This window comes from Micromonospora sp. NPDC005299 (genome assembly GCF_042872345.1).
Classification (GTDB): domain Bacteria; phylum Actinomycetota; class Actinomycetes; order Mycobacteriales; family Micromonosporaceae; genus Micromonospora.
Genome location: NZ_JBIAKG010000001.1, coordinates 179,983 through 236,611, shown reverse-complemented (window position 1 = coordinate 236,611; position 56,629 = coordinate 179,983). Strand labels below are relative to the sequence as shown.

General features: G+C 73.3%; 50 protein-coding genes and 1 tRNA gene (1 of these 51 cut by a window edge). 37 read left to right on the top strand and 14 right to left on the bottom strand.

Annotation, left to right across the window (positions count from 1 at the left end; genetic code table 11):
- Positions 1–65 precede the first annotated feature (65 nt).
- Positions 66–701, top strand: a complete 636-nt coding sequence (locus ACFYPD_RS01130) for a fasciclin domain-containing protein (protein ID WP_387107431.1) — start codon at positions 66–68, stop codon at positions 699–701.
- 29 nt (positions 702–730) lie between these two features.
- Positions 731–2,260 (top strand): molybdopterin-dependent oxidoreductase, encoded by a 1,530-nt coding sequence (locus ACFYPD_RS01125; RefSeq protein WP_387107428.1) that lies wholly within the window; start codon positions 731–733, stop codon positions 2,258–2,260.
- Between the two features lie 6 nt (positions 2,261–2,266).
- Here ACFYPD_RS01125 and ACFYPD_RS01120 read toward each other — a convergent pair whose 3' ends face one another.
- A complete protein-coding gene (locus tag ACFYPD_RS01120) occupies positions 2,267–2,458 on the bottom strand; it encodes a DUF2795 domain-containing protein (protein WP_355353651.1) in 192 nt (63 codons plus the stop codon).
- Between the two features lie 90 nt (positions 2,459–2,548).
- Here ACFYPD_RS01120 and ACFYPD_RS01115 point away from each other — a divergent pair, with 90 nt between their 5' ends.
- Entirely contained in the window at positions 2,549–3,805 is a 1,257-nt protein-coding gene (locus ACFYPD_RS01115) for an erythromycin esterase family protein (protein ID WP_387107425.1), read from the top strand.
- A 19-nt stretch (positions 3,806–3,824) separates the two neighbouring features.
- On the opposite strand, the gene ACFYPD_RS01110 is transcribed toward ACFYPD_RS01115, so the two are convergent.
- The 3 genes from ACFYPD_RS01110 to ACFYPD_RS01100 form a co-directional block, all read right to left on the bottom strand.
- Positions 3,825–6,005, bottom strand: coding sequence for an MMPL family transporter (locus ACFYPD_RS01110; RefSeq protein ID WP_387107423.1), 2,181 nt, complete (start codon positions 6,003–6,005; stop codon positions 3,825–3,827).
- A gap of 32 nt (positions 6,006–6,037) precedes the next feature.
- Complete coding sequence (locus ACFYPD_RS01105) at positions 6,038–6,583, bottom strand: TetR/AcrR family transcriptional regulator (protein WP_387107421.1); 546 nt, start codon at positions 6,581–6,583, stop codon at positions 6,038–6,040.
- A gap of 80 nt (positions 6,584–6,663) precedes the next feature.
- Positions 6,664–7,059 (bottom strand): winged helix-turn-helix transcriptional regulator, encoded by a 396-nt coding sequence (locus ACFYPD_RS01100; RefSeq protein WP_387107419.1) that lies wholly within the window; start codon positions 7,057–7,059, stop codon positions 6,664–6,666.
- Between the two features lie 80 nt (positions 7,060–7,139).
- Between ACFYPD_RS01100 and ACFYPD_RS01095 the strand changes: the two genes are divergently transcribed.
- Positions 7,140–8,564: an MFS transporter gene (locus tag ACFYPD_RS01095; RefSeq protein WP_387107417.1), complete on the top strand. Its 1,425-nt coding sequence runs from the start codon at positions 7,140–7,142 to the stop codon at positions 8,562–8,564.
- A gap of 75 nt (positions 8,565–8,639) precedes the next feature.
- Here ACFYPD_RS01095 and ACFYPD_RS01090 read toward each other — a convergent pair whose 3' ends face one another.
- Complete coding sequence (locus ACFYPD_RS01090; protein ID WP_387109098.1) at positions 8,640–10,040, bottom strand: PLP-dependent aminotransferase family protein; 1,401 nt, start codon at positions 10,038–10,040, stop codon at positions 8,640–8,642.
- A 53-nt stretch (positions 10,041–10,093) separates the two neighbouring features.
- On the opposite strand from ACFYPD_RS01090, the gene ACFYPD_RS01085 reads away from it, so the two are divergent.
- The gene (locus ACFYPD_RS01085) at positions 10,094–10,867 is read left to right on the top strand and encodes an isocitrate lyase/phosphoenolpyruvate mutase family protein (protein ID WP_387107415.1); all 774 of its coding nucleotides are present in this window, start codon (positions 10,094–10,096) and stop codon (positions 10,865–10,867) included.
- Between the two features lie 55 nt (positions 10,868–10,922).
- On the top strand, positions 10,923–11,882 hold the full coding sequence (gene ligD / locus ACFYPD_RS01080) for a non-homologous end-joining DNA ligase (protein WP_387107413.1): 960 nt from the start codon (positions 10,923–10,925) through the stop codon (positions 11,880–11,882).
- A gap of 44 nt (positions 11,883–11,926) precedes the next feature.
- On the opposite strand, the gene ACFYPD_RS01075 is transcribed toward ligD, so the two are convergent.
- The 4 genes from ACFYPD_RS01075 to ACFYPD_RS01060 form a co-directional block, all read right to left on the bottom strand.
- A tRNA-Arg gene (locus tag ACFYPD_RS01075) sits at positions 11,927–11,998 on the bottom strand.
- A 60-nt stretch (positions 11,999–12,058) separates the two neighbouring features.
- Positions 12,059–12,754 (bottom strand): winged helix-turn-helix domain-containing protein, encoded by a 696-nt coding sequence (locus tag ACFYPD_RS01070; RefSeq protein ID WP_387109096.1) that lies wholly within the window; start codon positions 12,752–12,754, stop codon positions 12,059–12,061.
- Between the two features lie 179 nt (positions 12,755–12,933).
- A complete protein-coding gene (locus tag ACFYPD_RS01065; protein WP_387107412.1) occupies positions 12,934–13,608 on the bottom strand; it encodes a DUF305 domain-containing protein in 675 nt (224 codons plus the stop codon).
- Positions 13,609–13,618: 10 nt separating this feature from the next.
- Positions 13,619–14,425, bottom strand: coding sequence for a DUF3105 domain-containing protein (locus tag ACFYPD_RS01060; RefSeq protein WP_387107410.1), 807 nt, complete (start codon positions 14,423–14,425; stop codon positions 13,619–13,621).
- A gap of 98 nt (positions 14,426–14,523) precedes the next feature.
- On the opposite strand from ACFYPD_RS01060, the gene argS reads away from it, so the two are divergent.
- From argS to ACFYPD_RS01010, 10 genes are all read left to right on the top strand, one after another.
- Positions 14,524–16,191 (top strand): arginine--tRNA ligase, encoded by a 1,668-nt coding sequence (gene argS / locus ACFYPD_RS01055; RefSeq protein WP_387107408.1) that lies wholly within the window; start codon positions 14,524–14,526, stop codon positions 16,189–16,191.
- Positions 16,191–17,603 (top strand): diaminopimelate decarboxylase, encoded by a 1,413-nt coding sequence (gene lysA, locus ACFYPD_RS01050; RefSeq protein ID WP_387107406.1) that lies wholly within the window; start codon positions 16,191–16,193, stop codon positions 17,601–17,603. The genes argS and lysA overlap by 1 nt, the downstream gene beginning before the upstream one ends.
- A complete protein-coding gene (locus ACFYPD_RS01045; RefSeq protein ID WP_387107403.1) occupies positions 17,600–18,910 on the top strand; it encodes a homoserine dehydrogenase in 1,311 nt (436 codons plus the stop codon). Before lysA ends, ACFYPD_RS01045 begins: the two co-directional genes overlap by 4 nt.
- A gap of 111 nt (positions 18,911–19,021) precedes the next feature.
- Positions 19,022–20,071, top strand: a complete 1,050-nt coding sequence (thrC, locus tag ACFYPD_RS01040) for a threonine synthase (RefSeq protein WP_387107401.1) — start codon at positions 19,022–19,024, stop codon at positions 20,069–20,071.
- Between the two features lie 120 nt (positions 20,072–20,191).
- On the top strand, positions 20,192–23,452 hold the full coding sequence (locus tag ACFYPD_RS01035) for an efflux RND transporter permease subunit (RefSeq protein WP_387107400.1): 3,261 nt from the start codon (positions 20,192–20,194) through the stop codon (positions 23,450–23,452).
- 167 nt (positions 23,453–23,619) lie between these two features.
- Entirely contained in the window at positions 23,620–24,441 is an 822-nt protein-coding gene (locus ACFYPD_RS01030) for a polysaccharide deacetylase family protein (RefSeq protein ID WP_387107397.1), read from the top strand.
- A 9-nt stretch (positions 24,442–24,450) separates the two neighbouring features.
- Positions 24,451–25,695 carry an MFS transporter gene (locus ACFYPD_RS01025; protein WP_387107394.1) on the top strand — a complete coding sequence of 415 codons (1,245 nt, stop codon included), beginning with the start codon at positions 24,451–24,453 and terminating at the stop codon, positions 25,693–25,695.
- A gap of 79 nt (positions 25,696–25,774) precedes the next feature.
- Positions 25,775–26,719 (top strand): homoserine kinase, encoded by a 945-nt coding sequence (thrB, locus tag ACFYPD_RS01020; RefSeq protein WP_387107393.1) that lies wholly within the window; start codon positions 25,775–25,777, stop codon positions 26,717–26,719.
- A 296-nt stretch (positions 26,720–27,015) separates the two neighbouring features.
- Complete coding sequence (gene rho, locus ACFYPD_RS01015; RefSeq protein WP_387107391.1) at positions 27,016–29,115, top strand: transcription termination factor Rho; 2,100 nt, start codon at positions 27,016–27,018, stop codon at positions 29,113–29,115.
- Between the two features lie 138 nt (positions 29,116–29,253).
- Positions 29,254–32,700, top strand: coding sequence for a phosphodiester glycosidase family protein (locus tag ACFYPD_RS01010; protein ID WP_387107388.1), 3,447 nt, complete (start codon positions 29,254–29,256; stop codon positions 32,698–32,700).
- Positions 32,701–32,811: 111 nt separating this feature from the next.
- On the opposite strand, the gene ACFYPD_RS01005 is transcribed toward ACFYPD_RS01010, so the two are convergent.
- The gene (locus tag ACFYPD_RS01005; RefSeq protein WP_387109093.1) at positions 32,812–33,708 is read right to left on the bottom strand and encodes an AAA family ATPase; all 897 of its coding nucleotides are present in this window, start codon (positions 33,706–33,708) and stop codon (positions 32,812–32,814) included.
- A 240-nt stretch (positions 33,709–33,948) separates the two neighbouring features.
- Between ACFYPD_RS01005 and rpmE the strand changes: the two genes are divergently transcribed.
- Together rpmE and prfA are read left to right on the top strand one after the other, a co-directional pair.
- Positions 33,949–34,173, top strand: coding sequence for a 50S ribosomal protein L31 (rpmE, locus tag ACFYPD_RS01000; RefSeq protein ID WP_387107386.1), 225 nt, complete (start codon positions 33,949–33,951; stop codon positions 34,171–34,173).
- 112 nt (positions 34,174–34,285) lie between these two features.
- Complete coding sequence (gene prfA, locus ACFYPD_RS00995; RefSeq protein WP_387107384.1) at positions 34,286–35,374, top strand: peptide chain release factor 1; 1,089 nt, start codon at positions 34,286–34,288, stop codon at positions 35,372–35,374.
- A gap of 22 nt (positions 35,375–35,396) precedes the next feature.
- Here prfA and ACFYPD_RS00990 read toward each other — a convergent pair whose 3' ends face one another.
- Positions 35,397–36,947: a diguanylate cyclase domain-containing protein gene (locus ACFYPD_RS00990; protein ID WP_387107381.1), complete on the bottom strand. Its 1,551-nt coding sequence runs from the start codon at positions 36,945–36,947 to the stop codon at positions 35,397–35,399.
- 73 nt (positions 36,948–37,020) lie between these two features.
- Here ACFYPD_RS00990 and prmC point away from each other — a divergent pair, with 73 nt between their 5' ends.
- From prmC to ACFYPD_RS00970, 4 genes are all read left to right on the top strand, one after another.
- A complete protein-coding gene (gene prmC, locus ACFYPD_RS00985; RefSeq protein WP_387107378.1) occupies positions 37,021–37,968 on the top strand; it encodes a peptide chain release factor N(5)-glutamine methyltransferase in 948 nt (315 codons plus the stop codon).
- Positions 37,968–38,612 (top strand): L-threonylcarbamoyladenylate synthase, encoded by a 645-nt coding sequence (locus ACFYPD_RS00980; protein WP_387109090.1) that lies wholly within the window; start codon positions 37,968–37,970, stop codon positions 38,610–38,612. Before prmC ends, ACFYPD_RS00980 begins: the two co-directional genes overlap by 1 nt.
- On the top strand, positions 38,613–39,224 hold the full coding sequence (locus ACFYPD_RS00975) for a phosphotyrosine protein phosphatase (RefSeq protein WP_387107376.1): 612 nt from the start codon (positions 38,613–38,615) through the stop codon (positions 39,222–39,224).
- Positions 39,225–39,336: 112 nt separating this feature from the next.
- Positions 39,337–41,448: a transglycosylase domain-containing protein gene (locus ACFYPD_RS00970; RefSeq protein ID WP_387107374.1), complete on the top strand. Its 2,112-nt coding sequence runs from the start codon at positions 39,337–39,339 to the stop codon at positions 41,446–41,448.
- A gap of 13 nt (positions 41,449–41,461) precedes the next feature.
- Here ACFYPD_RS00970 and ACFYPD_RS00965 read toward each other — a convergent pair whose 3' ends face one another.
- Positions 41,462–42,931, bottom strand: coding sequence for an SDR family oxidoreductase (locus ACFYPD_RS00965; protein ID WP_387107371.1), 1,470 nt, complete (start codon positions 42,929–42,931; stop codon positions 41,462–41,464).
- Between the two features lie 35 nt (positions 42,932–42,966).
- On the opposite strand from ACFYPD_RS00965, the gene glyA reads away from it, so the two are divergent.
- From glyA to ACFYPD_RS00895, 14 genes are all read left to right on the top strand, one after another.
- Positions 42,967–44,256, top strand: a complete 1,290-nt coding sequence (gene glyA / locus ACFYPD_RS00960; RefSeq protein ID WP_387107370.1) for a serine hydroxymethyltransferase — start codon at positions 42,967–42,969, stop codon at positions 44,254–44,256.
- Complete coding sequence (locus tag ACFYPD_RS00955) at positions 44,249–44,680, top strand: hypothetical protein (RefSeq protein WP_387107368.1); 432 nt, start codon at positions 44,249–44,251, stop codon at positions 44,678–44,680. The genes glyA and ACFYPD_RS00955 overlap by 8 nt, the downstream gene beginning before the upstream one ends.
- 174 nt (positions 44,681–44,854) lie before the next feature.
- The gene (locus ACFYPD_RS00950) at positions 44,855–45,091 is read left to right on the top strand and encodes an AtpZ/AtpI family protein (RefSeq protein ID WP_387107366.1); all 237 of its coding nucleotides are present in this window, start codon (positions 44,855–44,857) and stop codon (positions 45,089–45,091) included.
- A gap of 11 nt (positions 45,092–45,102) precedes the next feature.
- Positions 45,103–45,900 carry a F0F1 ATP synthase subunit A gene (gene atpB / locus ACFYPD_RS00945; protein WP_387107364.1) on the top strand — a complete coding sequence of 266 codons (798 nt, stop codon included), beginning with the start codon at positions 45,103–45,105 and terminating at the stop codon, positions 45,898–45,900.
- A gap of 70 nt (positions 45,901–45,970) precedes the next feature.
- On the top strand, positions 45,971–46,207 hold the full coding sequence (locus ACFYPD_RS00940) for a F0F1 ATP synthase subunit C (protein WP_151461930.1): 237 nt from the start codon (positions 45,971–45,973) through the stop codon (positions 46,205–46,207).
- A 28-nt stretch (positions 46,208–46,235) separates the two neighbouring features.
- Complete coding sequence (locus ACFYPD_RS00935; protein WP_387107362.1) at positions 46,236–46,775, top strand: F0F1 ATP synthase subunit B; 540 nt, start codon at positions 46,236–46,238, stop codon at positions 46,773–46,775.
- A complete protein-coding gene (locus ACFYPD_RS00930; protein WP_387107360.1) occupies positions 46,775–47,596 on the top strand; it encodes a F0F1 ATP synthase subunit delta in 822 nt (273 codons plus the stop codon). Before ACFYPD_RS00935 ends, ACFYPD_RS00930 begins: the two co-directional genes overlap by 1 nt.
- Before the next feature lie 85 nt (positions 47,597–47,681).
- Positions 47,682–49,334 (top strand): F0F1 ATP synthase subunit alpha, encoded by a 1,653-nt coding sequence (gene atpA / locus ACFYPD_RS00925; RefSeq protein ID WP_387107357.1) that lies wholly within the window; start codon positions 47,682–47,684, stop codon positions 49,332–49,334.
- 2 nt (positions 49,335–49,336) lie between these two features.
- Positions 49,337–50,266, top strand: coding sequence for a F0F1 ATP synthase subunit gamma (locus ACFYPD_RS00920; protein ID WP_387107354.1), 930 nt, complete (start codon positions 49,337–49,339; stop codon positions 50,264–50,266).
- On the top strand, positions 50,266–51,702 hold the full coding sequence (gene atpD, locus ACFYPD_RS00915) for a F0F1 ATP synthase subunit beta (RefSeq protein ID WP_387107353.1): 1,437 nt from the start codon (positions 50,266–50,268) through the stop codon (positions 51,700–51,702). The genes ACFYPD_RS00920 and atpD overlap by 1 nt, the downstream gene beginning before the upstream one ends.
- 217 nt (positions 51,703–51,919) lie before the next feature.
- Complete coding sequence (locus ACFYPD_RS00910) at positions 51,920–53,062, top strand: LCP family protein (RefSeq protein ID WP_387107350.1); 1,143 nt, start codon at positions 51,920–51,922, stop codon at positions 53,060–53,062.
- Between the two features lie 136 nt (positions 53,063–53,198).
- Positions 53,199–53,477: a F0F1 ATP synthase subunit epsilon gene (locus tag ACFYPD_RS00905; protein WP_387107348.1), complete on the top strand. Its 279-nt coding sequence runs from the start codon at positions 53,199–53,201 to the stop codon at positions 53,475–53,477.
- A gap of 12 nt (positions 53,478–53,489) precedes the next feature.
- Positions 53,490–53,945: a DUF2550 domain-containing protein gene (locus tag ACFYPD_RS00900; protein ID WP_387107346.1), complete on the top strand. Its 456-nt coding sequence runs from the start codon at positions 53,490–53,492 to the stop codon at positions 53,943–53,945.
- 458 nt (positions 53,946–54,403) lie between these two features.
- The gene (locus ACFYPD_RS00895) at positions 54,404–54,946 is read left to right on the top strand and encodes a hypothetical protein (protein ID WP_387107343.1); all 543 of its coding nucleotides are present in this window, start codon (positions 54,404–54,406) and stop codon (positions 54,944–54,946) included.
- A 98-nt stretch (positions 54,947–55,044) separates the two neighbouring features.
- Here ACFYPD_RS00895 and ACFYPD_RS00890 read toward each other — a convergent pair whose 3' ends face one another.
- The gene (locus ACFYPD_RS00890; protein WP_387107342.1) at positions 55,045–55,464 is read right to left on the bottom strand and encodes a VOC family protein; all 420 of its coding nucleotides are present in this window, start codon (positions 55,462–55,464) and stop codon (positions 55,045–55,047) included.
- Entirely contained in the window at positions 55,440–56,012 is a 573-nt protein-coding gene (locus ACFYPD_RS00885; protein WP_387107339.1) for a cob(I)yrinic acid a,c-diamide adenosyltransferase, read from the bottom strand. Before ACFYPD_RS00885 ends, ACFYPD_RS00890 begins: the two co-directional genes overlap by 25 nt.
- On the opposite strand from ACFYPD_RS00885, the gene murA reads away from it, so the two are divergent.
- Positions 56,011–56,629, top strand: the start of a protein-coding gene (gene murA, locus ACFYPD_RS00880; RefSeq protein WP_387107336.1) for a UDP-N-acetylglucosamine 1-carboxyvinyltransferase. Its footprint extends 821 nt past the window's final position; 619 of the gene's 1,440 nt are visible here — the first part of the coding sequence; it begins with the start codon at positions 56,011–56,013; the stop codon falls past the right edge of the window. The genes ACFYPD_RS00885 and murA overlap by 2 nt on opposite strands.

Below are 56,629 nucleotides of genomic sequence, written 5' to 3'. Positions count from 1 at the left end.
CCATCCGGACGGCGGTGAGCGCCGAATCCCTTTCAGACAGTTCACGACATGAAGGGATTCAACCGATGCGCCCCATGAAGCTCACCGCCGTCGCCATCGCCGCCACGCTCGGCCTCGGCCTCGCCGCCTGCGGCGGGGACGGCGAGGGTGGCAGCGCCGCCCCGGCCAGCAGCGCCCCGATGACCGGCTCCGCGCCGGCCAGCAGCGCCCCCGCGATGGCCGACGGCCAGTTCGGGCCGGGCTGCGCCGCGGTGCCGACCGACGCGGCCGACCCGGGCAGCTTCGCCGCCATGGCGAAGGTGCCGGTGGCCACCGCGGCCTCCGGCAACCCGCTGCTCAGCACCCTGGTCTCCGCCGTCAAGCAGGCCGGCCTGGTCGACTCGCTGAACAGTGCCCAGGGCGTCACCGTCTTCGCGCCCACCAACGAGGCCTTCGGCAAGCTGCCCAAGGCCGACCTGGACAAGGTCCTCGCCGACAAGAAGCTGCTGGCCGACGTGCTGACCTACCACGTGGTGTCGGGCCGGCTCGGCCCCGACCAGCTCGCCGGCTCGCACAAGTCCCTCCAGGGCGCGGACGTCATGGTCGCCGGCAGCGGCACCGAGTTCACGGTCAACGGCGCGTCGATGGTCGTCTGCGGCAACGTGCAGACCGCCAACGCGACCGTCTACATCGTCGACTCCGTGCTGATGCCGAAGTCCTGACCGATCCCGGCCGGTGAGGGGAGGAACCGATGATCCGCCGCACCCTGGCGGCCGCCGGGACGGGGCTGCTCGCGACCGCCGCCGGGGTGGCGGTCGCGGAACTGCTCGCCACGGCCACCCGACCGCCGGCGGCACCCCTGGTCGCGGTCGGCGCCACCGTCGTGGACGGTGCGCCGGCCCCGGTCAAGGAGTGGGCCGTGCGCACCGTCGGCACGTACGACAAGCCGTTGTTGCTGGGCGGGATCGCCCTGGCGCTGGCGGTGCTGGCCGCCGTCGCCGGGGTCCTCGCCCGGCGGCGGCCGGCCTGGCGGCTGCTCGGTCCGGCGGTGCTCGGCGCGGTGGGCGCCGGCGCGGCGCTCACCCGTCCGGACGCCCGCCCGACCGACGTCCTCCCGGCCCTGGCCGGCGCGGCCGTCGCCGCCGCCCTGCTGCGTCGGCTCCCGCTTCCGGGCCTTTCCCGGGTCCGTCCGGCCCGGACGGCGGGGCCACCGGCGGACCCGTCCGGGCCGACGCGGCGGGTGCTGGTACGCAACGCGACGCTGGTGGCGCTCGGGACGGCGCTGGCCGGGGTCGGCACCGCGGTGCTCCGCCGGGCGAACGTGGCCGACGCGGCCCGGTCCCGGGCCGCCGTCCGGTTGCCCGCCCCGGCCTCGCCGGCCCGGCCGCTGCCCGCCGGAGCGGCCCCCGGGTTCCGCACCCCGACGGCGGAGTTCTACCGGGTCGACACGGCGCTCACCGTGCCCCGCCTGGACGTGGACTCCTGGCGGCTGCGGCTGCACGGCCTGGTGGCGCGCCCGGTCGAGCTGCGCTTCGCCGACCTGCTCGACCGCGGCCTGATCGAGCGCGACATCACGCTGAGCTGCGTGTCCAACGAGGTCGGTGGGCCGTACGTGGGCACCGCCCGCTGGCTCGGCACGCCGCTCGCCCCGCTGCTGCGGGCGGCCGGGATCCGGGCCGGGGCGGACCAGCTGGTGGCCCGCTCCAGCGAGGGGATGACCATCGGCACGCCGATCGCCACACTGCTGGACGGACGGGACGCCCTGCTCGCGGTGGGCATGAACGGGGAGCCGCTCACCTTCGAGCACGGCTTCCCGGTGCGGATGCTCACCCCGGGGCTGTACGGCTACGCGGGCGCCTGCAAGTGGGTCACCGAGCTGGAGGTGACCACTTTCGACGCGTTCGACGCCTACTGGGTACGGCGCGGCTGGGCCCGGGAGGCGCCGGTGCGGACGGCGTCCCGGATCGACCGGCCCGCGCCGTTCGCCCGGCCGGCCGCCGGCCCGGTCACCGTGGCCGGGGTCGCCTGGGCGCAGCACCGGGGCATCGGCGCGGTCGAGGTTTCCGTGGACGGCGGCCCCTGGCGCCCGGCCGACCTGCTGCCCACCGCCTCCACCGACACCTGGGTCCAGTGGCGGTACGCCTGGTCGGCTCCACCCGGCCCGCACAGCCTGCGGGTACGCGCCACCGACGGTGCCGGCGGGGTCCAGCCGGAACAGCGCCGCACGCCGTTCCCGGACGGCGCGACCGGCTGGCACACGATCAGCGTGACCGTGCGGTGACGGCGCTCAGACCAGCGTGTTGAGCGCCTCGCCCAGCTCGGCGGGGGTGTCGAACTCCTCCGCCGGCAACGCCTTGAGCATCTGCAGCATCTCGGTGCTGGCGCCGTTCTCCTGTCCCCAGCGGACCAGGTCCGCGCGGGAGACCGGGTAGTCGAGCCCGGCCAGGAACTCCTGCAACTGCACCCCGGTGACGGTCATGCCGGCGGGCTACCCGCTGCGCCGGGCACCATGCCCGCCGGCCCGGCCGCGCCGGCGGTTTGCCCGGACGGGTCCCGGGTAGCCGCTCCCATGCTGGTACAGCGGCTCGGCGCACCGAGCGACTTCGACCCGCTGCTGGAACGCGTCCGGGATGCGCGGATCGTGATGATCGGCGAGGCGACGCACGGCAGCTACGACTACTACCGGCTGCGCGAGCAACTGACCCGGCGGCTCATCGCCGAACAGGGTTTCGACTTCGTCGCGGTGGAGGGGGACTGGCCGGACTGCGACCGGGTGAACTGCTCGGTGGTGGGCGCACCGGGCGGACCGGCCGATCCGCAGACCGCGCTGGAAGGTTTCGAGCGCTGGCCGACCTGGATGTGGGCCAACGCCGAGGTGGCCCGGTTCTGCCGCTGGCTGCGGGCGTGGAACCTGGAACGCCCCGAGGGGGAGCGGGCCGGCTTCCACGGCCTGGACGTCTACAGCCTCTGGGAGTCGATGCAGGCCATCTTCGACTACCTGGGCGAGGAGGAGCCGGCCTCGCTGGAGGCGGCGCAGGAGGCGTACCGGTGCTTCGAGCCGTACGGCAAGCGGGTCGAGGACTACGGGACGGCCAGCCGGTTCGTCTCGGCCCGGTGCGAGGAGGAAGTGGTCCGGCTGCTGGCGCGTACCCGGGAACAGGCCGCCGCGGACGGCGCGGACCGCTTCGCGGCCTGGCAGAACGCGGAGGTGGTGGCCGGCGCGGAGCGCTACTACCGGGCCATGGTGGGCGGCGGCCCGGAGTCCTGGAACATCCGCGACATCCACATGGCCGACACGCTGGACCGGCTGCTCGACCGCTACGGCCCGCAGGCGCGCGGGATCGTCTGGGCCCACAACACCCACGTCGGCGACGCTCGCGCCACCGACATGGCGGCGGACGGGTTGGTGAACATCGGCCAGCTCGGCCGGGAACGGCACGGCCGGGACGCGGTGGTGCTGGTCGGCTTCGGCAGCCACCGGGGGACGGTGGTCGCCGCGCCGCGCTGGGGTTCGCCGGCCGAGGCGATGGTGGTGCCGCCAGCCCGGGAGGGCTCGGTGGAACGGCGGCTGCACGAGCTGATGCCGGAGCGGGCGGTGCTGGTCTTCGGCGGCGAGGACCAGCCGGAGTGGGTGACCGAGGCGGCCGACCACCGGGCCATCGGGGTGGTCTACGACCCGAGCTTCGAGTCCTGGGGCAACTACGTGCCGACCCGGCTGGGCGAGCGCTACGACGCGTTCATCTGGTGCGACGAGGCGACCGCGCTGCACCCGCTGCCGGCGCTGGCCACCCCGGGCGAGATGGAGACCTACCCGGCCGGCGTCTGACCGGCCGGGCAGGTCCGCGTCACACCTGGGCGGGTTCGCGCTCAGCGAGGTGGGCGCGCAGGCCCTCGCCCTCAACGTCCACGTTGGGCAGGAGCTTGCCGAGCCAGCGCGGGAGCCACCAGGCGGCGTTGTCGAGCAGCGACATCACCGCCGGGACGATGGTCATCCGGACCACGAACGCGTCGATGGCGACACCGATCGCGAGCGCGAAGCCCATCGACTTGATGACCGGGTCGTCCAGGAAGACGAAGCCACCGAACACCGAGATCATGATCAGCGCGGCGGCGGTGACCACCCGGGCGCCGTGGCCCATCCCGTTGATGGTGGCCTGCCGGGCGGTGTCGCCGTGCACGAAGTCCTCGCGCATCCGGGAGACCAGGAAGACCTCGTAGTCCATGGCCAGGCCGAACAGGATGCCGATGAGCAGGATCGGCAGGAAGCTGACCAGCGGGCCCGGCGTGTCCAGCCCGACCAGGTCGGCCAGGTGGCCCTGCTGGAAGACCGCGACCGTGATGCCGAAGGTGGCCGCCACGGTGAGCAGGAAGCCCAGCGCCGCCTTCACCGGCACCAGGATCGACCGGAACACCAGCATGAGCAGCAGCACCGACAGGCCCACCACCAGCAGCAGGTAGACCGGGAGCGCGTCGGAGAGCTTCTCCGACACGTCGATGCCGATGGCGGTGACGCCGGTCAGCAGCACGTCGGCGTTCTGGATGCCGTCGACCTGCGCGCGGATGTCGTGCACCAGTGTTTCGGTGGCCGCGTCGGTCGGCCCGGTCTTCGGGATCACCCCGAGCAGCGCGGTGCGGCCGGTCTGGTCGAGCTGCGGTGGGGCCACCGCCAGCACCCCGTCGGTCTTCTGGATCAGCGCGGTGACCTGCGGCACGGCGGCCTGGGTGGCCTGCGGCGAGTCGGCGGTGACGACCACCGCGAGCCGGCCCGTGAAGCCCTCACCGAAGCCCTCCCGGATCAGGTCGTTGCCGACCCGGGCCGGAGTGCCCTCGGCGGCGGTGGCCGCGTCCGGCAGAGCGAGCCGCATGTCCTGGGCGGGGATGGCGAGCAGGCCGAGGCCGAGCAGGCCGACCAGGATGACCGGGATGCGCAGCCGGGTCACCCAGTGCGCCCAGCGGAACCCGAAGCCCGATCGGTCCTCCGTGCCGGTGGCCGGGGACGCCACGGCGTCCCGTCCGCGCAGCTTGCGGGGGAGCACCTTGCGGCCGGCGAAGCCGAGCAGGGCCGGGGCCAGCGTGATGGCCACCAGCACGGCCACGGTGACGGTGCCGGCGGCGGCCAGGCCCATCACGGTGAGGAACGGAATGCCCACGACGGCCAGGCCGGCGAGCGCGACCACCACGGTGGCGCCGGCGAAAGCCACGGCGGAGCCGGCCGTGCCGACCGCCCGGCCGACCGCCTCCTCGGGGGAGAGGCCGTCGAGCAGGTTCTGCCGGTGCCGGGAGGTGATGAAGAGCGAGTAGTCGATGCCGACCGCGAGGCCGAGCATCAGGGCCAGGATCGGCGCCGTGCTGGTCAGCTCGACCGCGCCGCTGAGCGCGTACAGGCCGGCCATGCCGACGCCGACGCCGATCAGCGCGTTCAGCATGGTCATCCCGGCCGCGACGAGCGAGCCGAAGGTGACGATCAGGACGATCGCCGCGACCAGCACGCCGAGCACCTCGGTGGAGCCGACCTCCGGCTCGGCGTTCAGCACCTCGCCGCCGGGGGCGATCTGCCAGCCCTGCGCCTCGGCCTGCGCGCCGACCTTCTCGTACGCGTCGCGCTGGGCGTCGGTCACGTCGTCGGCCCGGCCCTGAAACTGCACCTGGATCAGCGCGAACCGACCGTCCGGGGTGAGCGCCTGCGCCTGGTACGGGTCGACCGCGCCGACCACCCCGGGCAGCGTGGCCGCCTCCTGGGTGACCTGCTTGACGACCGCCTGCCCCTCGGGTGTGGTGAGCTGGCCGGCCCGGGGCGCCTTGACCGCGATGGTGCCGGTGGCGCCGCTGGCCGCCGGGAACCGGTCGGCGAGCAGGTCGATCGCCTTCTGCGACTCGGTGCCCGGCATGGTGAAGTTGCTCGCCGTCGGGCCCTTCAGGGTGGCCGCGGCGAGGCCGAGGCCGACGAGTACGACGAGCCACCCGACGGCGACGAGTCGCCGTCGGCGCAACGATGCCCGGCCGAGCCGGTACAGCAGGGTCGCCATGGGTTTCCTTGTCCTCGGGGTCGGAACGGGGATCAGGTGACGGGTTCGAGGGCCCGCCGGACCACGGCCAGCAGGGCGGGCCGCAGTTCGTCGTCGGGGATGTCGATGAACTCGGCGCACGTCTCGGCGATGCCGGCGAGCACCACGAGCGCGGCGATCCGTGCGGAGGGCCGGTCGGAGTGGCCGGCGAAGGCCGCGACGAGCCGTTCGGAGATCTGCTGGATGTGCGCGAACGCGGGCTGCTGGAGCAGGTCGGGGAACTCGCCCCGGAGCAGCGCGATCTGCCGCCGGCAGCGCACCGCCAGGTCGACGAAGCCTTCGCCGGCGACCTCCTGCGCGGCCGCGCCGGTGGTGCCGGCGAGGCGGGCGTCGAGCGCCTCCAGCACCGCGATGGCGGGCGCCATCAGCTCACCGAGCAGCGCTTCCTTGTTGGCGAAGTGGTAGAGCACGGTCGCCTTCGAGCAGCCCACCGCACGGGCGATGTCCTGGAGCGAGGTGCCCTTGTAGCCGGTGACGGCGAAGCGTCGCGCCGCCGCCGCGAGGATCTCGCCGTGGGTCTCCGGTACCGCTCGTGCCATGCCCTCCAGCATGCCTGACCGATCGGTCAGGACCTGACCGATCGGTCAGGCGGATGGGGTGGCGTTCGTCACAGCGGCGCTCAGCCGACCGGCGCCCCGTGCTCCCGGTCGTACGCCGCCCGCGCCGCGCTGATCCCCTCGCGGTGCCGTTCCGCCCAGCGGGTGAGCGCCACCAGCGACTCGTAGAGCTCCTGTGCCATCGGGGTGGCGGTGTACTCGACCCGGGGCGGCACGGTGGGGTGGACGCGCCGGTGCAGCAGGCCGTCCCGCTCCAGGTTGCGCAGGGTCAGCGTGAGCATCCGCCGGCTGATCCCCTCCACCTGGCGCTCCAGCTCCGTGAAGCGGATCGGGCCCTGCGAGGCGGCGATCAGGATGCCGATGCTCCACTTGCCGCCGACCCGGTCCAGCGCCTCCCGCACGGTGCAGGCCCGCGCCTGCTCGGCCTGGACGGACACACACCTGTTCCCCTGGGACATCAAAGTGCCTCCTTCCGCTCCGCCTCATGGTCACAGACGATGGCCTCAGTAACAAACCGTGCACCAAGGAGGCGCTCCCAATGACGGGGACCAACCGCTGGCCCGCGCTGCTCGTGCTCAGCGCCGGCAGCCTGATGATCATCCTGGACGGCAGCATCGTCGCCGTGGCACTGCCGGCCGTCCAGGCCGACCTCGGCTTCCCGGCCGCCGGACTGGCCTGGGTGGTGAACGCTTACCTGGTCGCCTTCGGCGGGCTGCTGCTCCTGGCCGGGCGGCTGGGCGACCTGCTCGGCCGGCGGCAGGTCTTCCTGGCCGGGGTAGCCCTGTTCGCCCTCGCCTCGCTGCTCTGCGCGGCCGCCACCGGCCCGGGCACCCTGGTCGCCGCCCGGTTCGCGCAGGGCGTCGGAGGTGCGCTCACCACCGCGGTCAGCCTCGGCATGATCGTCCGGATCTTCCCCGAGCCGGCCGAGCGGGCCCGCGCCATCGCCGTGTTCAGCTTCACCGGCGCGGCCGGCGCCTCGCTCGGACTGCTGGTCGGGGGAGTCCTGACCGACCTGGCCGGCTGGCGGTCGATCTTCCTGATCAACCTGCCCGTCGGCCTGGCGATCGTGGCCGGCGCCGTACGGCTGATCGCGCCGGACCGCGGCGTCGGGCTGCGGGCCGGGCTGGACCTGCTCGGCGCCGTGCTGGCCACCGCCGGGCTGATGGCCGCGGTGCTGGCCATCGTGGGCGCCGGCGAACACGGCTGGGCTTCGCCACGCACCCTCGGCGCGGGCGCGCTCGCCGCGGCGCTGCTCGCCGGCTTCGCCGCCCGGCAGCGGCGCGCCGCCACCCCGCTGCTGCCGCCCCGGGTGCTGCGCGCGCCCGGCCTGGTCGCCGCCAACGCCACCCAGTTCCTCATGGTGGCCGCCTACTTCGGCTTCCAGTTCCTGCTCGCCCTGCACCTGCAACTCGTCCTCGGGCTGGACCCGGCCGCCACCGGCTTCGCCTTCCTGCCCACCCCGCTCGCGATCGCGGCCGTCTCGCTGGGGCTGGCCGGGCGGCTGGTGGCCCGGTTCGGCGCCCGGACCGTGCTGGTCGGCGGGCTGGCGCTCGCCGTGGCCGGGTTCCTGCTGCTGGCCCGCCTCCCGGTGGACGCCCGCTACGCCGCCGACGTGCTGCCCGCGCTGCTGGTCTTCGGCGTCGCGGGCGGGCTCACCCTGCCGGCGGTCACCACCCTGGCCATGGCCGGGGCGGAGCCCGCCGACGCCGGGCTCGCCTCCGGGCTGGCCAACACCACCCAGCAGGTCGGCGGGGCGCTCGGGCTGGCCGTGCTGGCCACCCTGGCGGCGAGCCGCACCGATGCGCTGCGCGCCGCCGGCACCGACCAGGTCGCCGCCCTCGCCCTCGGCTACCGGTCCGCCTTCGCGGTCGCCGCCGCCCTGGTGGCCGCGGCCCTCCTGGTCGCCCTCCTCACCACCCGCCGCCTCACCCCCGCCGTCCCTGAGCCCAGCCCGGCCCGCTGACCCCGACAAGCCGCAGCGATCGTGGCGACTGCCGGCGGACAGTCGCCACGATCGTGTGGGGCGGGCGCCGAACGGTCAGGCGTTCAGGTCGTGCAGCACCTCGGCCAGCAGGTCCACGGCGGCCGGATAGGCGTGCGCCGGCGGGCGGGCGTAGCCGACCACCAGGCCGGGCCGGCCACTCTCCGGGTGGTGCCGGTGCATCGCCAGCCCGCCGACGGCGAGCCCGCGCGCGGCGGCCGCGGCCAGCACCGCCGCCTCGGCCGGGCCGTCCGGCCGCAGGTGGACGGTGGCGTGCAGCCCGGCCGCCACCCCGTCGAGCGCCGACCGGCGGCCCAGCCGGTCCAGCAGCAGGTCCCGCCGCTGCCGGTAGCGGCGCCGGACGGTGCGGACCTGCCGGTCGTAGCCGTGGCCGTCGATCAGCTCGGCGAGCGCGAGCTGGCCGATCGTCTCGCTGTGCAGGTCCAGGTGGCGCTTGGCCTCCACCACCGGCTCCACCAGCCGCGCCGGCAGCACCAGCCAGGCCAGCCGCAGCGCCGGCGCGAGCGTCTTCGCCGCCGTGCCCACGTATGCGACCTGCTCCGGGGCGGTGCCCTGGACCGCGCCGACGGGCTGCCGGTCGTAGCGGAACTCGCCGTCGTAGTCGTCCTCGATCACCAGGCCGCCGGTGGCCCGGGCCCACTCCGCCAGTGCGTAACGGCGCGCGGGGTGCAGGGTCACCCCGGTGGGGAACTGGTGCGCCGGGGTCACCACGGCGGCCCCGACCCGGGCCAGCGACCCGGCGCCGAGCAGGTCGGTGCGCGCGCCGAGCCCGTCCACCGGCAGCGGCAGCACGGTGCCGCCGTGCCGGTGGACCACCTCCCGGTGGAAGGCCAGCCCCGGGTCCTCCATGGCCAGTGTCGGCGTGCCCGCGTCCCGGAGCACGCCGGTGAGCAGCACCAGGGCCTGCACGTAGCCGGTGGTGATGACGATCCGTTCCGGGTCGGCCAGCACGCCCCGGGCCCGTCCCAGGTAGCCGGCGAGCGCCCGGCGCAGCTCCGGCCGGCCGCGCGGGTCGCCGTAGCCGTACGCCTCGGCGGGGGCGACGGCCAGCGCCCGCCGGGTGGCCCGCAGCCAGGCGGTGACCGGGAAGAGCCCGACGTCGGGGCTGCCGGGGCGCAGGTCGTACCGGAAGGTCGGGGGCCCGGGCGGCGGCGCGGCCGGCGGCGGCACGGCCCCGGGCAGCGCGCTCACCTGCGTGCCCGCGCCGATCCGGGCGACCAGCCAGCCCTCGGCGACCAGCTGGTCGTAGGCGGCGCTCACGGTGCCCCGGGACAGGCCCAGCTCGGCGGCGAGGGTGCGGGTGGCCGGCAGCCGGGTGGCCGGGGGGAGCCGGCCGTCGCGGATGGCGTCCCGCAGCGCCCGTTCCAGCCCGGCCCGCCGGCCACCGGTGGTGTCCAGCTCCAGGTGCAGGTCGACGCCGAGATCGGCCCAGTCCATCGGCACGGAATTGGAGCTTACGGGTGGACCGCGGGCCGGACGAGACTCACCGCATGACCGAGCTGAGCCGACGGGCCGCCGCGCTGCGCGCGGGGCACCGCCCCGGGGACCCGCTGATCCTGCCGAACGCCTGGGACCCGGGGTCCGCCCGGGCCGTGGTCGCGGCGGGCTTCCCGGCCGTCGCCACCAGCAGCGCCGCGGTCGCCGAGGCGCTGGGCCACGCCGACGGCGAGGCCACGCCGGTGGCCGAGATGTTCGCCGCGGTCGCCCGGATCGCCGCCGCGGTGCCGGTCCCGGTCACCGCCGACCTGGAGCGGGGGTACGGGCTGCGCCCGGCCGAGCTGGTCGAGCGGCTGCTGGCCGCCGGGGCGGTGGGTGCCAACATCGAGGACTCCGACCCGCGTACCGGGGAACTGCGCGACGTCGAGGAGCAGGCCGAGCTGCTGGCCGGGATCCGGGCGGCCGCCGAGGCTGCCGGCGTCGACCTGGTGCTCAACGCCCGGGTCGACGTGCACCTGCGGGCGTACGGGCCGGAGCGGGGGCGGCTCGCCGAGGCGGTGCGCCGGGCCCGCCGCTACCGGGCGGCCGGGGCGGACAGCGTCTACCCGATCCTGCTGGCCGACCCGGCGCGGATCCGCGACCTCGTCGCCGAGGTGGACGCCCCGGTCAACATCCTGGCCCGGCCCGGCGCCCCCGCCCCGGCGGAGCTGGCCGCCCTCGGCGTGGCCCGGATCAGCTTCGGCTCCGGCGTGTACGCGGCCGCCCGCGCCCGCGCCGCCGAACTGCTCGCCACCGTGCGGGCCGGCGGCGACCCGTTCGGTTCCTGACCCGCTCCGCCGCGTCGGGGTCGCCGGATGCCGGCCGGGACGGCAGGATGGGCGGATGGGCGCCGCTGACGAGACCCGGGCCGGGGTGTCACTGACCAACCTGGACCAGCCGCTGTTCGACGGGGCCGGGGCCACCAAGCGCGACCTGGTCGACTACCTGGACGCCGTCCACGAGCGGATCCTCCCCGGGCTGCGGGACCGGCCGCTGTCGGTGGTCCGGGTGCGGCCCGGGCAGGACCCGTTCATGCAGAAGAACCTGCCGAAGTACACGCCGGACTGGGTGCGCCGCGCCTCGGTCTGGGCGGAGGCCTCGCACCGCACCATCTCGTACGCCCTCTGCGACGACCGCCGGACGCTGCTCTGGTTCGCCAACCAGCGGGCCGTCGAGTACCACCCGACGCTGGGCCACGCCGGTCACCCCGAGCACCCCACCCACCTGGTGCTCGACCTGGACCCGCCGCCGGGCGACTCGTTCGGCGCGGCGGTCCGCACCGCACTGCTGGTCCGGCAGGCCCTCACGGACACCGGGCTGGCCGGGGCGGTGAAGACCAGCGGGGCGAAGGGCCTGCACGTGATCGTGCCGGTGGACCCGGCGACCACCGCCGAGGAGGCGGCCGCGGCGACCCGGGCCCTCGCCGCCCGCGCCGAGCGGCTCGACCCGGCGCTGGCCACCACCGCCTTCATCGTCGAGGACCGGGGCGGCCGGGTCTTCGTCGACTCCACCCGGTCGTACGGGGCGACCGTGGTGGCCGCCTACAGCCCGCGCATCCGGCCCGGCACGCCGGTGTCGTACCCGGTCGGCTGGGCCGACGTCGAGGCGGCGACCCCGGCCGACTTCACCGTGAAGACGGTGCCGGGGCTGCTCGGCGACCGGGACCCGTGGGCGGAGGCGCTGCCCGCGCCACAGCGGCTGCCGGAGGAACTCATCGCCGAGGGGCGCAGCATCCCGGTGGCCCGCGTGCAGGCCATGCACGAGGGCAAGCGCCGCGCGAAGGCCCGCCGGGAAGCCGGCTGACCAGCGAAAAAGCCCGGGCCAGCGGCCCGGGCTCTTCGTGTCTGTGCCCCCGGCAGGATTCGAACCTGCGCCCCCGCCTCCGGAGGGCGGTGCTCTATCCCCTGAGCTACGGGGGCTCAGCGACCCGAGAAGAGTAGCAAACCCCTTTCCGGATCACCGAATCGGCACCCGGCGGGTCAGGCGGCGGCGACGGGGCGGCCGCAGCTCGGCAGCGGGTGGAGGACGATGCGGCGCGGCAGGCGGCGGGGCCACTCGTTGCGGGGCCAGGAGCCGTCGACGATCAGGTGCACCGTGCGCTCCTCGGCGCCGCTGAGCCGCAGCACGAAGTCGCGGGGGAGCGGCGGGTCGACCGTGGGAGTCGTGATCATGAAACGCACCCGGCCGCGGGACGAGACCGCGGAGATCACGTCGGCCGCCGGCATGGTGCCGCGCAGGCGTACGCGGCCGATCCAGTAGACCTCCGCGGCGTGCTCCTGGGCGGCCCGCGTGATCGACGGGTACTCGCTGCGCACCCAGCGCTCGACCGCGCCGACGCAGAGCCCGCAGGCCCGTTCGCGGGGCTCCCGCGGACCCAACCCCCAGGCCCGCAGGTACGCCCCGACCGTGCCGGCGTCCATGGTCAGCTCGAACTGGCGCTCGATGAGGGTGGTGAGGCTCTGTCGCGTCCAGAGCTCCTCGTCCAGGCCGAACTCGTCGGGGTGGACGCCCCGGAGCATGTCGATCAGTTCGAGTTCCTGTTCGCGGCTGAGCGTTCCCGGCTCGCCCTGCCGCAGTCCGCGACGGACGGCTGCCACCGCCCCGTCACCGCCGATGGTGTGGCGTCGGCACCAGCTGGTCACCGACCGCCCTGCGTCTCTGAGTGCAACCCCCACGTCCTGCGCAACGAGCCCGAATCGCAACTGGTCACGATATGTGTGGAGAAAACTCTCCAAGCAGTGCAATGGGTTGTACAACCCAAACCGTTATAAACCGGCATAAGGTGCGCTATCTGGTCCGAGCTACGCGAAGGGCCCGCGTCGTGCACGACGCGGGCCCTACTGACGTGTGCGTGTTACAGGGTGCCGCCCAGGCGCTTGAGCGCCGCCGAGAGGTTGGTCAGGTCGTTCTGCTGGGTGTTCTTCATGACCTGGGCGACCTTCAGCACGTCGTCGTCGTGCCCCTGGTCGAGGATCCCGTCGATCATGTGCACCCCGCCGACGTGGTGCCGGATCATCATCTGCAGGAAGAGCACGTCGAACTCACGCCCGGTCGCGGCTCGCAGCTTCGCCATCTCCTCCGGCGTGGCCATGCCCGGCATCAGGCCGTTCTTCACCAGCCCGGGGCCGTCCGACATCCAGGCCATCGGCGCCTGGTCGCCGGTCGGGTCCAGCTTCCAGGAGCGCAGCCAGGTCTGCATGGTGCCGATCTCGCCCTGCTGCCCGGTGGCGATGTCGCCGCCGATCTGGCGTACCTCCGGGTCCTGGCCCTGCCGGAACGCCAACAGCCCCATCGCCACCGCCTGCGCGTGATGGGCGGTCATGTCCCGGGCGAAGCCGGCCTCCGCCGAGCTGTCGCCGGGACGGGTGAGCGTCGGGGTGAGCAGGCCGCCCGCGTACCCGAGCAGGAGACCGACCACGACGGCGGCGGCGAGGGCCAGGACGCCGAAGCGCCGCGCGGCCCCCCGGTCACCGGCGTCGGTGACCGGGGCCTCGTCGAGGTCGGTGTCCGTGGTCGGGACAGCGGTCATCGCGGCGTCCTCACTGGGTCGGCTGCTCGGGCATGTTGTTGCCCAGGTTGTCGCGCGGCGTGGTGCCGGTGGCGGTGACACCCTGGTCGCAGAGCGCCGTCGGGCCCTCCACGGAGGCGTTCACCCGCAGGGTCTTGATGAACTCGTCGATCCGGCTGTCGTCGGCGTTGTCGACCTTGAGCTGGAAGCCCCAGGCCTGCAGCGAGATCGGCTTGTCCAGCCCTTCGAACGGGCTGAGCATCAGCTTCTCCTTGCCCTGCACCTTGGCCTTGAGCTTCGCCACCTGGTCGGCGGGCAGGTCGGGGCGGTAGGTGATCCAGACCGTGCCGTGCTCCAGGCTGTGCACCGCGTGCTCGTTGGCGATCGGGGCGTCGTAGACGTCGCCCATGCAGTTCTGCCAGGCCTGGTTGTGCGGGCCGCCCACCGGCGGAAGCACGTCGTACTTGAGCGGGCCCGCCTGGTGCTGGCCGCCCTTGACCAGGTCCTTGTCCTTCTTGCGGAAGTCGACGATGCCGTTGATCGCGTCGGCCCGCTTCTCCCACGGCTGCGAGCCGCGGTAGACCGCCCACGCACCCACGCCGATGATGCCGACGGCCAGCACGCCGACCGCGACGAACAGGGCGATCGGACCCCAAGCGCGACCCTGGCTCACCTTCACCGGGGTGACCGGCTTGCGGCCCTTCCCGCCGGTCGGCCGCGGGGTGCCCTTGCCGCCGGAGGGCTTGTCGGCAGCCGCGGGCCGGCCGGCGGCCGGCTTCTTGCCGGTGCTGACCACGGTCGGACGGCGCTCTGGGCCGCCCGGGGTGCTGATGCTCATCGTGCCTCGTCAGGTCGGTCGGTCAGGGGAGCCGCGGGCCGGTTCACATGCTGGGTCGCCGCCGCGGGGACCGAGTCTACCCCCGATAACATGGTTCGGTGACTCCCGCAGAACTCGCCGAGGTCGTCCTCTCCGCAGCCCACGCCGTCTTCGAAGACCGGGGCCTGGATCGCTCCGCGCTGCCCGCGCAGACCACCGTCGAGCGACCCCGCAGTCCCGAGCACGGCGACTACGCCTCGACGCTGGCGCTGCAGCTCAGCAAGAGGGTCGGCGTGCCCCCGCGGGAGCTGGCCGCCGCCCTGGCCGACCAGCTCGGCAGGGCGCCGGGGATCAAGTCGGTGGAGATCGCCGGCCCGGGCTTCCTCAACATCCGGCTCGACGCGGCCGCCGCCGGCCAGCTCGCCAAGGTCATCGTCGAGGCCGGCCCGGCGTACGGCGGCAGCGACGCCCTCGCCGGCCAGCGGATCAACCTGGAGTTCGTCTCGGCGAACCCGACCGGCCCGGTGCACATCGGCGGGGTCCGCTGGGCGGCCGTCGGCGACGCGCTCAGCCGGCTGCTCCGCGCCACCGGCGCCGAGGTGGGCACCGAGTACTACTTCAACGACGCCGGCTCCCAGATCGACCGGTTCGCCCGCTCGCTGCTCGCCGCCGCGCAGGGCCAGCCGGCCCCGGAGGACGGCTACGGCGGCGCGTACATCGCGGAGATCGCGGCCGAGGTGATCAAGCGCCGGCCGGAGGTGCTGGACCTGGCCGAGGCCGCCGCCCAGGAGGTGTTCCGGGTCGAGGGCGTCGAGCTGATGTTCGCCGAGATCAAGGCGTCGCTGCACGACTTCGGCGTGGAGTTCGACACCTACTTCAACGAGAAGGACCTGCACGACCGGGGCGAGCTGGACAAGGCGCTCGACCGGCTCCGTGAGCAGGGCCACCTCTACGAGTCCGAGGGCGCCACCTGGCTGCGCACCACCGACTTCGGCGACGACAAGGACCGGGTGCTGCGCAAGTCCAACGGCGAGTGGACCTACTTCGCCGCCGACTGCGCCTACTACCTCGACAAGCGCGAGCGCGGCTTCGAGCGCGTGGTGATCATGTTGGGCGCCGACCACCACGGCTACATCGGCCGGATGAAGGCCATGGCCGCCTGCTTCGGCGACGACCCGGACCGCAACCTGGAGATCCTCATCGGCCAACTGGTCAACCTGCTCCGCGACGGCGCCCCGGTGCGGATGAGCAAGCGGGCCGGCACCGTGGTCACCCTGGAGGACCTGGTCGACGCGATCGGCGTCGACGCGTCCCGCTACGCGCTGGCCCGCTACTCCAGCGACTCGCCGATCGACATCGACGTGGAGCTGTGGACCCGGGCGAAGAACGACAACCCGGTCTTCTACGTGCAGTACGTCGGCGCGCGGACCGCCAGCGTGGGCCGCAACGCCGCCGAGGTGGGGCTGAGCCGGGGCGACGCCGACGAGTTCCGTCCCGAGCTGCTCGCCCACGAGAAGGAGAACGAGCTGCTCAAGGCGCTCGCCGAGTTCCCCGCCGTGGTCGCCACCGCCGCCGAACTGCGCGAGCCGCACCGGGTGGCCCGTTACCTGGAGCAGCGGGTGGCGCAGTCCTACCACCGGTTCTACGACAACTGCCGGATCCTGCCGCGCGGCGACGAGGAGGTCACCGACCTGCATCGGGCCCGGCTCTGGCTCAACGACGCCACCCGGGTGGTCATCGCCAACGGCCTGCGCCTGCTCGGCGTCTCGGCTCCGGAGCGGATGTAATGCGGGCGCACGAGGCCGGTGCCCTGCACGGCGACATCGGCAACCGGGGGCCGGCCTGGCTGCGTCCCCCGGTCGACGTCAACGACCTGGTCCCGCTGCTGTGGCCCCGCAACGTGGTGCGCGGCGCGGGTGGCGCGCTGGCCGTCGCTGGCCTGGACGTCCGCGACCTGGCCGCCGAGTTCGGCACCCCGGTGTACGTGCTGGACGAGGACGACCTGCGCGCGCGCAGCCGCGAGTTCCGGGACGCCTTCCCGGACGCCGACGTCTACTACGCCGGCAAGGCGTTCCTCTGCCGGGCGGTGGTGCGGATGATCGCCGAGGAGGGCCTGTTCCTCGACGTCTGCACCGGAGGCGAGCTGGCCACCGCGCTGTCGGCCGGAATGCCGCCGGAGCGGATCGGCTTCCACGGCAACAACAAGTCGGTGGCCGAGCTGACCCGGGCTGTCGACGCCGGGGTGGGCCGGATCATCGTCGACTCGTTCGCCGAGATCGACCGGCTCACCGCGCTGGCCCGCGAGCGCGGGGTGCGCCCGAAGGTGCTGGTCCGGGTGACCGTCGGCGTGGAGGCGCACACCCACGAGTTCATCGCCACCGCGCACGAGGACCAGAAGTTCGGCTTCTCCCTCGCGGGCGGTGCGGCCGCGGCGGCTGCCTTCAAGATCCTCGACGAGGACGTGCTGGAGCTGCGCGGGCTGCACTCGCACATCGGCTCGCAGATCTTCGACGCCAGCGGCTTCGAGGTCTCCGCCCGCCGGGTGCTCGCCCTCCAGGCGCAGATCCGCGACGCGCGCGGGGTGGAACTGCCCGAGCTGGACCTGGGCGGCGGCTTCGGCATCGCGTACACGACGCAGGACGACCCGGCCGCGCCGCACGACCTGGCCAAGCGGCTCCGGAAGATCGTCGACGGGGAGTGCGCGGCCGAGAACCTGGCCGTGCCGCACCTGTCCATCGAGCCGGGCCGGGCCATCGTCGGGCCGGCCGTGTTCACCCTCTACGAGGTCGGCACGGTCAAGTCCGTGCCGCTCGGCGGCACCGGGGGCGGCGCAGCGGACGGTCGTGCTTATGTCAGCGTCGACGGGGGGATGAGCGACAACATCCGCACCGCGCTCTACGACGCGTCCTACTCGGCGACGCTGGCCAACCGGGCCTCGGCCGCGGAGCCGATGCTCGCCCGCGTGGTGGGAAAGCACTGTGAGTCCGGGGACATCGTGGTGAAGGATGAATTCCTGCCCGCCGACGTGCAGCCCGGAGATCTTGTCGCGGTGCCCGGCACCGGGGCCTACTGCCGGAGCATGGCCAGCAACTACAACCATGTCCCGCGGCCCCCGGTCGTCGCCGTCCGCGACGGTCGGGCGCGGCTGATCGTCCGCCGGGAGACCGAAGACGACCTGCTCGCATTGGATGTGGGATGACCTCACCCGTTCGCTTGGCCCTGCTCGGCTGCGGCACGGTCGGCAGCGACGTGGTGCGGCTGCTGCACGAGCAGTCGGCCGACCTCGCCGCCCGGATCGGCGCCCCGCTGGAGATCGCCGGCATCGCCGTCCGCCGGATCGGCCGGGACCGCGGCGACCTGCCGGTCGATCCCGCCCTGTTCACCACCGACCCGCTCGGCCTGATCAAGCGGGACGACGTGGACGTCGTGATCGAGGTCGTCGGCGGGATCGAGCCGGCCCGCACCTGGCTGGTCGAGGCGCTGCGCGCCGGCAAGAGCGTCGTCACCGCGAACAAGGCGCTGCTCGCCGAGGACGGCGCGACGCTGCACGACGCGGCCGCCGAGGGCGGGGCGGACCTCTACTACGAGGCCAGCGTCGCCGGTGCCATCCCGCTGCTGCGCCCGCTGCGCGAGTCGCTGCACGGCGACCGGATCAACCGGGTCACCGGCATCGTCAACGGCACCACCAACTTCATCCTCTCCGCCATGGACGCCACCGGCGCCGGCTTCGCCGAGGCCCTGGAGGAGGCCACCGAACTGGGGTACGCCGAGGCGGACCCGACGGCCGACGTGGAGGGCTTCGACGCCGCCGCGAAGGCCGCCATCCTGGCCTCGCTGGCGTTCCACACCCGGGTCACCGCCGCCGACGTGCACCGCGAGGGCATCACCGAGGTGACCGCCGCCGACGTGGCCAGCGCCAAGGCCATGGGCTGCACCATCAAGCTGCTCTGCATCGCCGCCCGGGGCGCCGACGCGGCCGGGCGCGAGACGGTCAGCGTCCGGGTGCACCCCGCCATGATCCCGTTGACCCACCCGCTGGCCGGCGTCGGCGACGCGTTCAACGCCGTCTTCGTCGAGGCCGAGGCGGCCGGGCAGCTGATGTTCTACGGCCGGGGCGCGGGCGGCGCGCCGACCGCCAGCGCGGTCCTCGGCGACGTGGTGGCGGTGGCCCGCAACCGCCTCGCCGGGGTGCACGCGGCCAGCGAGTCCGCGTACGCGGACCTGCCGGTGCGGCCGATGGGTGAGGCGCTCACCCGCTACCACATCAGCCTGGACGTGGCCGACCGACCGGGTGTGCTGGAGGCGGTGGCCGGGGTCTTCGCCCGGCACGAGGTCTCCATCGCCACCGTGCGGCAGGGCCCGGCGGGCGCCGGCCCCGACGCCGAGCTGGTCATCGTCACCCACGTGGCACCGGACGCCGCGCTCGCGGCCACCGTCCACGAGCTGCGCGGGCTGGACATCGTCCGCTCGGTGACGAGCGTGCTGCGGGTCGAGGGCGGGGCGTAGCCGACCGTCCCGCCTGATGGTTAACCGGAGGTGTGCCGGCGGCCGGTCGGGAAGGCTGGTCCACGCTGGTAGGGGCCCCGCGACCGGGGCGGCAGAGGCGAGGAGCGCGACATGTGGCGGGGTCTGATCGAGGCGTACCGCGACCGGCTGCCGGTCACCGACGCCACTCCCGTCGTCACCCTGCACGAGGGGAACACGCCGCTGCTGCCGGCGCCGGTGCTCTCCGCCCGGGTCGGCGCCGACGTCTGGCTCAAGGTCGAGGGTGCGAACCCGACCGGCTCGTTCAAGGACCGGGGCATGACGGTCGCCGTCTCCAAGGCCGTCGAGGCCGGTGACAAGGCGATCATCTGCGCCTCCACGGGCAACACCAGCGCCTCCGCCGCCGCGTACGCGGCCCGCGCCGGGATAACCTGCGCCGTGCTGGTGCCGCAGGGCAAGATCGCGCTGGGCAAGCTGGCCCAGGCGCTGGTGCACGGCGCCAGGCTGCTCCAGGTGCAGGGCAACTTCGACGACTGCCTGGCGCTGGCCGGCAAGCTCGCCCAGGACTACCCGGTCGCGCTGGTCAACTCCGTCAACATCGACCGGCTGCACGGGCAGAAGACCGCCGCGTTCGAGATCGTCGAGGCGCTCGGCGACGCGCCCGACATCCACTGCCTGCCGGTGGGTAACGCCGGCAACATCTCCGCCTACTGGATGGGCTACTCGGAGGACCTGCGCGACGGCAACGCCACGAAGGCCCCGACGATGTACGGCTTCCAGGCGGCCGGCGCGGCGCCGATCGTCACCGGGCAGGTGGTGCCCGAGCCGTCCACCATCGCCACCGCCATCCGGATCGGCAACCCGGCGAGCTGGACCAAGGCGATCGACGCCCGCGACGCCTCCGGCGGGCTGATCTCGGCGGTCACCGACCGGGAGATCCTCTCGGCGTACCGGCTGCTGGCCCGCGAGGTCGGGGTCTTCGTCGAGCTGGGCAGCGCGGCCAGCGTGGCCGGCCTGCTCCAGCAGGCCGCCGCCGGTCGGGTGCCGGCCGGCGCCACCGTGGTCTGCACGGTGACCGGCCACGGCCTCAAGGACCCGGAGTGGGCCATCTCCACGGCGCCCGCCCCGCTGACGATCGCCAACGACGCCCTCGCCGCCGCCCGTTCCCTCGACCTGGTCTGACGCGCCCGCGCCGCCGGCTGCGGGCGCCGTCACGCCGGCCGGGGTCCGTGCGTGGGAGCGTGATCGTGTACGGCAGACTCTGGACACCCCGTACACCCCTTTCAGGAGTGAGTAACGCCCATGTCGGTGCTCGCCAGATTCAGTCTCGCCAACCGGGGGTTGATCGCCCTCATCGCGCTGGTGACCACGGCGTTCGGGGCGTTCGCCGTGCCGTCGCTGAAGCAGCAGCTGCTGCCGTCGCTGGAGTTCCCCGCCGCGTTCATCGTGGCGCCGTACCCGGGCGCCGCGCCGGAGATCGTCGAGTCGCAGGTCGCCGAGCCGATCGAGAACAGCCTCCAGGGCATCCCGGGGCTGGAGAAGGTCACCTCCACCTCACGCGAGGGCTCCGCCACCGTCCAGGTGCAGTACGAGTTCGGCACCGACCTGGACGACGTGGTCAACAAGATGCAGACCGCGCTGAGCCGGATCGACGCCCAGCTCCCCGAGGGCGTCGACCCGCAGGTGATCGCCGGCAGCACCGACGACCTGCCCGCCGTGGTGGTCGCCGCGACCGGCGGCGCCGACGAGCGGGCCCTGGCCGAGAAGCTGCGCGCGACCGTCGTACCCGAGCTGGAGGGGCTGGACGGGGTCCGCACGGTCGACGTGACCGGCGCCCGCGACCAGGTCGTGACGATCGTGCCCGACCCGGCGAAGCTGGCCGCGGCCCGGCTGGCCCCGACCGCGATCGCGCAGGCGTTGAAGACCAACGGCGTGGCGCTGCCGGCCGGCGCGGTGACCGACGGCGGCCGCTCGCTGCCGGTGCAGGTCGGCACCCCGATCCGCAGCGTCGACGACCTGCGCGGGATCGTGCTGAGCACCGCCCCGGCCGCCCCCGTGCGCCTCGGCGACGTGGCCCGGGTGGAGCAGCAGCTCGCCCCGGCCACCGGCTTCACCCGCACCAACGGCAAGCCCAGCCTCGGCATCGCCGTCACCGCCTCGCCCGACGGCAACGCGGTGGCCATCTCCCACGACATCCGGGACCGCCTGGACGAGCTGGAGGCCGCCTCCGGCGCCGACCTGACCGTGGTCTTCGACCAGGCCCCGTTCGTCGAGCGGTCCATCGAGAGCCTCACCACCGAGGGCCTGCTCGGCCTGCTCATGGCGGTCGTGGTGATCCTGGTCTTCCTGCTCTCGGTCCGCTCGACCGTGGTCACCGCGGTCTCCATCCCGCTGTCCGTGCTGGTCGCGCTGATCGTGCTGTGGGCCGGCGACTACTCGCTGAACCTGCTCACCCTCGGCGCGCTGACCATCGCCGTCGGCCGGGTGGTCGACGACTCGATCGTGGTGCTGGAGAACATCAAGCGACATCTGGAGTACGGCGAGCCGAAGCGGGACGCCATCCTGGCCGCGGTCCGTGAGGTGGCCGGCGCGGTGACCGCCTCCACCCTCACCACGGTCGCCGTCTTCGCGCCGATCGCCCTGGTGGGCGGCTTCGTGGGGCAGCTCTTCGCGCCGTTCGCGATCACCGTGACGGTGGCGCTGCTCGCCTCGCTGCTGGTCTCGCTGACCGTGATCCCGGTGCTGGCGTACTGGTTCCTCAAGCCGCCGCGCGGTGGGGCCGACGAGGTCGCCGCCCGGCACGCCGCCGCGGCGAAGGAGCTGCGCAGCCCGTTGCAGCGGGGGTACCTGCCGGTAATCGGCTTCGCCACCGGGTCCCGGGGCACCCGCTGGGCGACCGTGGCGCTGGGCCTGCTGGTGCTCTTCGGCACGTTCGGGCTGGCGCAGAAGCTGGAGACCAACTTCCTGGACGACTCCGGCCAGGACACCCTGGCCATCCAGCAGGAGCTGCCGGCGGGCACCGGGCTGACCGGCACCGACCAGGCCGCCGCGCGGGTGGAGGAGATCCTCCGGCGTACGCCGGGGGTGGCGACCTACCAGGTCAGCGCGGGCGGCGGCGACAACCCGTGGGCGGGCGGCGGCAACGACACCGCCTCCTGGTCGCTGGCGCTCACCGACGACACCGACGCGGCGGCGGTCCGCGAGAAGCTGCGCAAGGAGTTCGACGCGCTCGGCCCGGAGGCGGGCGAGCTGACCTTCGGCGGCGGGCAGAGCGCCTCCGCCAACCAGCTCGAGGTGGTCGTGCAGGCCGCCGACCAGGAGACGCTGACCCGGGCGGCCGAGGCCGTCCGGGACGCGATGGCCGGCACGCCGGGCGTCGAGGACGTCACCACCGGCCTGGCCACCCGGGTGCCCCGGGTGGAGGTGACCGTGGACCGGGTCGCCGCGGCTCGCGCCGGGCTGACCGAGGCCGCCGTGGGGCAGGTCGTCGCGCAGGCGTACCGGGGGGCGCCGCTCGGCCAGGTCACCCTGGACGGCACCCCGCAGAACGTGGTGCTGAGCACCGGGGCCCGGCCGCCGCTGAGCGTGGCCGAGCTGCGGGCGCTGCCGGTCGGCCGGGTGAAGCTGGACGACATCGCCGACGTCAACCAGGTCGAGGGCCCGCAGCAGGTGACCCGGATCGACGGCGAGCGGAGCGTGTCGGTGACCGGCTCGGCCACCGGCTCGAACCTCGGCGCCACCACCCAGGAGCTGCAGAAGAAGCTGGACGCGCTGGACGTGCCGGGGGCGACGTTCGTCATCGGTGGCGTGAGCGCGGACCAGGCCGACGCCTTCGCCGACCTGGGGTTGGCCGTGCTGGCGGCGATCGCGATCGTCTTCCTGATCATGGTGGGCACGTTCCGCAGCCTCACCCAGGCGTTGATCCTGCTGATCTCCGTGCCGTTCGCGGCGACCGGCGCGATCGGGCTGCTGCTGCTCACCGGGACCCCGCTGGGCGTGCCGGCGCTGATCGGCGTGCTCATGCTGGTCGGCATCGTGGTGACCAACGCGATCGTGCTGCTCGACCTGATCAACCAGTACCGGGGGCAGGGCATGGGCGTGACCGAGGCGGTCGTCGAGGGCGGCCGGCGCCGGCTGCGGCCGATCCTGATGACCGCGGTCGCCACCGTGTTCGCGCTGTTGCCCATGGCGTTCGGCCTGACCGGCGAGGGCGGTTTCATCTCCAAGCCGCTGGCCGTCGTGGTGATCGGCGGTCTGCTCAGCTCGACGCTGCTCACGCTGATCCTGGTGCCGACCCTCTACACGATGGTGGAGCGCACGAAGGAGTCCTTCCGCGAGCGCCGGGCCCGCCGGCGGGGCACGCCGGTGCCCGCCGAGCCGCCGGTGCCGACGCCGGTCCCGGTGACCGTCGGGGGCGGGGAGGGCCCGGCCGAGGCGGCCACCCCGGTCGCCGTGCCGCCGGCCCGCCCGGCGCCGTCGGCCGCGCTCATCGACGGTACGGACCAGTTCGAGGTGCTGCGCCTGCCGAAGAGTCGCCGGTCCCCACTCCCGCCGACGGAGTAACCGCACGATCCCCGAGAGGTGGCCGTCCCCCGCGGACGGCCACCTCTCCCTTTTGGGGGACGGTGGAAACCACCTCGCGAGCGGTACGGTGAGTGAGCCGATACCTACTGTGAGTGTCGGTCCGTCCCGCCGTGCCGGGGGCGGCCGGCCAGAGCGGGAGCGGGGCGATGGCGGACGGCGTGGCCCGGTGGGGCAGGCGCAGGGTGCTGCGCCGCACCGCGCTGCTGGCCGGAGGCGCCGCGCTGGGTGCCGCCGCGACCTCGCAGACCGCCTGGATCGCCGACCGCCGGCTCCCGCTGGCCGGCGGGCCGGCCAGCGCCACCCTGGGCAGCCGCTACCAGCAGGTCGGCGGCGGCGGGGTCGAGGTCGTGTGGGCGGTCCGCACCGGCGACCCGTTGGTCGCGCTGACGTTCGACGACGGGCCGCAGCCACAGTGGACCCCGATGGTGCTGGACACCCTGGCCGAGCACCGGGTGCCGGCCACCTTCTTCCTGGTCGGGGAGCGGGCGCGCCGCCACGCCGCGCTGATCCGTGACCGGCTCGGTGGGCACGAGGTGGGCAACCACAGCTGGGCGCACCACGACCTGGCCCGGATGGACGCCCACACCGCCTACGACGACCTGCGCCGCAGCCACGAGGCGATCGCGGCGGCCACCGGGGTGGCACCCCGGCTGCTCCGCCCGCCCTGGGGGCACCTGGGCGGCGCGGTGCTCCACGCCGCCGCCCGGCTCAACTACCGGCTGGTCCTCTGGACGCTCCAGATGGTCGAGGGGGAGTACCCGCACGACCCGGCCGGGCACGCCCGGCGGATCGTGGCCGACGTGCGGCCGGGCACCATCCTGCTCGGTCACGACGTCGGCCCCGAGCGGCGGCTGGTCGCGCTCGGCGGGCTGCCCGACATGATCACCGGGCTGCGCGCCCGCGGCTACGCCTTCGTCACCGTGTCGGAACTGCTGCGCCGCGCTGCCGCCCTGGGAGCGGCCCGATAGGGTTCCGGCGTGTCACCCACCGTCTCGGTCCTCGTCCGCAACCGCGACTTCCGCAACCTCTTCCTCGCCGAGCTGGTGGTCTTCGGCGCCGACTGGTTCGTCATGGTGCCGCTGCTGGTGCTCCTGCCGGCGCTGACCGGCAGCGGGGTGTGGGGGGCGCTGGTGCTCGCCGTGGACACCGGCATGACTGCCCTGCTGCTCCCGTACACCGGCACCATCGCCGACCGGTTCGATCGCCGGAAGATCATGATGGCGGCCAACCTGGCCGCGCTCGCCGGCATCCTGCTGCTGCTCGGCGTCCGCAGCGCCGGCACCGCCTGGCTGGCCCTGGTGTCGATCGCCGCCGTGGCGGTGGCCAAGGCGTTCTACTCACCGGCCGCCCAGGCCGCCCTGCCCAACGTGCTCGACCCGGCCGACCTGGCCGCCGGCAACGCGATCGCCGGGTCGGCCTGGGGCACCATGACCGTGGTCGGCGCCTCGCTCGGCGGCATGCTCAGCGCCGCCGCCGGCCCGTACGCCAGCTTCTGGGTGGCGGCCGTCGCCCTGGCCGGGGCGGCGGGCCTGGCCGCGCGGATCCGCCGGCCGTTGCAGGCGCCCCGCGACCCGGCGGCGGTCGTCCCGCGCACCTGGCCGGCGATCCGGGAGGCGCTCAGCTACATCGCCCACCGGCCGCGGGTGCTCGCCCTGGTCACCGTGAAGTCGGCGGTCGGCCTGGGCAACGGGGTGCTGACCGTCTTCCCGCTGCTCGCCGGGCTGTACGGGGTCGGCGCGGTCGGCACCGGCCTGCTCTTCGCCTCGCGCGGCGCCGGCGCGCTGGTCGGCCCGATCCTGATGCGCCGGGTGCTCAGCAACCGCGCCTGGCTGCTCACCGGCCTGGCCCTGTCGATGTCCCTCTACGGCCTGGCCTACGTCGGCGTCTCGCTGGTGGACTGGTTCCCGCTGGTGCTGGTCCTGGTCTTCCTGGCCCACCTGGGCGGCGGCAGCAACTGGGTGCTCTCCAACTACGCGCTGCAGGGCGAGGTGCCGGACCGGTTGCGCGGCCGGGTCTTCGCCACGGACATGATGCTCGCGACGCTGGCCATCTCGGTCAGCCAGCTGGTCGTGGCGCTCGTGGTCGACGCGGTCGACGAGCGCACCGTGCTGGCCGGCTGCGGCCTGGTCACGGTGGTCTACGCGGCGGGCTGGCGGCTCGCCACCCGGCGGCTGTCGCTCACCGACCCGGTCGAGGAGGCCACGCCCTCTCGCACCCCGTGAGCGGGACCGCCGTCAGGCCCCGCTTCCCACGGTCCGGGCGATCCGGCGCGCTGTCGGGGCCGGGCCCTAGCATGAGCCCGTGCCGACGACTTTCACCTCCGGGCCGGTCCGGGTCCGGGTGCCCGCGACCAGCGCGAACCTCGGTCCGGGCTTCGACTCCCTCGGGCTGGCCCTGGGGCTGCACGACGACGTGGCGGCCGAGGTGACCGCCGGCGGCGTACGGGTGGCGGTGACCGGCGAGGGTGCCGGCGAGCTGCCCGGCGACGACCGGCACCTGGTGGTGACCGCCATGCGGGCGGCCTTCGACGTGCTCGGCGCGCAGCCGGCCGGGCTGGCGCTGGAGTGCGTCAACCGGATCCCGCAGGCTCGCGGCCTCGGATCCTCCTCGGCGGCCATCGTGGCCGGGGTCCTGCTGGCCCGGGCGCTGGTCACCGACGGCGCGGCGGGGCTGGACGACGCCACCGCGCTCCGGCTCGCCTCCGAGCTGGAGGGGCATCCCGACAATGTGGCGCCCTGCCTGCTCGGCGGCTTCACGGTCGCCTGGACGGAGCCGGCCGGGGCCCGGGCGGTCAGCCTGCCCGTGGCGGAGGCGGTCCGGCCCACCGTCTTCGTTCCCGGCGAGCGCGGCCTGACCTCGGTCGCCCGGGCGGCGCTGCCGGCCACCGTGCCGCACGGCGACGCGGCGCTGAACGCGGGCCGGGCCGCGTTGCTGGTGCACGCGCTGACCGCCGATCCGGCACTGCTGCTGCCGGGCACCGTCGACCGGCTGCACCAGGACTACCGGGCCGAGGGGATGCCGGCCACCGCGGCCCTGGTGGGGGCGCTGCGTGAGGCCGGTGTGGCGGCTGTGGTCAGTGGGGCGGGCCCGACCGTGCTGGCGTTGTCCGAGGTTCCCGCGGGATTCCAGGCGGGAACAGATTGGCGTCGGTGGGAGTTGCCGATAGACGTCAGCGGGGCCCGGGTTGCCCGGGGTAGACTTGGACACGCCGAGCGGGACCCTGTTGCCGCAGGTCGGAAGAGTTGATTACGCTCTACACCTAGCACAGCCGCGAAGCATGCGATCTCCTGCGGGTCGGCGCACCCCCGAAGCTACTCGGCGGTCAGCCCGTCACCCCTGCCAAAGGCCCACGCCGCACCGCAGTTTCCACAGGTCGCCGCAGACGGCGAGACCTGCTCACCGATGTTGGTGAGTCGGGAAACCGACCGGCTGCTGTGTCACAGACTCCCGCGACGCGTCCATGCGAGGCGGGTGCACCGAGGCCGCCCGGCCACCTGGTTTTCGACTCCGGGCAGCCCCGGCCTATCGAGGGAAGGAATCCATTGAGCGACACCACCGACGTGACGTCGGATGTTTCCAACGTCGCTGGCGATGCCACCACTGCCGCCCCCACACGCCGTCGGCGCAGCGGCACCGGCCTGTCGGCGATGCTGCTGCCTGAGCTCCAGAGCCTGGCCGCGTCGCTCGGTATCTCCGGTACGGCTCGCATGCGCAAGGGCGAGCTGATCAGTGCGATCACCGAGCGGCAGGGCGGCGCCGCCGCCGGAACCCCTCGACCGCGGGCCGAGGTTGCGGCCGCGGCCGCTCCCGCCCGCGAGGAGGTGCACGCCGAGGTCCGCGAGGAGCGGGCCGAGACCGAGCGTCGCGCCACCGAGCCGGCGCCGGCCGCCGAGGCGACCGAGGGCCGCACCCGCAGCCGCCGGGGCCGTGCGGCCGCCGCGACCACTGAGGCGCGGCCGGCCGAGACGCGTGCCGAGGAGGCTCCCGCCGAGACCGGCGAGCGGGCCGAGCGCGGCGAGCGTGCCGAGCGCGGCGAGGGCCGGGGCCGCGAGCGGGCCGAGCGTCCCGAGCGCGGCGGCGAGCGGGCCGAGCGCGGCGGCGAGCGGGCCGAGCGCGGCGGCGAGCGGGCCGAGCGCGGCGGCGAGCGGGCCGAGCGCGGCGGTGACCGGGCCGAGCGCGCCGACCGTGGCGAGCGGGCCGACCGTGGCGAGCGCAACGAGCGGGGCGAGCGTGCCGATCGGGGCGAGCGTGCCGATCGGGGCGAGCGTGCCGATCGGGGCGAGCGCAACGAGCGGGGCGAGCGCGGTGACCGGGGCGAGCGCAACGACCGGGGCGACCGCAACGACCGCGGTCAGCGCGCCGAGCGCAACGACGACGGTGACGACGACGGCGAGGGCGGCGGCCGGCGCGGCCGGCGCAGCCGGTTCCGGGACCGCCGGCGCGGCCGCGGCGACCGCCCCGAGGGCGGCGACGGTGGCGGCCGCGAGCCGCAGGTCGGCGAGGACGACGTGCTCGTCCCGGTCGCCGGCATCATCGACGTGCTCGACAACTACGCCTTCGTCCGGACCACCGGCTACCTGGCCGGCCCGAACGACGTGTACGTCTCGATGTCCCAGATCAAGAAGTACGGCCTGCGCCGCGGTGACGCGATCACCGGTGCGGTCCGGGCGGCCCGCGACGGTGGCGGCGAGCAGCGGCGGGACAAGTACAACCCGCTGGTCCGGCTCGACACCATCAACGGGATGGAGCCGGACGAGGCGAAGCGCCGGCCCGAGTTCTACAAGCTCACTCCGCTGTACCCGCAGGAGCGGCTGCGGCTGGAGACCGAGCCGCACATCCTGACCACCCGGGTCATCGACCTGGTGATGCCGATCGGCAAGGGCCAGCGGGCGCTGATCGTCTCGCCGCCGAAGGCGGGTAAGACGATGGTGCTGCAGGCGATCGCGAACGCGATCACCCGCAACAACCCGGAGTGCCACCTCATGGTGGTGCTGGTCGACGAGCGGCCGGAAGAGGTCACCGACATGCAGCGGTCGGTGAAGGGCGAGGTCATCGCGGCCACGTTCGATCGTCCGCCGCAGGACCACACCACGGTGGCGGAGCTGGCGATCGAGCGGGCGAAGCGTCTGGTCGAGCTGGGCCACGACGTGGTCGTGCTGCTCGACTCGGTGACCCGGCTCGGTCGGTCGTACAACCTGGCGGCGCCGGCCAGCGGCCGGATCATGTCGGGTGGTATCGACTCCACCGCGCTCTACCCGCCGAAGCGCTTCCTGGGCGCGGCGCGGAACATCGAGAACGGTGGCTCGCTGACCATCCTCGCCACGGCGCTGGTGGAGACCGGCTCGATGGCCGACACGGTCATCTTCGAGGAGTTCAAGGGCACCGGCAACGCCGAGCTGAAGCTGGACCGGAAGATCGCCGACAAGCGGGTCTTCCCGGCGATCGACATCAACCCCTCCGGCACCCGCAAGGAGGAGGTCCTGCTCGCGCCGGAGGAGCTGGCGATCATCCACAAGCTCCGGAAGGTGCTGCACTCGCTGGACTCGCAGGCGGCGCTCGACCTCCTGCTGGACCGGCTCAAGCAGTCCCGCACGAACATCGAGTTCCTGATGCAGATCGCGAAGTCCACCCCGGGCGAGTGATCTGAGGAGTTCCGAAGAGGGGCACGGCCTGCGGGCCGTGCCCCTCTTCGCGTACCCGGGCGGGGGAGCGTGAAGTTTTTCTTCGGTTAAGCCGGAGGGTATTGAAACTTCTGTTCAGTCTCGGGTTGACTGTGGTCCATGCGAATCCGCAGTCGATCCGCCCGTCTCGCCGGCGTCCTGCTGCTGACGCCGCTGCTCACCCTCACCGCTCCGGTCCCGCCCGGTGCGGCGGCCGCGGCCCAGCCGCGTACCCCCGCCGAGGACGCGCCGGCCGCCTCCTCCCGTCCCGACTCCGCGGTTGCCCTCGCCGGCCAGGCCGGTCTGGAGCCGGCCGGCGGCCTGGAAACCGCGAAGACCACCCGTCCGGTCGCCCCCGGACTCGACCTCACCTCCTTCGACCGCTACGACGCCGCCGGCTGGCTGCGGGCGGACGCCCTCACCGCCGACCTCTCCGGCGGCGTCACCGTCGACTACGTCAACTCCGGCGCCGTCACCCGGGACGAGCCCCTGCGCGGGGCGGTGGACCGCTCCCGGGCGGTGGCCGCGGTCAACGGCGACTTCTTCGACATCAACAACTCCGGCGCCGCCCAGGGCATCGGCATCCGCTCCGGCGAGCTGGTCCAGTCCCCGGTGGCCGGCCACACCAACGCCGCCGCGATCAGCGCCGAGGGGCTCGGCCGGGTCATCCAGGTCGGCTTCGAGGGCACCGCGACCCTGCCCGCCGGGCCGGTGCCGCTGACCCAGTTCAACAACATGGTGCAGCGCGACGGCCTGGGCGTCTTCACGCCGCTCTGGGGTTCGTACACCCGCACGCGGGCCGTGGAGGGCGCCGCCCGGGTGGTCGAGGTGACGGTGACCGGCGGCCGGGTCGCGACCGTGGCCACCACGGCGGGGGAAGGCCCGATCCCGGCCGGGACCACGGTGCTGCTCGGCCGCGAGGCCGGCGCCGACGCCCTCGCCGCACTGCGCCCCGGCGACCCGGTCGACCTGACCTGGCGGCCGAAGGCGTCCGACGGGAGCAGCCCGCGCGCCGCGGTCGGCGGCGGCAGCGTGCTGGTCCGCGACGGCGTGGTGCAGACCATCGCCGACGAGAGCCTGGCGCCGCGCACCTCGGTCGGCTTCTCCGCCGACGGCCGCCGCCTGATCATGCTCACCGTGGACGGCCGGCAGGTGGACAGCCGGGGCGTCACCCAGACCGAGATGGGCCGGATGATGGCCGAGTTGGGCGCGTGGAGCGCGCTCAACCTCGACGGCGGCGGCTCCTCGACGCTGCTGGCCCGGGAGCCGGGCGCGGCGGCGGTCCAGGTGGAGAACAGCCCCTCGGACGGCAGCGAGCGGCCGGTGCCGAACGGCCTGGCCATCTACGCCCCGCAGGGCAGCGGCCAGCTCACCGGCTACCGGCTGGAGACCGCGAGCGACCCGACCGCCGCGCCGGGCGTCGCCCCGATCCGCGGCGGCCGTCCGGACCGGGTCTTCCCCGGCCTCACCCGTCGGCTCACCGCGGCGGGCTACGACGAGACGTACGGGCCGGCTGCCGGCGCGCCGAGCTGGCGGGCCAGCCCGGCCGCCCAGGGCACAGTGGACGACGGCGTGTTCCGCGCCGGCAGGGCCGGGCGCAGCACCGTCACCGCCTGGCGCAGCGCGGCGCGCGGCACCCTCGACCTGACCGTGCTCGGCCCGCTGGAGCGCGTCGACTCCACCGTGGACCGGCTCGGCCTCAACCAGCAGGGCGACACCGGCCTGTTCGGCGTGGTCGGCTACGACGCGGAGGGCAACACCGCGCCGATCGAACCGGCCGACCTCAAGCTGGAGTACGACCACGACCTGCTCGCCGTCACCCCCACCGCCGACGGCAACCTGGCGGTCAAGGCGCTCAGCGGCACCGGCTCCGCGCTGGTCACCGTCCGGGTCGGCGCGAAGACCACCGTGCTCCCGGTCACCGTCGGGCTCACCGACGTGCCGGTGGCCGGCTTCGACGACGCCGCTTCCTGGAAGTTCAGCCAGGCGCGGGCCAGCGGGTCGGTCGCCCCGGCCGAGGGGCACACCGGCACCGGCCTGAAGATGTCGTACGACTTCGGCCAGTCCACCGGCACCCGCGCCGCGTACGCGGACCCGCCGGCCTGGATCGAGGTTCCCGGCCAGCCGCAGGCGTTCGGCATGTGGATCAAGGGCAACGGCACCGGCGAGTGGCCCAGCCTGCACCTGCACGACGCCCAGGACACCCAGTTCGTGCTGCGCGGCCCCTACCTGACCTGGACCGGCTGGCGGTACGTCGAGTTCACCGTCCCGCCCGGCGTGCAGTACCCGGTGCGGGTGCGCCGGTTCTACGTGGCCGAGACCGACCCGGCCAAGCAGTACAAGAGCGAGGTGGTCATCGACGACCTGGTGGCCCGGGTGCCCCCGACGGTGCAGGCGCCGGAGGAGGCCAACATCACCGACCGGGTGGTGCTGCGCGACGGCACGGTCGACGGGGCGCCCTGGCGCTTCGCGGTCATGTCCGACGCCCAGTTCGTGGCCGCGAACCCGGACAGCGACCTGGTCGCCCAGGCCCGCCGTACGCTCCGCGAGATCCGGGCGGCGAAGCCGGACTTCCTGATCATCGACGGGGACTTCGTGGACACCGCCTACCCGGCGGACTTCGCGCTGGCCAAGCGGATCCTGGACGAGGAACTGGGCGGCGAGCTGCCGTACTACTACGTCCCCGGCAACCACGAGATCATGGGCGCGCCGATCGACAACTTCCGGAGCGTGTTCGGGGACACCTCGCGGGTCTTCGACCACCGGGGCACCCGCTTCGTCACGTTGAGCACGGCCACCGGCTCGCTGCGCGGCGGCGGGTTCGACCAGGTGGAGCTGCTGCGGAAGACGCTCGACGCGGCGGCCGCGGACCCGGCGGTCGGCTCGGTCACCGTGCTCTTCCACCACCCGCCCCGCGATCCCAGCCCGGCCAAGGCCAGCCAGCTCGGCGACCGGAAGGAGGCCGCCCTGGTGGAGCAGTGGCTGGCCGACTTCCAGCACCGCACCGGCAAGGGCGCGCTGATGGTCAACGGGCACGTGGGCACCTTCCACGCCGACCGGGTGGACGGCGTGCCGTACGTGATCAACGGCAACTCGGGCAAGGACCCGTCCACCCCGCCCCAGCTCGGCGGCTTCACCGGCTGGACCGAGTTCGGGGTCGACCCGGTGACCCGGCAGGAGGCGGAACGGGCCCGCCGGGACCCGCTCGCCGAGGGGCCGCGCTGGGTCGCCGCGGAGTTCCACGCCCACGTCGACCGCCTCGCCCTGGCCGCCCCGGCCGAGGTCGCGGTCGGCGCCCCGGCCGCCGTCACGGCCACGCTCACCCAGCCCGGTGGCCGTACCGTCCCGGTGGCCGCCCCGGTCAGCGCGGACTGGTCCGGCTCGCCGAACCTGCACATCGGCGATGCCGGTGGGGTGAAGCCCTGGCACGTGGCCCGGTTCGATCCGGCGACCGGCCGGCTGACCGCGCTGCGTCCCGGCGGGCGGGTGCTGCTCGCGGTCACCGTCAACGGCGTCCGCGCCGAGGCGGCGGTGACCCTCACGGCGGCGGAGGCGCCCGCCGCCTGACCGCCCCGCCGGTGGGCTCCTCGACCTGGGGGAGGAGCCCACCGGCGGGCGCGGCGCCAGGAGGGGCCCTCTGCTCTACCGGAGGCGTTGACAGGGGCTCTTCCCTGCCTCTCAGAAGTCGCCCTCGGCGACCTGGAAGACGGTCAGGCCGAGCGACCGCCACATGCGGACCACCTGCTGCCGGTCGTCGAAGACCCCGACCACCCGGTACCGGTCCTTGATCTCCCGCTCGTAGATCTCCCGCTTGACCACGGCGTCCTTGCGGTGGTCGCCGACCGCCCGCAGGTGCAGCGCCAGGTAGGGCACCCGGACGTGCCGGGCCAGCCAGGACTCGGTGTCGGCCCGGGCGGTGGCGTCCCGGCCGGAGCAGAAGACCACGGCGTGGCCGGCCGCGTGCATGGCCCGGACCGCCGCGATCACCGCCTCGTTCGGCGCGTCCTCGCCGACCCGGGTCATGTCGTACGGGCTGCGCGACACGTTCAACGCCACCGTGCCGTCGATGTCGACCAGCACGATGTCGGGGCGCTCGGCGGCCTCCCGCTCCACCCGGGCCGGGCCGCCCGTCCGGGCGGTCGGCACCGGCAGCGGTAACGGGCGGTTCGCCAGGTAGCGCTCGTGCAGCCGGCGGATCGCGGCCTCGCCGACCCGGTCCACCTCGGGGCGCGCGGCGTCCCGGCGCAGGCACTCCTCCAGCGGGACGTCGGTGAAGTCGTGCACCTCGAACGCCGCGCCGTACCGGGCGGCCAGCTCGGCCCAGTCCCGCAGGGTGCGCGAGCGCAGGTTGGTGTCGTCCACGCAGACGCTCACCCGGGCCGCCAGCAGCGCCTCCACCTGGGCCCGCTGCACCCGGGTGACCTGCCCCTCCGCCCACTGGGTGAAGAGCCGCTCGCCGTGCATCATCCGGCGCAGGTCGTCCCGGTTGATCCGGACCACCCCGGGCTGGAGCCGGCGCGCGAAGGTGGTCTTGCCGGAGGCGGGCAGCCCGCGAGTGGCGATCAGGCGGAACATCCCGTACCTCCCGTTCATGCCTCTGCAGTCTCCACGAATGCCCGCGAGACGGGCGGGAATGCGTACGGGGAGGTGAGCGTTGCGTCTGCCGGACCTGGTGTGCGGCCCGCTCGACGGGTCGGCGGAAGCCCATGGCACACTGGTCAATCGGCCACCGGTTCCGGTTCACGCCCGAGCCCGTCGCGACGACGGGGAGCACGACGGCGACCCGGCGACCACCGACGAAAGGACCGAGGCGACATGAAGCCCAACATCCACCCGGAGTACGCGACCACCGAGGTCCGCTGCTCCTGCGGCAACACGTTCACGACCCGCAGCACCGCCAAGGGCGGTCAGATCAGCGTCGAGACCTGCAGCGCCTGCCACCCGTTCTACACCGGCAAGCAGCGCGTCCTGGACACCGCTGGTCGGGTCGCGAAGTTCCAGCAGAAGTACGCCAAGGTTCAGGCCAAGAAGGCCAAGTAGCTCCGTCGACGACGCCCGTGTCCGGCTCCGTGCCGGGCACGGGCGTTCGTCCGTTTTTGCCCGTTCCTGCCCGTCCCCGTCCGGTCGTCGTCGTCGAAGGAGCATCCGCAGCATGAGCAGTGAGCGCCTGGCCGCCCTCCTCGACGAGTACGCCGAGCTGGAGCAGCGGCTGGCCGACCCCGCCATCCACGCCGACCAGGGCACCGCCCGGCGGGTGGGTCGGCGCTACGCGGAGCTGGTCCCGCTGCACAAGGCCGCCGGCGAGCTGGAGGAGGCCCGGGCCGACCTGGCCGCCGCCCGCGAGCTGGCCGCCGAGGACCCGGCCTTCGCCGCCGAGGCCGAGGCGATTGCGGCGTCCCTGCCGGCGCTGGAGGAGAGGCTGGCCGAGCTGCTCATCCCGCGTGACCCGCACGACGCCAAGGACGTCATCGTCGAGATCAAGGCCGGTGAGGGCGGCGAGGAGTCGGCGCTGTTCGCCGGCGACCTGCTGCGGATGTACACCCGCTACGCCGAGCGGCGCGGCTGGGTCACCGAGGTGATCGACGCGCAGGACTCCGACCTCGGCGGGGTCAAGGACGTCTCCCTGGCGATCAAGACCAAGGGCGTGCCGGAGGGCGGCAACGGGGTCTGGTCCCGGCTCAAGTGGGAGGGCGGCGTGCACCGGGTGCAGCGCGTCCCGGTCACCGAGTCGCAGGGTCGGATCCACACCAGCGCGGCCGGCGTGCTGGTGCTGCCCGAGGCCGAGGACGTGGACGTCACCATCGACCCGAACGACCTGCGGATCGACGTGTTCCGCTCGTCCGGGCCCGGCGGGCAGTCGGTCAACACCACCGACTCGGCGGTCCGGATCACCCACCTGCCCACCGGCATCGTGGTCTCCTGCCAGAACGAGAAGTCGCAGCTGCAGAACCGCGAGCAGGCGATGCGGATCCTGCGGGCCCGGCTGCTCGCCGCGGCCCAGGAGCAGGCCGACGCGGCCGCCTCGGACGCCCGCAAGGCGCAGGTGCGCACCATGGACCGGTCGGAGCGGATCCGCACCTACAACTTCCCGCAGAACCGGATCACCGACCACCGGATCGGCTACACGGCGTACAACCTCGACCTGGCCCTGGGCGGGGAGCTGGACGGGGTGCTCGACGCCCTGGGTGAGGCCGACCGCGCCGCCCGGCTGGCCGGCGAGACCGAGCTGGCCCGGCGCTGACCCGCGGCCCGGCGCCCCGCGCTCAGGAGGCGCGGAGGCGGTCCTTGGCGCGCAGCATCTCCCGGTCGGCCAGCTCGAAGGCGGCGCCCAGCGCCTCCCGGACGCTCACCCCGGTGCCCCCGTCGACCTCGGCGAAGCCGATGCTCACCCCGACCGGCGTGCCGGGGACGAGCGACTCCCAGTCCTCGGTGTGCACGGCGGCCTGGATCCGCCGGGCCACCTCGGCCGCCTCCGCCATGCCGGTCTCCGGCAGCACCACGACGAACTCGTCCCCGCCGTAGCGGGACACGAAGTCGCCCCGCCGCATCACCCGGTTGATCACCCCGGCGATCCGTTGCAGCACCAGGTCGCCGGAGTGGTGCCCGTGCCGGGTGTTGACCGCCTTGAACCCGTCGAGGTCGCAGACGCCGATCACCACCCGCTCGCCCCGGGCCACCACCGCGCCGATGTAGCGCTCCAGGCGGCGCCGGTTGGGCAGCCCGGTGAGCGGGTCGGTGAGCGCCTCGCCCTCGTAGCGGGCGGCCTCGCGGCGCATCTCCTCGTGGTCGATCCGGGCGGCGATGCCGTCGATGTAGACGTCCCGCAGCCGGTCGCTGCGCTGCGCGGCCAGCCGGAACGCGTGCCGGTCGGCCCGGTGCGCGGCGGCGTGGTCACCGGCCCGGGCGAGCGCGACGCTGCGCAGCCGGGGCGCCTCGGCGGCGCCCAGCGTCTCGTCGGAAACCCGGATGGTGTCCAGCCGGGTGACCGCCTCGATCGGTCGGCCCTCGGCGACGGCCAGGCAGACCTGGCCGAGCTGGCGCAGGTCGCGGGCGCGGGCGCTGTCCCCGCCGTGCCCGAGCAGCCGGGCCGGGTCGGCGTCCCCGGAATCCACCCGGTCGCCCAGCGCCGCCCGGCGTGCCGCGGCGTAGCCGTAGGCGGCCAGGCTGCTCGGCCGGAGGTTGCCGGCGCGTCCGCGGCGCAGGAACCGGGCCAGGTCGCCGGCCACGTCGCGGAGCACCCGCAGGCAGCCGTCGCTGTCGCCGTTGTGGTCCAGCGCCACCGCGTTGCGCAGCCGGATGCCGGGGGCGGCGAAGGTCTCCTCCGGGATGCCGGCGGTCAGCCCCACCTGGCGGGCGCGCTCGATCGCCCCGAGAGCGTGGCCGTGGAAGCTCAGGTAGGAGTAGGCCATCGCCAGGTCGTGCCAGCCCCAGGCGGTGTCCCGGTCCGGGTCGTCGTCGGCGCCCAGCGCCCGGGCGGCCCGGACCAGGTGGCTGACGCAGCGGTCCAGCGCGCCCTGGTGGTGCGCGGCGAGCGCGGCGAGGGCGTTGAGGTGCCCGTGCAGGTAGGGCTCGGCCAGGTCCCGGACGGCCGCGGAGGCCTCCTCGATGGCCCGGGTGAACTCCGCCGTGCGACCGAGATTGATCAGTGCGGAGAGGCGCTGCACCAGGGCGTCCGCCCGCGCGCACGGGTCGTCGGTGGTGCGGATGACCCGGTCCAGCAGCGCGCACGCCTCCGCCGAGCGGCTGACCTCCTGCAATGCCCGGGCGCGCCGGAGGGCATCAACCTGGTCCTCGACCCGGTCGAGCCAGCCCACTCGCGACCTCCTGTCGGTGTGCCCCCGGACGCACCCGCTCGTGAGGTGACCCGCGACGCTTCATGATTATGTCGTGACCTCTCTCCCGCAACACCCGTCCGAAGGGTCAGAACGCGAGCGCCCCTCACTGGTGGTCGCCCGGGCGGCCCGGGCCCTCGCCGCGGCGGGCGTCGAGGCGGCCCGTGCCGAGGCCGAGCAACTGGCCGCGTACGTGCTGGACGTGCCGCGCGGCCGGCTGGCGCTCGCCGACGGCTTCACCCCGGCGCAGCGCGACCGCCTCGACACGCTGGTCGACCGGCGGGTGGCCCGGGAACCCCTCCAGCACCTCACCGGCACCGCCGGCTTCCGCCACCTGGAGCTGGCGGTCGGCCCGGGCGTCTTCGTGCCCCGGCCGGAGACCGAACTGCTCGCCGGCTGGGGGATCGAGCAGGCGGGCCGGCGGGCCGAGCCGCTGGTCGTCGACCTGTGCAGCGGGTCCGGCGCGATCGCCCTCGCGGTCGCCCAGGAGCTGCCGTCGGCCCGGGTGGTGGCCGTGGAGCGGTCCCCGGCGGCGCTGGACTGGCTGCGCCGCAACGCCGCCGCGCGGGCCGCCGCCGGGGACCGGCCGATCGAGGTGGTCGCCGCCGACGTCACCGATCCGGCGCTCCTCGCCGACCTGGTGGGCCGGGTCGACGTGCTGCTCTGCAACCCGCCGTACGTGCCCCGGTCGGTGGTGGTGCCGCCCGAGGTGGCCGGCCACGACCCGGACGAGGCGGTGTTCGGCGGCGCGGACGGGCTGGACGTGATCCGCCCGGTGGTGGGCCGGGCCGCCGTGCTGCTCCGCCCGGGCGGCGTGCTCGGCGTCGAGCACGACGACACCCACGCCGCGGCGGTGCCCGCGCTGCTCGCCGCCGACGGCCGTTACGAGCGGGTCGAGGAGCACCGCGACCTGGTCGGGCGGCCCCGCTACGCGACCGCGTCCCGCCGGGCGGACGGCCAGCACGCCGACGGCGCCCCGGCGTGGCAGACTGGCTCCTCGTGATGCTCTACGACTGTCGGTCGCCGGCAGACCGGGACCGCGGCATCGAGGCGGCCATCGAGGCGGTCAAGAACGGGGAACTCGTCGTCCTGCCGACCGACACGGTCTACGGCGTCGGCGCGGATGCCTTCATCCCGTACGCGGTGAAGGCCCTCGCGGACACCAAGGGTGGCGCCCGACAGGCGCCGCCGGTGCTGATCGGTTCCCGGCACACCCTCGACGGCCTGGTCTTCTCGCTGCCCCGCTCGGCCCGCGAGCTGGTCGAGGCGTTCTGGCCGGGCGCGCTGACCATCGTGGTCGAGCACTCGCCGAGCCTGGCCTGGGACCTGGGCGACTCCAGCGGCACGGTGGCGGTGCGGATGCCGCTGCACCCGGTGGCGCTGGAGGTGCTGCGGGAGACCGGCCCGATGGCGGTGGCCTCGGCCAACAAGGTCGGCCAGCCCGCCGCGCTCACCGCGGAGGAGGCCCGCGACCAGCTCGGCTACGCCGTCCGCGCCTACCTGGAGGCCGGTCCGGCGCTCGACCCGGTGCCGAGCACCATCGTCGACCTGACCGGCGAGGTGCCCCGGGTGCTGCGCCAGGGCGCGGTGACGCTGGAGAAGCTGCGCGACGTGGTGCCGGACATCCTCGACGAGCGGGGGGTCTGAGTGCCGCCGTTCACCGTGCTGCACGTCTGCATGGGCAACATCTGCCGGTCCCCGATGGCCGAGCGGCTGCTGGTGCTCGCCGTCCGGGAGCGGTTGGGCCGGTTCGGCGTCGACCCGGCCCGTTCCGACGAACTGGTGCACAGCCACAGCGCCGGCACCGGCGGCTGGCACGCCGGCGAGGAGATGAACCCGCCGGCCGCCCGGCAGGTGACCTCGCGCGGCGGTGCGGTGGACGGGTTCGCCGCCCGCCGGCTCCGCTCCGACCTCATCGACGCCGCCGACCTGGTCCTCACCGCCACCGCCGACCAGCACGAGTACGTGGTGGCGCTGCGCCCGGACGCCGCCGAGCGCACCTTCGTGCTGGGCGAGTTCGGCCGGCTGCTCGGCGCGCTGGACCGGGCCGGGCTGCCCCCGGTGGAGGCCACCCCCGACGCGGTGTACGCCCGCGGCGTGGCGCTGGTCGCGGCGGCCCACGCGGCCCGGCAGGGCGGCACCGCGCTGCCCACGGACGACCTCGACGACCCCTGGGGTCGCGGCGACCAGTGCTTCAGCCGGGTGGCCGACGAGATCGAGGAGACCGTCCAGCCGCTGGCAGCCGCGCTGCTTCCCTGAGGTTCATCCTTTCTCGCGAACTTCCTGCGCGTTTCACCGAAGATGGCAGCGAAAGCGCCGATTCCGGTCATTCTGAACGGGTCCGTACGGCCGGCTCCTGCGGGGAGAGCTGATGAACCGGGCCCATCTCAACAAGCTGTTCACCGTTCTGCTCGCCGGCGTACTCGCCGGGCTGGCCCTGGCCGCCGCCGCGCTGCCGGCCGCGCTGGTCTTCGGGCTCGGCTTCAAGAACCTGATGCCCTACGCCGCGCTGCCGGAGTCGCTGAAGACGCCGCAGCCGGCCCAGCGCTCGAACCTCTACGCCAGCGACGGCCGCACCCTGATCACCTCGTTCTACGCCGAGGACCGGGTGGACGTGCCGGTCGACGAGGTGGCGCCGGTCATGCGGCAGGCCATCGTGGCCGCCGAGGACGTCCGGTTCTACCAGCACCACGGCGTCGACGTGCGCGGCGTGGCGCGGGCCTTCACGGCCAACCGGCGGGAGGGCACCCGGCAGGGCGCCTCCACGCTGACCATGCAGTACGTGCGCAACGCGCTGGCCGGTGACCCTCGGCTCACCGAGGAGCAGCGGGCCAAGGCCACCGAGATCACCCTCGGCCGCAAGGTCCGCGAGATGCGGTACGCGCTGGCCCTGGAACGCCGGATCAGCAAGGACGAGATCCTCGGGCGCTACCTGAACATCGCCTACTTCGGCGCCGGCGCGTACGGCATCGCGGCGGCCAGCAAGCGCTACTTCTCCACCACGCCCGCCCAGCTCACCCTGGCCCAGTCGGCGCTGCTCGCCGGCCTGGTCCGGTCACCCGACACCGACGACCCGATCAACGGCGACGCCGACTCGGCGCTGGGCCGCCGGACGTACGTGCTGGACCGGATGGTGGAGACCGGCCAGGTGGCCGAGGCGGACGCCGTCCGGGCCAAGGCCGAGCAGCTCAACCTGAAGCCCAGCGCCACCCCGAACGACTGCACCGCGGTGCCCGCCGAACACGCCGACTGGGGCTTCTTCTGCGACTGGTTCACCCAGTGGTGGAACGCCCAGCCCGCCTTCGGCAAGACGGCGGACGAGCGGCAGCGCACGCTGCGCCGGGGCGGCTGGTCGATCGTCTCCTCGCTCGATGCGGACGTGCAGGCCAAGGCCACCGAGCAGGTGCTGCGGATCTACCCGAACAGCAACCAGCGGGCCGCACCGACCGCGGTGGTGCAGCCGGGCACCGGCCGGGTGCTGGCCATGGCGGTGAACCGCAACTACAGCGTGGCCCCGAACCCGGCCGCCGGGCAGAACTACCCGAACACGGTCAACCAGCTGGTCGCCGGCGGCGCGGGCATCGAGGGCTACCAGGCCGGCTCGACCTTCAAGCTCTTCGCCGTGCTGGCCGCGCTGGAGTCCGGGCTGCCGCTGGACACCGAGTTCGACGCTCCCAGCGTCTTCGTCACCAAGTACCCGATCGACGGCGGCCCGGCGAGCTGCGGCGGCCACTGGTGCCCGGAGAACGCCAATCCGTCCTGGATGGACGGCGACCGCACCATGTGGGACGCGTTCGGCCGTTCGGTGAACACCTACTTCGCCTGGCTGACCGAGCGGGTCGGCGCGGACCGGGTGGTGGAGATGGCCGAGCGGCTGGGCATCGTGTTCCGCTCGCCCGAGGATGCCCGGCTGGCCCGGGACGGCGCGACGAACTGGGGGGCGTTCACCCTCGGGGTCTCCTCCACCACCCCGCTGGACCTGGCCAACGCGTACGCCACGGTGGCCGCCGAGGGGACCTGGTGCCGGCCCACGCCGATCGCCTCGATCAGCGACCCGGCCGGCCGGAAGGTGGCGGCCGGCAACCCGGACTGCCGGCAGGTGCTCGACACCGAGGTGGCCCGGGCGGCGGCGGACGCGGCCCGCTGCCCGGTCGGTGACCAGTCGATGTACCGCCGCTGCGCCGGCGGTACGGCCGAGCAACTGGCCCCCGGCCTGCGCCGCCCGCTGGCCGGCAAGACCGGCAGCTCCGAGCGGAACGCGACGGAGACCGTGGTCGCCTTCACGCCCCAGCTCTCCGTGGCGACCATCGCCGCGAACCCGGACAACCCCCGGGACGCCGTGGGCGGCGGGGTCCAGGTCCGCCAGATCGAGGCCGTGGGCCGACTCCTCGCGTACGCGTTGCGCGACCAGCCCGTCCTGGACTTCGTCCCGCCCAGCCAGACTGTGGCCTTCGAGCGCACCAGCCCCCGCACCGGCAACTGACCCCGGTGCGGGGTCAGCGGGGGCCGGGCCGTTCGGCGCCGCGGGCGATGTTGCGGGCCATGCCGCCGAAGACGACGGCGTGGAACGGGGCGACCGAGGCCCAGTAGAGGTGGCCCGGGAGGCCGTGGGGGAGGAAGACGGCGCGCTGGACGTAGCGGCTGCGGCCCTCGCCGGCTGGCTCGACGCGCATCTCCAGCCAGGCGCGGCCGGGCAGCCGCATCTCGGCGCGCAGCCGCAGCAGCTCACCGGGGACGATCTCCTCGACCCGCCAGAAGTCCAGCGCCTCGCCCACCTGGAGGCGGTGCGGGTCGCGCCGTCCCCGGCGCAGCCCCACCCCGCCGATCAGCCGGTCCAGCCAGCCCCGGACCGACCAGGCCAGCGGGAACGAGTACCAGCCGTGCTCGCCGCCGACCCCCTCGACAACCCGCCACAGCACCGCCGGCGAGGCGCCCACCGTCCGTGCCCGCACGTCGGTGTACGACGTCCCGCCGGACCACTGCGGATCGGTGGGCAGCGGCTCGGCCGGGGCGTCCGGCCCGCTCGCGGTCGACCAGCGGGTCTCCACCTGCGCGTCGCGCACCTTCGCCAGGGCCAGGGCCACCGCCTCGTCGAAGCCGGTCAGCCCGCCGGGCGGGTCGGGCACGTACCGGGCGATGTCGTGCTCGTGGGCGACCGCCTCGTGGACCAGGCTCTCGACCAGCGGCCGGGCGATCGCGTTCGGCACCGGGGTGATCAGGCCGACCCAGTACGAGGAGAGCGACGGGGTCAGCGGCCGCACCCGCACGATGATCCGCCGGCGCAGCCCGGCCACCCGCGCGTACCGCTGCATCATCTGCTCGAAGGTGAGCACGTCCGGGCCGCCGATGTCGAAGGCCCGATTCACGTCCGGTGGCAGGTCCGCGCACCCCACCAGGTAGCGCAGCACGTCGCGGACCGCGATCGGCTGGAGCCGGTTGCGCACCCAGCGCGGGGTGACCATCCCCGGCAGCCGCTCGGTCAGGTAGCGCAGCATCTCGAACGAGGCCGAGCCGGACCCGATGATCACGGCGGCCCGCAGCACGGCCGTCGGCACCCCGCTGTCCAGGAGGATCCGGCCGACCTCCGCGCGGGACCGCAGGTGCGGCGACGGGACCTCCCGGTCCGCCGCCGGCTCCGGCCCACCCAGGTAGACGATCCGGCGTACGCCCGCGGCGCGGGCCGCGGTGGCGAAGTTCTCGGCGGCCTCCCGGTCGGCCGCCTCGAAGCCCCGCTGGCCGAGCGAGTGGACCAGGTAGTACGCCACGTCGACGCCCGCGAACGCGGCCGGCAGCGTCTCCGGTCGCCGCAGGTCGCCCTCGGCGATCTCGGCCCGGGACGCCCACGGCACGTCGCGCAGCCGCCCGGCCTTGCGGGCCAGGCAGCGCACGGTGTGCCCATCGGCCAGCAACCGGGGCGCGAGGCGCCCACCGATGTAACCCGTGGCGCCGGTGACGAGGCATCTCACAGCTTCCAGTCTGCGGCTCCGTAGACTCCTTCGCTGTGGAGAACGCGAGGGACACCTTCTGGGGGCCGGACTTCCAGCAGCTCAGCGCCGCCGATCCGGAGATCGCCGAGGTGGTGCTGGGGGAGTTGGCGCGGCTGCGCGGCGGCCTGCAACTGATCGCCAGTGAGAACCTCACCTCGCCGGCGGTGCTGGCCGCCCTGGGCTCCACGCTGACCAACAAGTACGCCGAGGGCTACCCGGGCCGCCGCTACTACGGCGGCTGCGCCGAGGTGGACCGGGCCGAGGAGCTCGGCATCGCCCGGGCCAAGGAGCTGTTCGGGGCCGAGCACGCCAACCTCCAGCCGCACTCCGGCGCGAGCGCCAACCTGGCCGCGTACGCCGCCCTGGTGCAGCCGGGCGACACCGTGCTGGCCATGGACCTGCCGCACGGCGGGCACCTCACCCACGGCAGCCGGGTGAACTTCTCCGGCAAGTGGTTCCACCCGGTCGGCTACACCGTCCGGCGGGACAGCGAGCTGATCGACTACGACGAGGTGCGCGACCTGGCTCTCGCGCACCGGCCGAAGCTCATCATCTGCGGCGCGACGGCGTACCCGCGGCTGATCGACTTCGCCCGGTTCCGGGAGATCGCCGACGAGGTCGAGGCGTACCTGATGGTGGACGCGGCGCACTTCATCGGGCTGGTCGCCGGCCGGGCGATCCCGTCCCCGGTCCCGCACGCCGACGTGGTCACCTGCACCACTCACAAGGTGCTGCGCGGCCCGCGCGGCGGCATGATCCTCTGCCGGGAGCCGCTGGCCGCCCGGATCGACAAGGCCGTCTTCCCGTTCACGCAGGGCGGTCCCCTGATGCACGCGGTCGCCGCCAAGGCGGTCGCCCTGCGCGAGGCCGCCCAGCCCGAGTTCCGGGCGTACGCCTCCCAGGTGGTCAGCAACGCCCAGGCGCTCTCCGGCGGGCTGGCCGCCGAGGGCATGCGGCCGGTCTCCGGCGGCACCGACACCCACCTGGCCCTGATCGACCTGCGCGACACCGGGGTGACCGGGGCGGCGGCCGAGGCGCGCTGCGACGCCGCCGGCATCACGCTGAACAAGAACGCCATCCCGTACGACCCGCAGAAGCCGATGGTGGCCTCCGGCATCCGGGTCGGCACGCCGAGCGTCACCACCCAGGGCATGCGCGAGGGGGAGATGCGCCGGATCGCCACGCTGATCGCCCGGGCGGTGCGCACCGACCCGGAGTCGCCGGGGGGCGCGGACGAGCTGGGCCGGATCGCCGGCGACGTGACCGAGCTGGTCGGCGCCTTCCCGGCGTACCCCCGTGGCTGAGCCCGGGACGCGCGCGGCGGAGGCGGCGGCGGACCGGGGCTGGCGGCTGCGCCACCTGCCGGTGCTGGTGGTCGCCTCGGTGCTGATGGCCGCCGTGGCGGCGGTGGCCGGCGGGCTGGCCCGGGGCGCGGACGGCGCGCTCGGCGCGGCGGCCGGAGTGGCCGTCACGGCGGTCAGCTACACGCTCACCACGGTGGTGCTGGCCTGGGCCGACGCCCGGGACCCCCAGCTCGTGCTCCCGTTCGGGCTCGGCGTCTACGTCGCCAAGATGACCCTGCTCGGCGGGGTGATGGTGCTGGTCGCGTCGACCGGCTGGTCGGGGCTCGTCCCGTTCGCCCTGGGCATCGCCGCGGGCGTGGTGGTCTGGACCGGGGTGCACATCTGGTGGCTGGCCACGGTGCACGCCCGCCGCGCCCACCGCTGATCCGTCCCACCCTGCGGACGGCGCGCCAGAGTGTCCGCGATCGGTCATTCTCTCAGTGGCGGGAGGGGAGTAGCGTGCCTCCAGACGACTTCGCCCGCCCGTGTCCCACACAACAAGGTTGTGCGGGGGGTGAGGCACAGCCTCTTCGGCTCGACTGATATCGTTCGCCCCGTCATGGCCGGTGACCAGAAACCCCCCAGCACTGGCGGCCCGGGCGACGTTCCGTCCGGTGCCGGCCAGGGTTGGACCGCGCTCAGCTACCTCATCGGAGGCATGCTCGTGTGGGGGTTCATCGGCTGGCTGGTCGACCAGTGGCTCGACACCGGCGGCATCGCCACCGGAATCGGGATCGTGCTCGGTATGGCCGGGGGGATCGTCCTGGTCGTCCGCCGACTGGGCACGCCTACTTAGGAAGGGACGCGGTGTTCGGACAGGCGAACGTCCTGGCTCAGGGCCAGGCGGAATTCCCACCCAGTGTGGAGGACTTCTACCTGCCCAGCATCCTGCCCTGGGGTGCGCACGACAACTACTGGTTCACCAAGATCACGTTCATGGTCTGGCTGGCCGTTGGGGTCCTGATCCTGTTCTTCCTGCTCAGCTACCGCAACCCGAAGCTGGTGCCGACGAAGAAGCAGTGGTTCGCCGAGTCGGTCTACGGCTTCGTCCGGAACAACATCGCGGTCGACATGATCGGGCACGCGGGGGTGCGGTTCGCGCCGTACTTCACCACGCTCTTCTGCTTCATCCTGCTGACCAACGCGTTCGCGATCATCCCGTTCTTCCAGATCTCGCCGAACTCGCACATCGCCTTCCCGGCGTTCCTCGCCGTGATCAGCTACGTGATGTTCAACTGGATCGGCATCCGGCACCACGGCTTCGTCAAGTACTTCAAGAACTCGCTGATCCCGCCTGCGCCCTGGTACATCCTGCCGCTGCTGATCCCGATCGAGTTCTTCTCGACGTTCCTGGTCCGGCCGTTCTCGCTGGCCGTCCGTCTCTTCGCGAACATGTTCGCGGGCCACATGCTCCTGCTGGTCTTCACGCTCGGCGGCTTCGCCATGATCAGCGCCAACGCCTGGCTGGCGCCGGTCTCGGTGCTGTCCTGGGTGATGACGATCGCGCTGACCTTCCTCGAGTTCCTGGTGATCTGTCTGCAGGCGTACGTCTTCACGGTGCTGACCGCCAGCTACGTGCAGGGTGCGCTCGCCGAAGAGCACTGATCCACAGTCTTTCGCACCAACCGTTGTCGTCCCGCGTGACCGTCACGCGTGATAACCAGGAGGAACCGCAATGAGCATCCTTGCCGAGGTAACGGGCAGCACCGCTGCCATCGGTTACGGCCTGGCCGCCATCGGCCCGGGCATCGGCGTGGGCCTGGTCTTCTCGGCCTACATCCAGTCGACGGCCCGCCAGCCGGAGTCGTCCCGGATGACCCTCCCGTACGTCTGGATCGGCTTCGCCGTCATCGAGGCGCTCGCGCTGCTGGGCATCGCCTTCGGCTTCATCTGGGCCGGCACCGCCGCCTGATCCACCCCCTCTGACCGGGAGGTTTCCCATGTACTTCCTCGCCGCTGAGGGTGGTGAAGCGGCCCACAACCCGATCATTCCCGCCTGGGAGGAGATCGTGGTCGGGGGCATCGCCTTCATCGTGCTCTGCTTCGTGCTGATGAAGTTCGTCTTCCCCCGCATGGAGCAGACGTTCCAGGCCCGGGTCGACGCGATCGAGGGCGGCATCAAGCGCGCCGAGGCCGCCCAGGCCGAGGCGAACCAGTTGCTCGAGCAGTACCGGGCCCAGCTCGCGGAGGCGCGTACCGACGCCGCCAAGATCCGCGACGACGCCCGGGCCGACGCCGAGGGCATCCGCCAGGACATCCTCGCCAAGGCGCGCGAGGAGTCCGACCGGATCATCGCGGCCGGCAAGGAGCAGCTCGTCGCGGAGCGGGCCACCATCGTGCGCGAGCTGCGCACCGAGGTCGGCACCATCGCGGTGGACCTGGCGAGCAAGATCGTCGGCGAGTCCCTCGTCGACGAGGCGCGTCGCAAGGGCACCGTGGACCGGTTCCTGAGCGGTCTCGAGAGCACGGGGGCCCGCTGATGCAGGCCGCCAGCCGGGAGTCGTACAAGGTCGCGGCGGACCGCCTCGACGAGTACGCCCGCGGCGCGGAGCCGTCGGCGGTGGCCGCCGCCGCCGACGACATCCTCTCCGTCGCCGCCCTGCTGCGGCGCGAGCCGCGGCTGCGCCGGGCGCTCTCCGACCCGGCCCGGTCCGGGGCGGACCGGACCGGCCTGCTCGGCGACATGCTGCGCGGCCGGATCGGCGCCGACGCGCTCGACCTGCTCGCCTCGCTCGTCTCCGGCCGCTGGTCGGCGCCGTCGGAACTGCTCGACGGCGTCGAGCGGCTGGGCATCGAGGCGCTCCTGGCGAGCGCCGACAAGGCCGGCGAGCTGGGCGAGGTCGAGGACGAGCTGTTCCGCTTCGGGCAGGTCGTCTCCGGCTCCCCGGAGCTGTCCAACGCGCTCTCCGACCCGATGGCCCCGGCCGGGCAGCGGGCCACCCTGGCCGACCAACTGCTCGCCGACAAGGCCCGGCCGATCACCGGTTACCTCGTCGGGGCCGCGCTCGCCGGCTTCGGGGGACGCTCCTTCACCGGGGCGCTCACCCGGCTGGTCGAGTTGGCCGCCGACCGGCGGGACCGCCAGGTCGCGTACGTGACCGTGGCTGCCCCGCTGAGTGACGAGGAGGAGCGACGCCTGGGTGCCCGCCTTTCCCAGATGTACGGTCGGGAGGTCTCCGTCAAGCAGACGGTGAACCCGGACGTGCTCGGTGGGGTGAGTGTGCGGGTCGGCTCCGACCTGTACGACGGCACCGTCCTGCGCCGCCTGAACGAGACCCGCAACGCGCTCGCGAAGCGCTGATCAGCGTCATAGCAGCCCTGATTCGACGCCATCGGACCGGTCGGTACTAGGTATCCCGGGCCCCTGATACTTAAGGAAGCAGAGGATGGCCGAGCTGACCATCTCGACGGAGGAGATCCGCGGCGCCCTGGAGCGCTACGTCTCCTCCTACACGGCCGACGTCTCCCGCGAGGAGGTCGGCACCGTCGCCGACACCGGTGACGGCATCGCCCACGTCGAGGGCCTCCCCTCGACCATGACCAACGAGCTCCTGGAGTTCGAGGACGGCACGCTGGGCGTGGCGCTCAACCTCGACGTCCGGGAGATCGGTGTCGTCGTTCTCGGTGACTCCGCGAAGCTGGAGGAGGGGCAGCGCGTCAAGCGCACCGGCCGGGTGCTCTCGGTGCCCGTCGGCGACGCCTTCCTCGGCCGCGTGGTGAACGCGCTCGGCCAGCCGATCGACGGTCTCGGCGACATCGCCAACGAGGGCTACCGCGAGCTGGAGCTCCAGGCCCCGAACGTGATGGCCCGCCAGTCCGTCGACGAGCCGCTGCAGACCGGCATCAAGGCCGTCGACGCCATGACCCCGGTCGGCCGGGGCCAGCGGCAGCTGATCATCGGTGACCGCAAGACCGGCAAGACCACGGTCGCCCTGGACACCATCCTCAACCAGCGGGAGAACTGGCGCTCCGGCGACCCGAAGAAGCAGGTCCGCTGCATCTACGTCGCCATCGGCCAGAAGGCCTCCACGATCGCCTCCATCAAGGGCATCCTGGAGGAGTCGGGTGCGATGGAGTACACCACCATCGTCGCCTCCCCGGCCTCCGACCCGGCCGGCTTCAAGTACCTCGCCCCGTACACCGGGTCGTCCATCGGTCAGCACTGGATGTACGGCGGCAAGCACGTCCTGATCGTCTTCGACGACCTGAGCAAGCAGGCCGAGGCGTACCGCGCCGTATCGCTGCTGCTGCGCCGCCCGCCGGGCCGTGAGGCCTACCCGGGTGACGTCTTCTACCTGCACTCCCGGCTGCTGGAGCGCTGCGCCAAGCTCTCGGACGAGCTGGGCGGCGGCTCGATGACCGGCCTGCCGATCATCGAGACCAAGGCGAACGACATCTCGGCGTTCATCCCGACCAACGTCATCTCCATCACCGACGGCCAGATCTTCCTGGAGACCGACCTGTTCAACCAGGGCGTCCGGCCGGCCATCAACGTCGGCACCTCGGTCTCCCGGGTCGGTGGCGCCGCGCAGGTGAAGCCGATGAAGAAGGTCGCCGGCTCGCTCCGGCTCAACCTGGCCCAGTTCCGCGAGCTGGAGGCGTTCGCCGCCTTCGCCTCCGACCTGGACAAGGCCTCCCGGGCCCAGCTGGAGCGCGGGTCCCGCCTGGTCGAGCTGCTCAAGCAGCCGAACTACTCGCCGTACCCGGTGCAGGAGCAGGTCGTCTCGGTCTGGGCCGGCACCGAGGGCAAGCTGGACGACATCCCGGTGGGGGAGGTCCGCCGCTTCGAGTCGGAGTTCCTCCAGTACCTCCGGCACAAGCACGAGGGCGTCCTGGCCGGCATCGCCGACAACAAGTGGGGCGACGACATCGTCAGCTCGCTCGACTCGGCCATCACCGAGTTCAAGAAGGTCTTCCTGGGCAAGGAGGACGAGGCCCGGATCAACGAGGCCCCGGCCGCGCCGCTCGAGGGCGAGGAGAACCGCGAGACGGTGACCCGCTTCCGCGACGGCACGACCGACCGCCCGGCTGAGAGCTGACGATGGCCGCGCAGGTTCGCGTTCTTCGTCAACGGATCCGCTCGGCGAAGTCGATGAAGAAGATCACCAAGGCGATGGAGCTCGTCGCGACGAGCCGCATCGCCAAGGCCCAGGCCCGGGTGGAGGCTTCGCTTCCGTACGCCAAGGCCATCACCGGCGTGCTCACGGCGCTGGCCTCGAACGCGCGGATCGACCACCCGCTGCTCACCCCGCGCGAGCGGGTGCAGCGGGCCGGCGTCCTGCTCGTCACGGCCGACCGTGGGCTGGCCGGTGGCTACAGCACCAACGCGATCCGGACCGCCGAGTCGCTGATCGCCCGGCTGCGGGCCGACGGCAAGGAGCCGGTGCTCTACGTCATCGGCCGCAAGGGCGTGACGTACTACCGGTTCCGCAACCGGGACATCGCGGCGAGCTGGACGGGCTTCTCCGAGCAGCCGGGCTTCTCCGACGCCCGCGAGGTGGGCGAGACGCTGATCAAGGCGTTCTCGGCCGGCGCGGACGACGCGGAGGGCAACGCCGGGGCGGACGGGGTGCTCGGGATCGACGAGCTGCACATCGTCTACACCGAGTTCAAGTCCCTGATGACCCAGACGCCGGTCGCGAAGATCATCGGCCCGATGCAGGTCGAGGACCGCCCGCGGTCCGAGGGCCTGCTGCCGGCGTACGAGTTCGAGCCGGAGGCGGAGGCGTTGCTCGACGCGCTGCTGCCGAAGTACATCAACACGCGGATCTACGCGGCGTTGATCGAGTCGGCGGCCAGCGAGTCGGCGGCCCGGCGGCGGGCGATGAAGAGCGCCACCGACAACGCCGAAGAGATGATCGAGAAGTACACGCGTGAGATGAACACGGCCCGCCAGGCCGGGATCACCCAGGAGATCAGCGAGATCGTCGGCGGCGCGAACGCGCTGGCCGCGTCGGGAAGTGAAGTGTGATGACTGCCCCAGTAGAGACCAAGACGGCCACGGGTCGCGTGGTCCGGGTCATCGGCCCGGTCGTCGACGCCGAGTTCCCGCGCGACGCCATGCCGGCCCTGTTCAACGCCCTGCACGTGGACGTGACGCTCTCCGGCGGCGAGAAGAAGCTGACCCTGGAGGTCGCCCAGCACCTGGGTGACAACATGGTCCGCGCCATCTCGATGCAGCCGACCGACGGCCTGGTCCGCGGCTCCGAGGTGCGCGACACCGGCTCGGGGATCAAGGTTCCGGTGGGCGACGCGGTCAAGGGCCACGTGTTCAACGCGATCGGCGAGGTCCTCAACCTCACCGAGGGCGAGACGCTCACCCCGGACGACCACTGGGGCATCCATCGCAAGGCCCCGGCCTTCGCGGACCTGGAGCCGAAGACCGAGATGCTGGAAACCGGCATCAAGGTCATCGACCTGCTCGCCCCGTACGTCAAGGGCGGCAAGATCGGCCTGTTCGGCGGCGCGGGCGTGGGCAAGACGGTGCTCATCCAGGAGATGATCACCCGGGTGGCCCGGAACTTCGGTGGCACGTCGGTCTTCGCCGGCGTGGGTGAGCGCACCCGTGAGGGCAACGACCTCATCGCCGAGATGACCGAGTCCGGCGTCATCGACAAGACCGCGCTGGTCTACGGCCAGATGGACGAGCCGCCGGGCACCCGGCTGCGGGTCGCCCTCTCCGCGCTCACCATGGCGGAGTACTTCCGCGACGTGAAGAAGCAGGAGGTGCTGCTCTTCATCGACAACATCTTCCGCTTCACCCAGGCCGGTTCCGAGGTCTCCACGCTGCTCGGCCGCATGCCGAGCGCCGTGGGTTACCAGCCGACCCTGGCCGACGAGATGGGCGAGCTCCAGGAGCGGATCACCTCCGTCCGGGGCCAGGCCATCACGTCGATGCAGGCGATCTACGTGCCCGCCGACGACTACACCGACCCGGCGCCGGCCACCACGTTCGCCCACCTGGACGCGACCACCAACCTGGAGCGGTCGATCTCCGACAAGGGCATCTACCCGGCCGTGGACCCGCTGGCGTCCTCGTCCCGGATCCTCGCCCCGGAGTTCGTCGGCCAGGAGCACTTCCAGGTCGCCACCGAGGTGAAGCGGATCCTGCAGCGCTACAAGGACCTGCAGGACATCATCGCCATCCTCGGCATCGAGGAACTCTCCGAGGAGGACAAGGTCACGGTGGGCCGCGCCCGCCGGATCGAGCGCTTCCTGTCGCAGAACACCTACGCCGCCGAGCAGTTCACCGGCGTGCCGGGCTCGACGGTCCCGATCAGCGAGACCATCGAGGCGTTCAAGAAGATCAGCGAGGGCGAGTACGACCACTTCCCCGAGCAGGCGTTCTTCATGTGCGGCGGTCTGGAGGACCTCGAGAAGAAGGCCAAGGAGCTGATGGAGGGCTGAGAGCCCGCTCACACTCCACAGAGGCCGCCCCGACGAACGTCGGGGCGGCCTCTGCCTGTTCGTGGTCCCCCGTTACCAGATGCCCGGTTCGCGGGGAAGCGGTTCGCCAGACCGCGCGGTACCGTTCGTGACACGACGTTCACATCATGAGCGTTTGATCTCTGCAACGAAACAGATCCGCGCGCCCGTCTACCAGTCGTGGGCGTGACGATTGGAGATGCTCGTGGGTGAGGCCGGCACGGACCGCGGCAAGCGGTCCCGGTGGCGTGGCGTGCCGCGGTGGGCCCGGGTCTGCACCATCCTCGGCGTCGTCATGATGGTGCTCAGCGGCTCCGTGCTGGTGGGCTACCACGCGCTGGTCGCCCGCTACGAGGGCGCGGTCGGCAAGGGTGACCTCTTCGGTGACCAGGCGGCCGGGGCCCAGGAGAAGAAGAGCGACATCAAGGGCCCGCTGAACATCCTGCTGGTGGGCATCGACCCCCGCAACCCGAGGACCCGCCCGCTCGCCGACTCGATCATGATCCTGCACGTGCCGGCCGGCATGGACCGCGGCTACCTCTTCTCGCTGCCGCGCGACCTCCGGGTGGAGATCCCCGACTTCCCCAAGGCCAACTACTCCGGCGGCACCGATCGGATCAACGCCGCCATGTCGCACGGCAGCGCTGTTGCCGGGCAGAACCCGAGCGCCGCCCAGGGCTTCGAGCTGCTCGCCAAGACCGTGCAGCAGGTCACCGGGATCGAGCGCTTCGACGCCGGGGCGATCATCAACTTCACCGGCTTCAAGAAGATCGTCGACGCCATGGGCGGCGTCGACATGAACATCGAGCGGGACGTCAAGTCCGAGCACCTGCAGCCGGACGGCACGCCGCGCCAGCTCAAGCCGGGCGGTGGTGGCTACCTCGGCCCGCAGGCCGTCTACAAGAAGGGCAACGCCCACCTCAACGGCTGGCAGGCGCTGGACTACGTCCGGCAGCGCTACCCGAAGAACGGCGTGCCCGACGCCGACTACGGCCGGCAGCGACACCAGCAGCAGTTCATCAAGGCGATGGTGAGCCAGGCGTTCAGCGCCGACGTGGTGGCCAACCCGGTCAAGCTGGACCGGGTGCTCCGCGCGGCCGGCCAGTCGCTGGTCTTCAACGGCCGGGGCAACAGCGTGGTCGACTTCGCACTCGCCCTCAAGGGGATCCGGGCCGAGTCGATCGAGACGATCAAGCTGCCCGGCGGCCCGGTCGAGACCAGCCGGGGATACCAGGGAGAGCGCCTGCTGCCGGCCGCCGAGGACTTCTTCGCGGCGCTGCGCAACGAGCAGGTCGACGCGTTCCTGCTGGAGCACCCCGACTTCAAGCAGAAGAGCAAGTAGCGTGAGCGCCAGCGGGCCGCGGCGGGTGCCGGGGCTCGTAGGCGTGACCGTGGCGCAGCTCTCGCCACCCGCGTTGGGTGGGCTTCGGGGGCGCGACTAGACTTTCGGCAATCCGCCGCCGCAGCAAGGAGACAGCGTGGCACAGCAGCTTCACGTCGAGCTCGTAGCCGTCGAGGAGAAGATCTGGTCCGGCGATGCCGAAATGGTCGTCGCCCGCACGACCGAAGGTGAGCTGGGTGTGCTGCCGGGGCACGCGCCCCTGCTCGGCCAGCTCGCCGAGCCCAGCCAGGTTCGCATCAAGCAGGCCGGCGGCGAGCAGCTCGCGTACGATGTGGCGGGCGGGTTCCTGTCGGTGTCCGGTGAGGGCGTGACCGTCCTCGCCGAGAGCGCCACCCCGGCCACCCCGGCCCGCTGAGCCGACCCGCCGATGGAGATCGTGGAAGGGATCGGAATCGGCGTCGCGGTCGTCTTTGCGGCGCTTCTGATCCTCTTCATCCGGCGGGCCCTGTTCACTCGCAGCGGAGGCATCATCCGGCTCAGCGTCCGGGTGTCCACGATCCTCGACGGCCGGGGCTGGTCGCCCGGCTTCGGCCGCTTCGTCGGCGACGAGCTCCGCTGGTACCGCATGTTCAGCTTCGCCCTGCGTCCCAAGCGGGTGCTCTCCCGTAAGACCCTCGCGGTGGAGCGGCGCCGGCTGCCCGAGGGGCAGGAGCGGCTCTCCATGCCGGCCGACTGGGTGATCGTGCGCTGCACCAGCAACCACGCCCCGGTCGAGATCGCCATGGCACGGTCCACGGTCACCGGCTTCCTCTCCTGGCTCGAGGCCGCCCCACCCGGGGCGGCCTCGCCGCGTCTGGCCTCCCAGGACTGGCCCGCCGCCTGACCTCGCCCGGCCCGCTCGGGTACCGACGACTGTACCTTGGCGTGGGGTGAATGTCCGGTTTGCGCATGCCCTCGTCCGCTGAGTGGAACGCCACGTGTGTCTCCCGGGCCGGGATACCTCCATGGCGTTCCACCGACCGTCCGGACTTGGGCGGGGTGTCCGGTTCGTGGGGTGACCGGCGGCATCCCGGCGGCGGAATGGCCGGCGGGTGGGGGTCGTTGTATCCCCGTGAACGACCGAGGAAGGACAGCCCGCCAGGCGGGTGTCCCGGGCCCGGAATGATGGTGGGCCGGCGGTCGTTACACATGGTCCCGGCGCCGCGAAGAGGCCCCGCCCCGCGCGCTGGATGATCCCCCCAAGACTTTCCCCTTGTGAGCGCCTGACGGTGCTTGCGCACACCACCTTGAGTCGACCCCCGTCGGCGTGTGTGCGCCAACCCCCGAATGGAGCCATCCCCCATGAACACGATGCTGCGTAAGAGCGTGCTGGGTATTGCTGGTCTGGCCTTCACCGGTGGAATCTTCGCCGGTCCGGTCGCCGCCCACGCTGAGCCGGTGAACAGCACCAAGCCGGTCGCCGTGAGTGTGCAGGGCGCCCAGTCCAAGATTGACCTGAACGACGAGCAGACCGCGAACGCCAAGGCGATCATCGCGGCGACGAAGAAGGCCGGCCTGCCCGAGCGGGCCGCGGTCATCTCGATCGCCACGAGCCTGCAGGAGTCGAAGCTGGAGAACCTGGGTCACCTCGGTGACGCCAACGATCACGATTCGCTGGGCTTGTTCCAGCAGCGCCCGACCTCGGGTTGGGGCACGCCGGAGCAGATCACCAACCCCGAGTACTCGACGCTGGCGTTCCTCAAGGGTCTCAAGCAGGTCGACGGTTGGCAGGACATGCCGCTGACCGAGGCCGCGCAGACCGTGCAGGTCTCGGCCTACCCGGACGCCTACGCCCAGTGGGAGCAGCAGGCCACCGACATCGTCCACCAGCACTGGAACAGCTGACCTGAACAACGACCGCTGGCCGGCACCCCCGAACAACGGGGGTGCCGGCCAGCGGCGTATCCGGAGCGGGCGGCAGCGACCGGAAACTTCGCCAGGATTCAGCCCACGTCGGCGACCAGCTCGACCTCGTACCCCTGGGTGTCGGAGAGGTAGGCGGCGTAGGTCTCCGGGCCGCCGGCGTGGGGATGGCGGTCCGGGAACAACAGCTCCCACCCGTGCTCCGGCGCGGCGGTGACCAGCCGGTCCACGGCGGCCGGCGGGCCGGCGTGGAAGGCCAGGTGGTTGAGGCCCGGCGCGCGCCGATCGTGGGTGCGCCCGGTGAGCGCCGGGGACTCCTCCAGGACCAGGTAGGTCGGGCCGAGCCGCCAGGAGCGGCCGGCCGGCCAGTCCTGGTGGGGCGTCCAGCCCAGCTCGCCGAGGAGCCAGCCCCAACTACGCCTGGCAGCGACGAGATCGGGTACCCAGACCTCCACGTGGTGCAGCGCGCCCACGGTCAGCGGTTGCCGCCCGGCACCCATACCACATCCCCATCCGGATTTGCCGTTCTTGACAGGATAAAGAGCAGATCGGAGAGCCGGTTGAGATACTTTGCCGGGAGCGTGCTGGTCCGATCCGGATCGTGCGCGACCAGCGCCCACCCCGCACGCTCGGCGCGCCGGGCGGTCGTCCGTGCCACGTGCAGCAGCGCCGCGCCAGCGGTGCCGCCGGGGAGGATGAAGGAGTCGAGCTTGCTCAGGCGCGCGTTGTACTCGTCGCACCAGCCCTCAAGGCGCTCCACGTACTCCTCGGTGACCCGCAGCGGCGGGTACTTCGGATCGGGCTCCACCGGGGTGGCCAGGTCCGCTCCGACGTCGAACATGTCGTTCTGGATCGACCCCAGCACCGCCCGCAGCTCGTCGGGGAGCTGCCCCAGGGCGAGCGCGACGCCGATCGCGGCGTTGCACTCGTCCACGTCCGCGTACGCGGCGATCCGCGGATCGGTCTTCGGCACCTGCTCGTTGTTGTTCAGCCTGGTCATGCCGGCGTCGCCGGCCTTGGTGTAGATGCGCGTGAGGTGGACGGCCATGACGCACAGCCTACGGATACCGGACCTGACGATCCCGGCGCGGCCGGCCCGCGCCGGCTGGTCGGCCGGGGTGGGGCCGGGCGACGCCGGCGACCCGGCGGTCAACGACGTCGACGTCATCCGGGTGCTCGGTGAGGCCCGGCTGGCCGGCACCGTGCACGTGGTCGGGGCGAAGAACTCAGCGTTGAAGCTGATGGCGGCGGCGCTGCTCGCCCCCGGGCGCAGCGTCATCACCAACGTTCCCCGGATCACCGACATCGCCATCATGGGCGAGGTGCTGCGCCGGCTCGGCTGCGCCGTACGCTTCGCCGCCGACGACCCGGTCGACCCGATGGTGGCCCGCGGCGGGGTGGAACGGTCCCGGTCGGTGGTGATCGACGTGCCGGAACAACCGGGTGCGGAGGCCGACTACGACCTGGTCCGCCGGCTGCGCGCGTCGATCTGCGTGCTCGGTCCGCTGCTGGCTCGCCGGGGGTACGTGCGGGTGGCCCACCCCGGCGGTGACGCCATCGGCTCGCGCGGCCTGGACATGCACATCGCCGGGCTGTCCCGGATGGGCGCGGAGATCTCCGGCGAGCACGGCTTCGTCATCGCCGAGGCCCCGGACGGACTGCACG

What these genes read in the sequence shown, in the direction of transcription:
- ACFYPD_RS01130 (WP_387107431.1), top strand. Translation starts at nt 66, where the DNA reads ATGCGCCCCATGAAGCTCACCGCCGTCGCCATCGCCGCCACGCTCGGC.
- ACFYPD_RS01125 (WP_387107428.1), top strand. Translation starts at nt 731, where the DNA reads ATGATCCGCCGCACCCTGGCGGCCGCCGGGACGGGGCTGCTCGCGACC.
- ACFYPD_RS01120 (WP_355353651.1), bottom strand. Translation starts at nt 2,458, where the DNA reads ATGACCGTCACCGGGGTGCAGTTGCAGGAGTTCCTGGCCGGGCTCGAC.
- ACFYPD_RS01115 (WP_387107425.1), top strand. Translation starts at nt 2,549, where the DNA reads ATGCTGGTACAGCGGCTCGGCGCACCGAGCGACTTCGACCCGCTGCTG.
- ACFYPD_RS01110 (WP_387107423.1), bottom strand. Translation starts at nt 6,005, where the DNA reads ATGGCGACCCTGCTGTACCGGCTCGGCCGGGCATCGTTGCGCCGACGG.
- ACFYPD_RS01105 (WP_387107421.1), bottom strand. Translation starts at nt 6,583, where the DNA reads ATGGCACGAGCGGTACCGGAGACCCACGGCGAGATCCTCGCGGCGGCG.
- ACFYPD_RS01100 (WP_387107419.1), bottom strand. Translation starts at nt 7,059, where the DNA reads ATGTCCCAGGGGAACAGGTGTGTGTCCGTCCAGGCCGAGCAGGCGCGG.
- ACFYPD_RS01095 (WP_387107417.1), top strand. Translation starts at nt 7,140, where the DNA reads ATGACGGGGACCAACCGCTGGCCCGCGCTGCTCGTGCTCAGCGCCGGC.
- ACFYPD_RS01090 (WP_387109098.1), bottom strand. Translation starts at nt 10,040, where the DNA reads ATGGACTGGGCCGATCTCGGCGTCGACCTGCACCTGGAGCTGGACACC.
- ACFYPD_RS01085 (WP_387107415.1), top strand. Translation starts at nt 10,094, where the DNA reads ATGACCGAGCTGAGCCGACGGGCCGCCGCGCTGCGCGCGGGGCACCGC.
- ligD (WP_387107413.1), top strand. Translation starts at nt 10,923, where the DNA reads ATGGGCGCCGCTGACGAGACCCGGGCCGGGGTGTCACTGACCAACCTG.
- ACFYPD_RS01065 (WP_387107412.1), bottom strand. Translation starts at nt 13,608, where the DNA reads ATGACCGCTGTCCCGACCACGGACACCGACCTCGACGAGGCCCCGGTC.
- ACFYPD_RS01060 (WP_387107410.1), bottom strand. Translation starts at nt 14,425, where the DNA reads ATGAGCATCAGCACCCCGGGCGGCCCAGAGCGCCGTCCGACCGTGGTC.
- lysA (WP_387107406.1), top strand. Translation starts at nt 16,191, where the DNA reads ATGCGGGCGCACGAGGCCGGTGCCCTGCACGGCGACATCGGCAACCGG.
- ACFYPD_RS01045 (WP_387107403.1), top strand. Translation starts at nt 17,600, where the DNA reads ATGACCTCACCCGTTCGCTTGGCCCTGCTCGGCTGCGGCACGGTCGGC.
- thrC (WP_387107401.1), top strand. Translation starts at nt 19,022, where the DNA reads ATGTGGCGGGGTCTGATCGAGGCGTACCGCGACCGGCTGCCGGTCACC.
- ACFYPD_RS01035 (WP_387107400.1), top strand. Translation starts at nt 20,192, where the DNA reads ATGTCGGTGCTCGCCAGATTCAGTCTCGCCAACCGGGGGTTGATCGCC.
- ACFYPD_RS01030 (WP_387107397.1), top strand. Translation starts at nt 23,620, where the DNA reads ATGGCGGACGGCGTGGCCCGGTGGGGCAGGCGCAGGGTGCTGCGCCGC.
- ACFYPD_RS01010 (WP_387107388.1), top strand. Translation starts at nt 29,254, where the DNA reads ATGCGAATCCGCAGTCGATCCGCCCGTCTCGCCGGCGTCCTGCTGCTG.
- ACFYPD_RS01005 (WP_387109093.1), bottom strand. Translation starts at nt 33,708, where the DNA reads ATGTTCCGCCTGATCGCCACTCGCGGGCTGCCCGCCTCCGGCAAGACC.
- rpmE (WP_387107386.1), top strand. Translation starts at nt 33,949, where the DNA reads ATGAAGCCCAACATCCACCCGGAGTACGCGACCACCGAGGTCCGCTGC.
- prfA (WP_387107384.1), top strand. Translation starts at nt 34,286, where the DNA reads ATGAGCAGTGAGCGCCTGGCCGCCCTCCTCGACGAGTACGCCGAGCTG.
- ACFYPD_RS00980 (WP_387109090.1), top strand. Translation starts at nt 37,968, where the DNA reads ATGCTCTACGACTGTCGGTCGCCGGCAGACCGGGACCGCGGCATCGAG.
- ACFYPD_RS00970 (WP_387107374.1), top strand. Translation starts at nt 39,337, where the DNA reads ATGAACCGGGCCCATCTCAACAAGCTGTTCACCGTTCTGCTCGCCGGC.
- ACFYPD_RS00950 (WP_387107366.1), top strand. Translation starts at nt 44,855, where the DNA reads ATGGCCGGTGACCAGAAACCCCCCAGCACTGGCGGCCCGGGCGACGTT.
- ACFYPD_RS00940 (WP_151461930.1), top strand. Translation starts at nt 45,971, where the DNA reads ATGAGCATCCTTGCCGAGGTAACGGGCAGCACCGCTGCCATCGGTTAC.
- ACFYPD_RS00935 (WP_387107362.1), top strand. Translation starts at nt 46,236, where the DNA reads ATGTACTTCCTCGCCGCTGAGGGTGGTGAAGCGGCCCACAACCCGATC.
- ACFYPD_RS00930 (WP_387107360.1), top strand. Translation starts at nt 46,775, where the DNA reads ATGCAGGCCGCCAGCCGGGAGTCGTACAAGGTCGCGGCGGACCGCCTC.
- atpA (WP_387107357.1), top strand. Translation starts at nt 47,682, where the DNA reads ATGGCCGAGCTGACCATCTCGACGGAGGAGATCCGCGGCGCCCTGGAG.
- ACFYPD_RS00920 (WP_387107354.1), top strand. Translation starts at nt 49,337, where the DNA reads ATGGCCGCGCAGGTTCGCGTTCTTCGTCAACGGATCCGCTCGGCGAAG.
- atpD (WP_387107353.1), top strand. Translation starts at nt 50,266, where the DNA reads ATGACTGCCCCAGTAGAGACCAAGACGGCCACGGGTCGCGTGGTCCGG.
- ACFYPD_RS00910 (WP_387107350.1), top strand. Translation starts at nt 51,920, where the DNA reads ATGCTCGTGGGTGAGGCCGGCACGGACCGCGGCAAGCGGTCCCGGTGG.
- ACFYPD_RS00900 (WP_387107346.1), top strand. Translation starts at nt 53,490, where the DNA reads ATGGAGATCGTGGAAGGGATCGGAATCGGCGTCGCGGTCGTCTTTGCG.
- ACFYPD_RS00895 (WP_387107343.1), top strand. Translation starts at nt 54,404, where the DNA reads ATGAACACGATGCTGCGTAAGAGCGTGCTGGGTATTGCTGGTCTGGCC.
- ACFYPD_RS00890 (WP_387107342.1), bottom strand. Translation starts at nt 55,464, where the DNA reads ATGGGTGCCGGGCGGCAACCGCTGACCGTGGGCGCGCTGCACCACGTG.
- ACFYPD_RS00885 (WP_387107339.1), bottom strand. Translation starts at nt 56,012, where the DNA reads ATGGCCGTCCACCTCACGCGCATCTACACCAAGGCCGGCGACGCCGGC.